At 72.5% G+C, this 57,671-nt stretch carries 34 protein-coding genes and 1 pseudogene (1 of these 35 running past the window's edge); 20 read left to right on the top strand and 15 right to left on the bottom strand.

Annotated elements, in window-relative coordinates; all coding sequences use genetic code 11:
• The 3 genes from ABD332_RS36100 to ABD332_RS36110 all read left to right on the top strand — a co-directional run.
• The coding region (locus ABD332_RS36100) for an amino acid adenylation domain-containing protein (RefSeq protein WP_344507276.1) at positions 1 to 3,785 on the top strand (3,785 nt) is incomplete at its 5' end.
• Complete coding sequence (locus ABD332_RS36105) at positions 3,785 to 17,299, top strand: amino acid adenylation domain-containing protein (protein ID WP_344507278.1); 13,515 nt, start codon at positions 3,785 to 3,787, stop codon at positions 17,297 to 17,299. The genes ABD332_RS36100 and ABD332_RS36105, both read left to right, overlap by 1 nt.
• Entirely contained in the window at positions 17,296 to 18,456 is a 1,161-nt protein-coding gene (locus ABD332_RS36110; RefSeq protein WP_344507280.1) for a cytochrome P450, read from the top strand. Before ABD332_RS36105 ends, ABD332_RS36110 begins: the two co-directional genes overlap by 4 nt.
• Before the next feature lie 73 nt (positions 18,457 to 18,529).
• Here the strand turns inward: ABD332_RS36110 and sbnA are convergent, their stop codons facing one another.
• Positions 18,530 to 19,642, bottom strand: coding sequence for a 2,3-diaminopropionate biosynthesis protein SbnA (gene sbnA / locus ABD332_RS36115; RefSeq protein WP_344507281.1), 1,113 nt, complete (start codon positions 19,640 to 19,642; stop codon positions 18,530 to 18,532).
• A gap of 50 nt (positions 19,643 to 19,692) precedes the next feature.
• On the opposite strand from sbnA, the gene ABD332_RS36120 reads away from it, so the two are divergent.
• From ABD332_RS36120 to ABD332_RS36140, 5 genes are all read left to right on the top strand, one after another.
• Positions 19,693 to 20,766 (top strand): hypothetical protein, encoded by a 1,074-nt coding sequence (locus ABD332_RS36120; RefSeq protein WP_344507282.1) that lies wholly within the window; start codon positions 19,693 to 19,695, stop codon positions 20,764 to 20,766.
• Positions 20,763 to 21,689, top strand: a complete 927-nt coding sequence (locus ABD332_RS36125; protein ID WP_344507284.1) for an ornithine carbamoyltransferase — start codon at positions 20,763 to 20,765, stop codon at positions 21,687 to 21,689. Before ABD332_RS36120 ends, ABD332_RS36125 begins: the two co-directional genes overlap by 4 nt.
• A 164-nt stretch (positions 21,690 to 21,853) precedes the next feature.
• Complete coding sequence (locus tag ABD332_RS36130; protein ID WP_344507286.1) at positions 21,854 to 22,123, top strand: LysR family transcriptional regulator; 270 nt, start codon at positions 21,854 to 21,856, stop codon at positions 22,121 to 22,123.
• A 302-nt stretch (positions 22,124 to 22,425) separates the two neighbouring features.
• Complete coding sequence (locus ABD332_RS36135) at positions 22,426 to 23,433, top strand: ParB/RepB/Spo0J family partition protein (RefSeq protein WP_344507288.1); 1,008 nt, start codon at positions 22,426 to 22,428, stop codon at positions 23,431 to 23,433.
• Between the two features lie 84 nt (positions 23,434 to 23,517).
• Positions 23,518 to 24,354: a phosphotransferase family protein gene (locus ABD332_RS36140; RefSeq protein ID WP_344507290.1), complete on the top strand. Its 837-nt coding sequence runs from the start codon at positions 23,518 to 23,520 to the stop codon at positions 24,352 to 24,354.
• Positions 24,355 to 24,443: 89 nt separating this feature from the next.
• Here ABD332_RS36140 and ABD332_RS36145 read toward each other — a convergent pair whose 3' ends face one another.
• Both ABD332_RS36145 and ABD332_RS36150 read right to left on the bottom strand, forming a co-directional pair.
• Positions 24,444 to 24,968, bottom strand: coding sequence for a flavin reductase family protein (locus tag ABD332_RS36145; RefSeq protein ID WP_344507292.1), 525 nt, complete (start codon positions 24,966 to 24,968; stop codon positions 24,444 to 24,446).
• Between the two features lie 51 nt (positions 24,969 to 25,019).
• Positions 25,020 to 26,057, bottom strand: coding sequence for a glycoside hydrolase family 113 protein (locus ABD332_RS36150; RefSeq protein ID WP_344507294.1), 1,038 nt, complete (start codon positions 26,055 to 26,057; stop codon positions 25,020 to 25,022).
• Positions 26,058 to 26,122: 65 nt separating this feature from the next.
• On the opposite strand from ABD332_RS36150, the gene ABD332_RS36155 reads away from it, so the two are divergent.
• Positions 26,123 to 26,704, top strand: a complete 582-nt coding sequence (locus ABD332_RS36155) for a TetR/AcrR family transcriptional regulator (protein ID WP_344507296.1) — start codon at positions 26,123 to 26,125, stop codon at positions 26,702 to 26,704.
• A 247-nt stretch (positions 26,705 to 26,951) separates the two neighbouring features.
• Here the strand turns inward: ABD332_RS36155 and ABD332_RS36160 are convergent, their stop codons facing one another.
• Positions 26,952 to 27,875, bottom strand: a complete 924-nt coding sequence (locus ABD332_RS36160) for an AMIN-like domain-containing (lipo)protein (protein ID WP_344507298.1) — start codon at positions 27,873 to 27,875, stop codon at positions 26,952 to 26,954.
• 191 nt (positions 27,876 to 28,066) lie between these two features.
• Here ABD332_RS36160 and ABD332_RS36165 point away from each other — a divergent pair, with 191 nt between their 5' ends.
• Positions 28,067 to 29,698: a ricin-type beta-trefoil lectin domain protein gene (locus ABD332_RS36165; RefSeq protein ID WP_344507299.1), complete on the top strand. Its 1,632-nt coding sequence runs from the start codon at positions 28,067 to 28,069 to the stop codon at positions 29,696 to 29,698.
• A 127-nt stretch (positions 29,699 to 29,825) separates the two neighbouring features.
• Here ABD332_RS36165 and ABD332_RS36170 read toward each other — a convergent pair whose 3' ends face one another.
• Positions 29,826 to 31,763, bottom strand: a complete 1,938-nt coding sequence (locus ABD332_RS36170; protein WP_344507301.1) for a ricin-type beta-trefoil lectin domain protein — start codon at positions 31,761 to 31,763, stop codon at positions 29,826 to 29,828.
• A 223-nt stretch (positions 31,764 to 31,986) separates the two neighbouring features.
• Here ABD332_RS36170 and ABD332_RS36175 point away from each other — a divergent pair, with 223 nt between their 5' ends.
• Positions 31,987 to 32,988: a LacI family DNA-binding transcriptional regulator gene (locus tag ABD332_RS36175; protein ID WP_344507303.1), complete on the top strand. Its 1,002-nt coding sequence runs from the start codon at positions 31,987 to 31,989 to the stop codon at positions 32,986 to 32,988.
• A 178-nt stretch (positions 32,989 to 33,166) separates the two neighbouring features.
• Here ABD332_RS36175 and ABD332_RS60210 read toward each other — a convergent pair.
• The 6 genes and pseudogenes from ABD332_RS60210 to ABD332_RS36210 all read right to left on the bottom strand — a co-directional run.
• Positions 33,167 to 37,222 (bottom strand): annotated as a pseudogene (locus ABD332_RS60210) (RelA/SpoT family protein); the annotation flags it as partial.
• A 211-nt stretch (positions 37,223 to 37,433) separates the two neighbouring features.
• Positions 37,434 to 38,780 carry an aspartate aminotransferase family protein gene (locus tag ABD332_RS36190; RefSeq protein WP_344507304.1) on the bottom strand — a complete coding sequence of 449 codons (1,347 nt, stop codon included), beginning with the start codon at positions 38,778 to 38,780 and terminating at the stop codon, positions 37,434 to 37,436.
• Complete coding sequence (locus tag ABD332_RS36195; RefSeq protein WP_344507305.1) at positions 38,777 to 40,153, bottom strand: methylaspartate mutase; 1,377 nt, start codon at positions 40,151 to 40,153, stop codon at positions 38,777 to 38,779. The genes ABD332_RS36190 and ABD332_RS36195 overlap by 4 nt, the downstream gene beginning before the upstream one ends.
• Entirely contained in the window at positions 40,146 to 40,574 is a 429-nt protein-coding gene (locus ABD332_RS36200) for a cobalamin-dependent protein (protein ID WP_344507306.1), read from the bottom strand. The genes ABD332_RS36195 and ABD332_RS36200 overlap by 8 nt, the downstream gene beginning before the upstream one ends.
• Positions 40,575 to 40,607: 33 nt before the next feature.
• A complete protein-coding gene (locus ABD332_RS36205; RefSeq protein WP_344507308.1) occupies positions 40,608 to 41,858 on the bottom strand; it encodes a fatty acid desaturase in 1,251 nt (416 codons plus the stop codon).
• 3 nt (positions 41,859 to 41,861) lie between these two features.
• Positions 41,862 to 43,403 carry a pyridoxal phosphate-dependent decarboxylase family protein gene (locus ABD332_RS36210; RefSeq protein WP_344507310.1) on the bottom strand — a complete coding sequence of 514 codons (1,542 nt, stop codon included), beginning with the start codon at positions 43,401 to 43,403 and terminating at the stop codon, positions 41,862 to 41,864.
• 240 nt (positions 43,404 to 43,643) lie between these two features.
• On the opposite strand from ABD332_RS36210, the gene ABD332_RS36215 reads away from it, so the two are divergent.
• On the top strand, positions 43,644 to 43,784 hold the full coding sequence (locus tag ABD332_RS36215) for a hypothetical protein (RefSeq protein WP_344507312.1): 141 nt from the start codon (positions 43,644 to 43,646) through the stop codon (positions 43,782 to 43,784).
• 40 nt (positions 43,785 to 43,824) lie between these two features.
• Here the strand turns inward: ABD332_RS36215 and ABD332_RS36220 are convergent, their stop codons facing one another.
• Both ABD332_RS36220 and ABD332_RS36225 read right to left on the bottom strand, forming a co-directional pair.
• The gene (locus tag ABD332_RS36220; RefSeq protein WP_344507314.1) at positions 43,825 to 46,767 is read right to left on the bottom strand and encodes an AfsR/SARP family transcriptional regulator; all 2,943 of its coding nucleotides are present in this window, start codon (positions 46,765 to 46,767) and stop codon (positions 43,825 to 43,827) included.
• Positions 46,768 to 46,962: 195 nt separating this feature from the next.
• Positions 46,963 to 47,988, bottom strand: coding sequence for an EamA family transporter (locus tag ABD332_RS36225; RefSeq protein WP_344507316.1), 1,026 nt, complete (start codon positions 47,986 to 47,988; stop codon positions 46,963 to 46,965).
• Between the two features lie 69 nt (positions 47,989 to 48,057).
• Here ABD332_RS36225 and ABD332_RS36230 point away from each other — a divergent pair, with 69 nt between their 5' ends.
• The 3 genes from ABD332_RS36230 to ABD332_RS36240 all read left to right on the top strand — a co-directional run bounded on the left by ABD332_RS36230 (position 48,058) and on the right by ABD332_RS36240 (position 50,763).
• Positions 48,058 to 48,564 carry a CGNR zinc finger domain-containing protein gene (locus tag ABD332_RS36230; RefSeq protein ID WP_344507318.1) on the top strand — a complete coding sequence of 169 codons (507 nt, stop codon included), beginning with the start codon at positions 48,058 to 48,060 and terminating at the stop codon, positions 48,562 to 48,564.
• Positions 48,565 to 48,750: 186 nt separating this feature from the next.
• Positions 48,751 to 50,115: a cellulose binding domain-containing protein gene (locus tag ABD332_RS36235; RefSeq protein WP_344507320.1), complete on the top strand. Its 1,365-nt coding sequence runs from the start codon at positions 48,751 to 48,753 to the stop codon at positions 50,113 to 50,115.
• Between the two features lie 75 nt (positions 50,116 to 50,190).
• Positions 50,191 to 50,763, top strand: a complete 573-nt coding sequence (locus ABD332_RS36240; RefSeq protein ID WP_344507322.1) for a hypothetical protein — start codon at positions 50,191 to 50,193, stop codon at positions 50,761 to 50,763.
• Between the two features lie 106 nt (positions 50,764 to 50,869).
• Here ABD332_RS36240 and ABD332_RS36245 read toward each other — a convergent pair whose 3' ends face one another.
• A complete protein-coding gene (locus tag ABD332_RS36245; protein WP_344507324.1) occupies positions 50,870 to 51,961 on the bottom strand; it encodes a cellulose-binding domain-containing protein in 1,092 nt (363 codons plus the stop codon).
• A gap of 410 nt (positions 51,962 to 52,371) precedes the next feature.
• Here ABD332_RS36245 and ABD332_RS36250 point away from each other — a divergent pair, with 410 nt between their 5' ends.
• From ABD332_RS36250 to ABD332_RS36260, 3 genes are all read left to right on the top strand, one after another.
• The gene (locus tag ABD332_RS36250) at positions 52,372 to 53,184 is read left to right on the top strand and encodes a hypothetical protein (protein ID WP_344507326.1); all 813 of its coding nucleotides are present in this window, start codon (positions 52,372 to 52,374) and stop codon (positions 53,182 to 53,184) included.
• 135 nt (positions 53,185 to 53,319) lie between these two features.
• The gene (locus tag ABD332_RS36255) at positions 53,320 to 53,538 is read left to right on the top strand and encodes a hypothetical protein (RefSeq protein WP_344507328.1); all 219 of its coding nucleotides are present in this window, start codon (positions 53,320 to 53,322) and stop codon (positions 53,536 to 53,538) included.
• Between the two features lie 166 nt (positions 53,539 to 53,704).
• Positions 53,705 to 55,162, top strand: a complete 1,458-nt coding sequence (locus ABD332_RS36260; RefSeq protein ID WP_344507330.1) for an amidohydrolase family protein — start codon at positions 53,705 to 53,707, stop codon at positions 55,160 to 55,162.
• Here the strand turns inward: ABD332_RS36260 and ABD332_RS36265 are convergent.
• Complete coding sequence (locus ABD332_RS36265; RefSeq protein WP_344507332.1) at positions 55,157 to 55,729, bottom strand: TetR/AcrR family transcriptional regulator; 573 nt, start codon at positions 55,727 to 55,729, stop codon at positions 55,157 to 55,159. The genes ABD332_RS36260 and ABD332_RS36265 overlap by 6 nt on opposite strands.
• 102 nt (positions 55,730 to 55,831) lie before the next feature.
• On the opposite strand from ABD332_RS36265, the gene ABD332_RS36270 reads away from it, so the two are divergent.
• Both ABD332_RS36270 and ABD332_RS36275 read left to right on the top strand, forming a co-directional pair.
• Positions 55,832 to 56,386 (top strand): hypothetical protein, encoded by a 555-nt coding sequence (locus tag ABD332_RS36270; RefSeq protein WP_344507334.1) that lies wholly within the window; start codon positions 55,832 to 55,834, stop codon positions 56,384 to 56,386.
• Positions 56,387 to 56,489: 103 nt separating this feature from the next.
• Positions 56,490 to 57,671, top strand: the 5' portion of a protein-coding gene (locus ABD332_RS36275) for a putative bifunctional diguanylate cyclase/phosphodiesterase (protein WP_344507336.1). Its footprint extends 1,116 nt past the window's final position; only the first 1,182 of its 2,298 coding nucleotides appear in the window; it begins with the start codon at positions 56,490 to 56,492; its stop codon lies off the right edge, out of view.

A 57,671-nucleotide genomic window follows, 5' to 3' on the forward strand; every position in this document is an offset into this window, starting at 1 on the left:
GCCAGCTGATGTACCTCGGTCGCGCCGACGACCAGGTGAAGATCCGTGGGTTCCGGATCGAGCCGGGCGAGATCGAGGCCGTGATCGCCACCCACCCGCAGGTGAGCCAGGTCGCGGTCATCGCCCGTGAAGACACCACCGGGGACAGGCGTCTGGTGGCGTACGTCGTCGGCGACGCGGACAGCACGGCAGTGCGCGACTACACCAGCGACCACCTGCCCGAGTACATGGTCCCGTCGGCTGTCGTGGCCCTGGATGAGCTTCCGTTGACCGTCAACGGGAAGCTGGACCGCAAGGCGCTGCCCGCCCCCGACTTCGCCGCGGTGGCTGGGGCTGGGCGGGGTCCGGCGACCGTGCGGGAAGAGCTGCTGTGCCAGGCGTTCGCTGAGGTGCTCGGCCTGGATGCGGTCGGCGTCGACGACGACTTCTTCGCCCTCGGCGGCCACTCCCTCCTCGCCGTGCGCCTGGTGGAGTGGCTGCGAACGCGTGGAGTCTCGGTAGCGGTGCGCGCCCTGTTCGACTCCCCGACGCCGGCCGGTCTGGCCGCCGCGGCCGGTGCCGTGACGACCGACATCCCGCCGAACCTCATCCCCGTCGACGCGCAGGAAATCACCCCGTGGATGCTGCCGCTGGTCGACCTGACCGAGGCGGAGATCGAGGCCGTCGCCGGCACGGTGGACGGCGGCGCGGCCAACGTCGCCGACATCTACCCCCTCGCCCCGCTACAGGAAGGCCTGCTGTACCACCACCTCCTCGCCGACGGTGGCGACGACCTCTACGCCGTCCCCCGGGTCTTCGAACTGCCCGGCCGGTCCGCCCTCGACGCCTTCACCGCCGCACTGCAGCAGATCGTCGACCGGCACGACGTGTTCCGCACGTCCGTGGTGTGGGCCGGACTGCGGGAGCCGGTCCAGGTGGTGTGGCGCACGGCGACCCTGCCGGTCGCGGTGGCCGGCATCGCGCCCGACGCGCCCGACCCGGCAGCGGCCCTCGTGACCGCGGCCGGGCTGTCGATGGACCTCGGGCGTGCCCCGCTGGTCGACGTGCACGTGGCCGAGCGGCCCGGCGGCCGGTGGCTGGCCATGGTGCGAATCCACCACCTCGTCCAGGACCACACCGCCATCGAGATCGTCTACGACGAGGTCCGGACCATCATGGCCGGTCGCACCGGCGACCTGAACCCGCCGATGCCGTTCCGGAACTTCGTCGCCCAGACGCGATCCGGGCTCAGCGCCGAGGAACACGAACGGTTCTTCCGTGAACTCCTCGCGGGCATCGACGAACCGACCGCGGCGTTCGGCGTCAGCACCGCGCGCGGCGCCGGCTCCGCGGTGAGCGGCGCCGTCGGGAACGTGCCCGACGAGCTGAGCGCGCGGCTGCGGGAGGTCTCCCGGCGGCTCGGCGCCAGCCCCGCGACGGTCATGCACGTGGCCTGGTCCCGGGTCCTCGCCGCGGTCTCGGCCCGCGAAGACGTTGTGTTCGGGACCTTGCTGTTCGGACGGATGAACGCGGGCGCCGGCGCGGACCGGGTCCCGGGCCTCTTCATCAACACCCTGCCCGTGCGGGTGCGCACCGGCGACCTCGACGTCGTCGACGCGGTCACCGCCATGCGCGGCCAACTGGCCGGCCTTCTGGAGCACGAACACACCCCGCTGGTCGTGGCCCAGGGCGCGAGCGGCGTGCCGGCCGGCGTGCCCCTGTTCAACACCCTCTTCAACTACCGCCACAACGAACCCGGCCGGCCACAGCCAGACGCGCCCACAGGCGACCCCGGGGTGCGGCAGCTCCTCGTTCGTGAACGGACGAACTACCCGCTCACGGTGGCCGTCGATGACGACGGTGTCGGGTTCGGCCTGATGGTCGACGCGCTCGCCCCGATCGATCCGCAGTCGGTGGTCACATTGATGGCGACCGCGGTCGCGGGTCTGGTGCCGGCACTGGAGGCCGGCCTCGACGGCGGTGCCCGCACGCCGCTGTCCGCGGTGCCGGTGCTCGGCGGGACCGACCTGACCCGGATGCTGACGGCCTGGAACGACACCGGGTCGGTGGTGGCGGACGCCACCGTGCCGGAGTTGTTCGCGGTGCAGGTGGCGCGGACTCCGGATGCGCCGGCGGTGGTGCATGGTGGCGTGACGGTGTCGTATCGGGAGCTCGACGCTCGGGCGAATCGTCTTGCCCGGCTTCTGGTGGCGCGTGGGGTGTGCCCGGAGTCGGTGGTGGGTGTGCGCCTGCCGCGTGGGGTGGACCTGATCGTCGCGTTGTTGGCGGTGTGGAAGGCGGGTGGTGCGTTTCTGCCGATCGATCCGGGGTTGCCGGCGGAGCGGGTGTCGTTGATGGTGGCGGACGCGGCCGTGGTGTGTGTGGTCGACGACGTGGCGGCGGAGTCGATGTCTGATGCCCCGTTCGGTGTTCGTGTTGGTGTGGATTGTGCGGCGTATGTGATGTTCACGTCGGGGTCGACCGGTGCCCCGAAGGGTGTGGTGGTCACGCACCGGAATGTGGTCGCCCTGTTCGCCGCGACCCGGGGAGTGTTCAACTTCGGAAACGATGACGTATGGACGTGGTTCCATTCGTTCGCGTTTGATTTCTCGGTGTGGGAGTTGTGGGGGGCGCTGCTGCACGGCGGTCGGGTGGTTGTGGTGCCGTTCGAGGTGTCGCGGTCTCCGGAGGAGTTCTGGGATCTTCTGGAGCGGGAGCGGGTGACGGTGTTGTCGCAGACGCCGTCGGCGTTCTACCAGTTGGTGGCGGCGGCCGACGGGCGGGAGTTGGGTGGTTCGTTGCGTGCGGTGGTGTTCGGTGGTGAGGCTTTGGATCTGGGTCGGTTGGGTCCGTGGTGGGAGGGTCGGCCGGACGGGCCGCGGTTGGTGAACATGTATGGGATCACGGAGACGACGGTCCATGTCACGCATCGTTCCCTGGTCGTGGGTGAGTCGGGGGACAGTGCGATCGGTCGTGGCCTGGCTGGGTTGCGGACGTATGTGTTGGATGGTCGGTTGCGGCCGGTGCCGCCGGGTGTGGTGGGTGAGTTGTATGTCGCGGGTGGTCAGGTGGCTCGGGGTTACCTGAACCGGCGTGGGTTGACGGCGGGTCGTTTCGTGGCTGACCCGTTCGACGGCGGTGGCGGTGGCCGGTTGTATCGCACTGGTGATGTGGTGCGTTGGACCGCTGACGGTGACCTGGTGTATGTCGGCCGGGCGGATGAGCAGGTGAAGATCCGTGGGTTCCGCATCGAGCTGGGGGAGATCGAGGCCGTCATCGCGGAGCATCCGGACGTCGCCCAGACCGCCGTGATCGCCCGAGAAGACGTCCCCGGCGACAAGCGTCTGGTGGCCTATGTGGTCGGTGCCGCCGACGGTGCGACGCTGAAGACCCACGCCGCCGAACGGCTGCCCGACTACATGGTTCCTACGGCGTTCGTGACCCTCGACGCGCTGCCGCTGACACCCAACGGAAAGCTCGACCGCAAGGCCCTGCCCGCCCCGGACCTCACGACCCCCGGCACCGGTCGCCCCCCGGCCAACGAACGGGAAGAACTGCTCTGCCGGGCGTTCGCCGAAATCCTCGGCGTCGACCACGTCGGCGTCGACGACGACTTCTTCGACCTAGGCGGCAACTCACTGCTCGCCGTCCGGCTCACCAGCCGCATCCGGTCCCTGCTCCAGGTGGACATGTCGTTGCGGCTGCTGGTGAGCGAGCCGACCGTCGCGCGGCTCGCCGCCCGGATGGACACCAAGAAATCAGCCCGGCCGGCGCTGCGGCCGATGCGCACCACGGAGGAGTCCTGATGTACCCCCTGTCGTATGCGCAGCAGCGCCTCTGGTTCATCGACCAGATGGAGGGCCCGAGCACGACGTACAACATTCCGACGGTGATGCCCCTGCCCGGCCGGGTCGACCCCGCCGCGCTGAATGCCGCCCTGCGTGATGTGATCGGCCGGCACGAGGTGCTGCGCACGGTCTTCCCGGTCGTCGGCGGGGAACCGCTCCAGGACGTCCTCGAGCTCGCCGCCCTCGACTGGCAGCTGGTGGTGCACCCGGTCGCCGCTGCCGAGCTGCCCGCCGCGGTCGACGAGGCGCTGCGGCACGTGTTCAACCTCGCGTCCGAGATCCCGATCCGGGCGTGGCTGTTCGAGGCCGGACCGGGCGAGCACACCCTGGTGCTGGTCGTGCACCACATCGCCAGCGACGGGTGGTCCGGCGAGCCGCTCATCAGGGACCTCACCACGGCGTACGAGGCCCGTCTCGCCGGTCACGCCCCACGCTGGGAACCGTTGCCCGTCCAGTACGCGGACTACGTGCTTTGGCAACGGGAACTGCTCGGCCGCGAGGACGACCCGGACAGCGTCTTCTCCCGGCAGGTCGCGTACTGGCGGGAGGCCCTCGCCGGCGCGCCCGACGAGCTCGTCCTGCCCTTCGACCGGCCGCGGCCCCTCGTCGCGGAGCACGAGGGGCACACATCGGTCGCGTTCGTCCCGGCCGACGTCCACGCGCGGCTGATCGAGGTCGCGCGTGAACACGACGTCACCGTGTTCATGGTGCTGCAGACGGCGGTGGCGGTGCTGCTGTCGAAGCTCGGCGCCGGAACCGACATCCCGATCGGTGTGGCGGTCGCCGGCCGTACCGACGACGCACTTAACGACCTCGTCGGGTTCTTCGTCAACACCCTCGTGATCCGGACCGACCTGTCCGGGAACCCGACGCTCGCACAGACACTTGCCCGGGTGCGCGACGTCGGGTGGCACGCTCTGGAGAACCAGGACGTGCCGTTCGAACGTCTGGTGGAGAAGCTCGCCCCGGCCCGTTCACTGTCGCGGCAGCCGCTGTTCCAGGTCCTGCTCACCGTCGAGAACGCCGCGCCGGGGGCCCCGCCGGCGGGCGCCGGGCCGGCGGACGACGGCCCTGGCGGTGTGTCCGTGGCGAAGTTCGACCTCGACCTGAGCTTCAGCGAGACGTTCCACCCCGACGGCGCCGCGGCGGGCCTCCGCAGCAGCGTCACGGGCGCCGCCGCGCTGTTCGACGCCACCAGCGTCGACACGCTCGCCGCCCGCCTGGCGCGGCTGCTGGAGGCGCTCGTCGCCGACCCCACCCGCCGGCTGTCCGAGGTGAGCGTCCTCGACACCGCGGAGCGGGACCGGATCGTGGTTGACTGGAACGACACCGGGTTCGTGGCGCCGGACGTCACCGTGCCGGAGCTGTTCGCGGCGCAGGTCGCGCGGACACCGGACGCGGTGGCGGTGGTGTCCGGCGACGGCGCTGTGTCGTACGCGGAGCTGGACGGGCGGGCGGATCGGCTGGCGCGGCACCTGGCCGGGCTGGGGGTGCGGCCCGAGTCCGTGGTGGCGCTGTGCCTGCCGCGCGGTGTGCAGATGATGGTGGCGCTGCTGGCGGTCTGGAAGGCCGGTGGCGCCTACCTTCCAGTCGATCCGGGATATCCGGCGGAGCGGATCGGGTTCATGCTGGCCGACGCCGCGCCGGTCTGCGTTCTGACGCTGCCTGCCGCGGCCGCGGCGCTCGACGGCGTGACCGGCGCGGTTCCCGTGGTGGACCTGGACGATCCGGCGGTGTCCGCGGGCGGGGACGGCCCTCCCGCGGTGGCCGGCGGGCCGGGGTCCGCGGCGTACGTGATGTACACGTCGGGCTCCACGGGCGTGCCGAAGGGGGTGGTGGTCGAGCAGCGTTCGGTGGCGGCCCTGGTGCAGTGGGCGGGTTCACGGTTCGGCGGTGGCCCCTTCGAACGGGTGCTGGGCTCGACGTCGCTGAGTTTCGACGTGTCGGTGTTCGAGTTGCTGGCGCCGTTGTGCGCCGGCGGTTGCGTGCGGGTGGTCCAGGACCTGCTGGTCCTGGCCGACGGATTCGGCGACGTGTCGCTGGTGAGCGCGGTGCCGTCGGCGCTGGTGCGGGTGCTGCCCGGCTGGGACGGTTCGGCCGTGGGAACGGTGGTCCTGGCGGGCGAGGGCCTGTCGGCCGGCGTGTTCGACGCGGTACAGGCGGCGTTGCCGGGCGCGGTGGTCGCGAACATCTACGGCCCGACCGAGGCGACGGTGTACGCGACGGCATGGTTCGACGAGGACCAAGACGACAACGGGAAACGGGCACCCGGCTGGGTGCCGCCGATCGGGCGGCCGATCGGCGGAGCACGGGTGTACGTGCTGGACGACTGGCTGGCACCGGTGCCGGTGGGAGTCGGCGGGGAGCTGTACGTGGCGGGCCGTGGCGTGGCGCGCGGCTACGCCGGCCGGGCCGGGCTGACGGCGGGCCGGTTCGTGGCCGACCCGTACGGCGACGGCGGCCGGTTGTACCGGACCGGTGACGTGGTGCGCTGGAACGCCGACGGTGACCTGGTGTACATGGGCCGGGCGGACCAGCAGGTGAAGATCCGCGGCTTCCGGATCGAGCCGGGTGAGATCGAAGCGGTGCTGACCGCGCACCCGCAGGTCCGGCAGGCCGCCGTCATCGCCCGCGAGGACACGGACGGGGACAAGCGCCTGGTGGCGTACGTCGTCGGCGCCGCGGACGGCGTCGAGGTGCGCGGCTTCGCCGCCGAACGGTTGCCGGACCACATGGTCCCGTCGGCCGTGCTCGTCCTCGACGAGCTACCGCTGTCACCCAACGGCAAGCTGGACCGCAAGGCCCTGCCCCTGCCGGACTTCGCGGCCGCCGCGGGCGGCGGTCGGGGTCCGTCGGCCGGCCGGGAAGAGCTTCTGTGCCTGGCGTTCGCGGAGGTGCTGGGACTGCGGTCGGTCGGCGTCGACGACGACTTCTTCACCCTCGGCGGCCACTCGCTGCTCGCCGTCCGGCTCGTGGAGTGGCTGCGGGTCCGCGGTGTGTCGGTGTCCGTACGCGCGCTGTTCCTGTCACCCACCCCGGCCGGGATGGCCGCCGCGGCCGGTGGCGTGACCGTGGACGTGCCGGCGAACCGCATCCCCGGCGACGCGCCGGCGATCACGCCGGACATGCTGCCCCTGGTCGACCTGACCGAGACCGAGATCCGGACCGTGGTGGCCGCCGTCCCGGGCGGCGCCCCCGCCATCGCGGACATCTACCCGCTGGCACCGCTGCAGGAAGGCATCTTCTTCCACCATCTCCTCGCCGACGGCGGCCAGGACGCGTACGTGACGCCATTCGTCCTCGCCTTCGACGACCGCGACCGCCTCGACGGGTTCGTCGCCGCGCTGCAGCACGTGATCGACCGGCACGACGTGTTCCGCACGTCGGTCGTGTGGGCGGGCCTGCGCGAACCGGTCCAGGTGGTGTGGCGCTCCGCCACGCTGTCCGTGACGGAGGTGCCCGGCGTCGCCGACGCCGCGGAGCCGGTCGAGGCGCTCATGTCGGCGGCCGGGCTGTCGATGGACCTCGCGCAGGCGCCGCTGCTCGACGTCCACGTGGCCGCCCTCGCCGACGGCCGCTGGCTCGGCCTGCTGCGCGCCCACCACCTCGTCCAGGACCACACCGCCCTCGAGGTGATCCTGGCCGAGATCGAGGCCGTGCTCGCCGGCCGGGCCGCCGGCCTGCCGGAGCCGCTGCCGTACCGCACCTTTGTGGCCCAGGCCCGCGCCGGCCTCGACAGCGGCGCACACGAGGAGTACTTCCGGGAGCTTCTCGCCGGTGTGAACGAGCCGACCGCCGCGTTCGGCGTCACCGACGTCCGTGGCGACGGGTCCGGCGCCGTCCAGGTCGGCGTGGAGTTGGACGCCGGCCTTGCCGCCCGGCTGCGCGGGGTGGCCCGTGACGTGGGCACCAGCCCGGCGACCGTGATGCACGTGGCGTGGTCGCGGGTCCTGGCCGTCGTGTCGGGCCGTGACGACGTCGTGTTCGGCACGGTCCTGTTCGGCCGGATGAACGCGGGCGCGGGCGCGGACCGGGTGCCCGGCCTGTTCATGAACACCCTGCCCGTCCGGGTGCGCACCGGCGACACCGGCGTGCTGGACGCGGTCCGGGCGATGCGCGGCCAGCTCGCCGTGCTGCTCGAGCACGAACACGCGCCGCTGACCGTCGCGCAACGGGCCAGCGCGGTGCCGGCGGACGCGCCCCTGTTCACGACGCTGTTCAACTACCGGCACAACGCGCCGAGCGGCCCCGCCGGCGAGGGGGAACCGTCCGACGGGTTCGCCGGTGTCCGGCCGGTGCTCTCGCGGGAGCGGACCAACTACCCGTTGCTGGTGTCGGTCGACGACGACGGTGACGGCTTGGTGCTCGTCGTCGCAGCGGTGGCCCCGATCGACCCGCGGTCCGTGGCCGAGATGCTGCGCACCGCCGTCGGTGAACTGGTCGACGCACTGGAGCACACGCCGGAGCAGACGCCGCTGTCGCAGATCGGCGTGCTCGACGCCGTCGAGCTGAACAAGCTCCTGGTCGACTGGAACGGCCCGGCGGCGGCCACACCGGCCCGGACGTTGCCGGAGCTGTTCGCGGCCCAGGTCGCGCGGACGCCGGACGCGCCGGCCGTGGAGCACGGCGGCACCACGGTGTCGTATCGAGACCTGGACGCACGGGCCAACCGCCTGGCCCATCACCTGGCGGAGAACGGCGCCGGGCCCGAATCGGTCGTCGCGGTGTGCCTGACGCGCGGCGCCGACATGCTCGTCGCCGCGCTCGGCGTGATGAAGGCCGGCGCCGCGTACCTGCCGATGGACCCCGCACTGCCCGCGGATCGGATCTCGTTCGTCCTGGCCGACTCCGGCGCCCTGTGCGTCCTCACCGACGCCGCGTCCCACGGCCGGCTGTCCTCCTCCGGGCGCCCGATCGTGGATCTCAGCGACACCCGGGTCGTCGAGGAACTGTCCCGGCACTCCGCCGAAGATCCGGCAGTGCCGCTGCGGCCCGGGCATCCGGCATACGTCATCTACACATCGGGGTCGACGGGTGTGCCGAAGGGCGTCGCGGTCGAACAGGGCTCGGCCGCGGCGCTGGTCATGTGGGCGGGGGAACGGTTCGGCGGCACCGGGTTCCGGCGGGTGCTGGGCTCCACCTCGTTGAGCTTCGACGTGTCGGTGTTCGAGCTGTGGGGTCCGTTGTGTGCGGGCGGTCGTGTCCGCCTCGTCGACGATCTGCTGGCCCTCGCGGACGGGCCGGACGCACCACGCGACGTCTCGCTGGTGAGCGCGGTCCCGTCGGCTTTGGCACGGGTGCTGGGTGACTGGGACGGCGCGGGCGTGGAGACCGTGGTGCTGGCCGGCGAGGGCCTGTCGGCGGGCGTGTTCGGTGACGTGCGGGCCGCGTTGCCGGGCGCGCGCGTGGCCAACATCTACGGCCCGACCGAGGCGACGGTGTACGCGACGGCGTGGTTCGACGACGGTGGGGACCGGGAAGCCGGCTGGGTGCCGCCGATCGGGAAGCCGATCGCCGGAGCACGGGTGTACGTCCTCGACAACGGCCTGATGCCCGTCCCGGTGGGCGTGGCGGGGGAGCTGTATCTGGCCGGTCCCGGCCTGGCGCGCGGCTACGTGCGCCGCCCCGGCCTGACGGGAGAGCGGTTCGTCGCGGACCCGTACGGCGAGGGTGCCCGGCTGTACCGCACCGGCGACGTGGTGCGCTGGAACGCCGACGGCGACCTGGTGTACCTGGGCCGTGCCGACGAGCAGGTGAAGATCCGCGGATTCCGGATCGAACCGGGCGAGATCGAGGCCGTCCTGACCGGGCACCCGCAGGTGCGGCAGGCGGCCGTCCTCGCCCGTGAGGACGCGGACGGTGACAAGCGTCTGGTGGCGTACGTGGTCGGGGAAGCCGACACCGCCCCGCTCCGCCAGTACGTCGGCGAGCGCCTGCCGGAGTACATGGTGCCGGCCGCCGTGGTGGTGCTGAACGAACTGCCGCTGTCGCCGAACGGCAAGCTGGACCGCCGGGCCCTGCCCGCGCCGGACTTCGCGGCGGCGGCCGGATCCGGGCGCGGCCCGGCCACCGTCCGCGAAGAACTGCTGTGTCTCGCGTTCGCCGACGTTCTGGGCCTGGACACGGTCGGCGTCGACGACGACTTCTTCACGATCGGCGGCCACTCCCTGCTCGCCGTCCGGCTGGTCAGCCGGGTCCGCACCACACTGGGTGTCGAGGTGTCACTGCGCAGCCTGTTCGATGCGCCCACCCCGGCGGGGCTGGCCGCCCGGCTGGCCGGCGCCGGCACGGCCCGCGCCGCGCTGGTCCCGGCGGCCCGCCCGCCGCGTCTGCCGCTGTCGTTCACGCAGCAGCGCCTGTGGTTCATCGGACAGCTCGAAGGCGCCGGCGCGACCTACAACCGGCCGATGGTCGTGCGGCTCGACGGCGACGTCGACCACGCCGCGCTCGGGGCCGCGTGGCGCGACGTGATCGGCCGGCACGAGGTCCTGCGGACGGTCTTCCCGACCGATGACGACGGCCGTCCGTACCAACGCATCATCGGCCTCGAGGACCTGGACTGGCAGTTGCAGACGGCCGACGTCGCCCCGGCGGACCTGGAGTCGCGGGTCGCGGCCGCCGCCGGGTACACCTTCGATCTGGCCGCCGAGGCGCCGATCCGGGCCTGGCTGTTCAGCAACACCGGCCACCGGACCGATGCCGTCATGGTCGTCGTCGTGCACCACATCGCCAGCGACGGCTGGTCGACCAAACCGCTCACCGAAGATCTGTCGCGGGCGTACGCGGCCCGGCGGGAGGGGCGCGCCCCGGTGTGGGCGCCGCTACCGGTCCAGTACGCCGACTACACGCTGTGGCAGCGCGACCTGCTGGGCGACGACGGCGACCCGGGCAGCCCGATCTCCCGGCAGGTCGCCTACTGGCGGCAGGCCCTCGCCGGAGCCCCGGAGGAGCTGACCCTGCCGGTCGACCGCCCCCGGCCCGCGGTCTCCCGTCATCTCGGGTACACCGTGCCGGTGCGGATCCCGGCCGACGTGCACGCCCGGGCCCGCACGGTCGCCCGCGAGCAGGGCGTGACAGTGTTCATGCTGCTGCAGGCCGCCCTGGCGGTGCTGGTCGCGAAGCTGGGCGCGGGCACGGACATCCCGATCGGCTCTGCGGTCGCGGGCCGCACCGACGAAGCCCTTGACGATCTCGTCGGGTCGTTCGTCAACACGTTGGTCATCCGCACCGACGTGTCCGGTGACCCGACCTTCGCGGCGCTGCTGGCCCGTGTGCGCGAGCGGACCCTGGCCGCGTTCGAGCACCAGGACGTGCCGTTCGAGCGGCTGGTCGAGGAGCTGGCCCCGGCCCGCTCGCTGGCCCGGCACCCGCTGTTCCAGGTGCTGCTCACGATGCAGAACAACGCCGGCGCTGACCTGGACCTGCCCGGTGTACGCGCCGGCGAGGTCCCGTACACGACGGCGGCACCGGGCGAGGTGAACGCGGCGGTCGCCGAGGCGATGACGACCGCCGTCAAGTTCGACATCGACGTGATCGTCGGGGAGGCCTTCGCCCCGGACGGCGCCCCGGACGGCATCTTCGGCGGTCTCAGCGGCTCGGTGGACCTCTTCGACGCGCCGACCGTCGCCGTCATCGCCGAGCGCTGGATACGCGTCCTGGCCGCCGCCACGGCCGCCCCCGATCGGCCGGTCTCCGCGATCGACGTGCTGACCGCCGACGAGCGGCACCGGCTGCTGGCGGACTGGAACGACACGTCCACCGACCTGCCCGACCGGACGGTACCCGAGATGATCACCGCCCAGGCGGCCCGGACGCCCGACACGGTCGCGCTCGTCTGCGACGGGTCCGAGGTCTCGTACCGGGACCTGGAGGCGCGGGCCAACCGCCTGGCGAGGTTCCTGACCGGGCTCGGCGTGCGCACCGAGTCGGTGGTGGGCCTGTGCCTGCCACGCGGCCTCGACACGATCGTGGCGATGCTGGCGGTGTGGAAGGCCGGCGGCGCGTACCTGCCGCTCGACCCGGCCCACCCGGCAGACCGGATCTCGTTCATGCTCGCCGACGCGCGGGCGGCCGTGCTGGTCGCGACCGAGGACCTGCTGGACGAGCTGCCGGTCGGCCGGCTGCGCACCCTCGCGCTGGACGACCTGCGGCTGGCACGCACGTCCGCCGACCCCGTGGACGCCCGCGCGCTGCCGGGGCAGCTGGCGTACGTCATCTACACGTCCGGGTCGACCGGGGCGCCGAAGGGGGCCGGCGTGACGCACGGGGGCCTGGCCAACTACGTCGCCTCGGTGCCGTCGCGGGTCGGGCTGGCCGGGCCGGGCCGCTACGGGGTGCTGCAGGGGCAGGTCACCGACCTCGGCAACACCGTGGTGTTCGGGGCGCTGACGACCGGCGGAACCCTTGTCGTGGCGCCGGAACCGGTGGTCACCGACCCGGCCGGGATGGCCGGCTTCGTGGCCACGCATCGCATCGACGCGATGAAGATCGTGCCCTCGCACCTGGCCGCCCTCGGCGCGGGGCCGGCCGGGCTGCCCGGCGTGCTGCCCGGGCGGGCGGTCGTCCTCGGGGGCGAGGCGGCCCCGGCGGACCTGGTGCGCGAGCTGCTGGCCGGCGACGAGCGCGCGGTCTTCAACCACTACGGGCCCACCGAGACCACGATCGGGGTGCTGACGGCCCGGCTGGACGGGGCGGTGCCGGCGCCGATCGGCCGGCCGGTCGCGAACACCCGCGCGTACGTGCTCGACGACCAGCTCACGCCCGTCCCGGCCGGTGTGGCCGGCGAACTGTACGTCGCTGGGGCACAACTGGCCCGCGGGTACGTGGGCCGCCCCGCCCTGACGGCCGAACGTTTCGTGGCCGACCCGTTCGACAGCACCGGTGGCGGCCGGCTCTACCGCACCGGGGACGTCGTGCGCCGCACCCGCGACGGCGACCTGGTGTACCTGGGCCGCGCCGACGAGCAGGTGAAGCTCCGCGGGTTCCGCGTCGAGCCGGGCGAGGTCGAGGCCGTGCTGACCACGCACCCGCAGGTCGCACTCGCCGCTGTCGTCGCCCGCGAGGACGCCGCCGGGGAACGCCGCCTGGTGGCCTACGTCGTCCCCGTCGACACGGACGACCCGGTGCCGCCGGCCACGGTGAAGCAGTTCCTCGCCGGTCGTCTTCCCGATCATCTGGTGCCGGCGGCCGTTGTGACCCTGGCGGAGCTGCCGCTGACCGGCAACGGGAAGCTGGACCGCCGCGCCCTGCCCGCGCCGGAGGTCACCACCACCGCCCGATCGGGGCGCGGCCCGGCCGACGCCCGCGAAGAGCTGCTGTGCCAGGCGTTCGCGCAGATCCTCGGGCTCGACACGGTCGGCGTCGACGACGACTTCTTCGACCTGGGCGGCCATTCTCTCCTGGCGGTCAGGCTGGTCAGCCGCATCCGCACGCTGCTGGGCACCGAGGTCGACATCCGCACCCTGTTCGAGGTGCCGACACCGGCCGGTCTGGCCGGGCGGCTCTCGACCGCCCGGGCGGCGCGGGCCGCGCTGACCCCGCAGACACGCCCCGCGCGGATCCCGCTGTCGTACGGCCAGCGCCGCCTGTGGATCATCGACCAGCTGGAAGGGGCGAGCCCGACGTACAACATCCCGGTCGTCGTCCGGCTGCCCGGCCGGGTCGACCGGGACGCCCTCGCCGCCGCGCTGCGTGACGTACTCGGCCGGCACGAGGTGCTGCGGACCGTCTTCCCGACCGCCGACGGCGAGCCGTTCCAGCGCATCGTCGGCCTCGACGACCTGGACTGGCACCTGCGGGTCGCCGAGGTCGCCGGCGCCGACCTGCCCGCGGCGATCGCCGAGGCCGAGCGGCACGTCTTCCACCTGGCGACCGAGGTGCCCATCCGGGCCTGGCTCTTCACCGCCGGGCCCGAGGACAACGTGCTCGTCGTCGTGGCACACCACATCGCCAGCGACGGCTGGTCCTGGGGGCCGCTCGGCGACGACCTCACCACGGCCTACGAGGCCCGCCGCGAGGGTCGCGAACCGTCCTGGACGCCGCTGCCCGTGCAGTACGCGGACTATGCGCTGTGGCAGCGGCAGCTGCTCGGCGACGACCAGAACCCGGACAGCCTCATCTCCCGGCAGGTGGCCCACTGGCGGCGGGCCCTGGCGGGGCTGCCGGAGGAGCTGAGCCTGCCGTTCGACCGGCCGCGGCCCGCGTTGATCGGCCACAGCGGCACCCGCACCATGCTCGCCGTGCCCGCGCCGGTGCACGCCCGGCTGCTCGCGGTGGCCCGGGACCAGGGCGTCACCATGTTCATGGTGCTGCAGGCGGCCCTGGCCGCGCTGCTGTCCAAACTCGGCGCCGGCACGGACGTCCCGATCGGCTCGGCCGTCGCCGGGCGCACCGACGAGGCCCTCGACGGCCTGGTCGGGTACTTCGTCAACACCTTCGTGATGCGCACCGACCTCTCGGGCGACCCGACGTTCGCGGAGCTGCTGGCCCGCGTGCGCGAGACGGCACTGTCGGCGTTCGAGCACCAGGACGTGCCGTTCGAACGGCTCGTGGAGGAACTCTCACCGGCCCGTTCCCTGGCGCGGCACCCGCTGTTCCAGGTGATGCTGTTGCTGCAGGACGCCGCCGTCGCCGAGGCGGACCCCGCCGGCGGCGACACCGCGCCGGACCAGGCCGCGACCGCGAAGTTCGACCTCGACTTCAGCATCGGCGAGGTGTACGCCCCGGACGGCACGCCCGCGGGCCTGTATGGCGGTCTGGTCGCCGCGACCGACCTGTTCGACCCCGCGTCGGCCCGCCGGATCGCCGAGCGCTGGGTGCGCGTGCTGGACGCGGTCAGCTCCGACCCCGGGATCCGGCTCAGCGAGGTCGAGGTCCTGGCCGGCGACGAACGGGCGACCATCCTCACGACGTGGAACGACACGGCCGCCGCGATCCCCGCCGCGACTGTCGTCGGCCTGTTCGAGGACCAGGCCGTCCGTACACCGGAAGTAGTGGCGATCTTCGCGGGCGACGCGGAGGTCACGTACGCGGAACTCGACGGGCGCGCCAACCGCCTCGCCCGGCTGCTGATCGAGCGGGGCGTCGGGCCGGACACCATCGTCGCCGTGGTGCTGGAGCGGGAGGTCGAGCTCGTCGTGGCGCTCCTGGCCGTGCTCAAGGCCGGGGCCGCGTACCTGCCGATCGACCCCGCCTATCCCGCCGGCCGCACCGCGTTCGTGCTCGCCGACTCCGGCGCGGTGTGCCTCATCAGCGACCGGAGCCTGCTCGACCGGCTCGAGGAGTTCGAGGTGCGCGTCGGCGGCTACGACATCGTGCCGGTCGTGCTGCTCGACGACCCCGCCGTCGCCGATGACCTGGCCGCACGGCCCGGCGGACCGGTCGAGCACGCCGCGCTGCTGCCGGAGCACCCGATCTGGGTCATCTACACCTCCGGATCCACCGGCCGGCCCAAGGGGGTGCTCGTCGGGCACCGCGCCGTCGTGAACTTCCTGATGTCGATGCGCGAACGGTTCGCGTTCCGCCCCGGCGACCGGCTGCTGGCCGTCAGCACGGTCGGCTGCGACATGGCGGGCCTGGAGTTCTACCTCCCGCTCATCTGCGGCGTACCGATGATTCTCGCGTCGCAGGAACAGGTGCTCGACCCGTGGGCGCTGCGGGACCTGATCCGGACCCGGGCCGCGACGGTCGTGCACGCCACGCCCAGCCTCTGGCGCGGTCTCGTCGCCGACGACGACGATCACATCGACTGGACGCGGATCCGGGTGTACGTCGGCGCCGAGGCGCTGCCCGAAGACCTGGCCCGGACCCTTCTGGCGCGCACACCGGCACTGACCAACATGTACGGCCCGACCGAGACCACCGTCTGGTCCACGGCGAAACTGATCGACGGCGACGCCGCCGACCTGACGTCCATCGGCGGCCCGATCGCCAACACCCGGCTGTACGTGCTCGACGACGCGCTCGTGCCGGTCGCGCCGGGCGTCCACGGCGAGCTCTACATCGCCGGTGACGGCCTGGCCCGCGGCTACCTGGGCAGGCCCGGTCTGTCGGCCGAACGGTTCGTCGCCTGCCCGTTCGGCGGCGGCCGGATGTACCGCACCGGCGACGTGGTGCGCTGGCACGGCGACGGAGACCTCGCGTTCCTCGGCCGCGTCGACGACCAGGTGAAGATCCGCGGCTTCCGGGTCGAGCTCGGCGAGGTCGAGGCCGTCGTCGCCGCTCACCCCCGGGTCGCCCAGGCCACCGTGATCGCCCGCGAGGACGAACCGGGGGACCGGCGCCTGGTCGCCTACGTCGTGGCGGACCGGGACGTCGAGGACGACCTGCCCGCCCAGGTGCGGACGTTCGTGGCGGTGCGCCTCCCGGCGTACATGGTCCCGTCGGCGGTCGTCGTGCTCGACGCGATGCCCCTGATGCCGAACGGCAAGCTCGACCGCAAGGGCCTGCCCGCCCCCGACCCGACGGCCGTGCCGACGATCGACATCAGCACGGTCACCGCCCTGGAGCGCCACATCCGCGAGGTGTTCGCCGAGGTCCTCGGGCTGGAGTCGGTCGGCGTCGACGACGACTTCTTCGAGCTGGGCGGTCACTCGCTGCTGGCCGTGCGGGCGGTCGCCCGGTTGAAGGAGCGGGGCATGTCGTTCGCGGTCCGCGACATCTTCGCCGCGCCGACCGTGAGCGGCCTGATGGACCGCACGAACCTGTCGTCGTTGCGCGATGTGCTCGACGTGCTGCTGCCGATCAGGGAGAAGGGCGACCGGGCGCCCCTGTTCTGCTTCCACCCCGCCGGCGGCCTGAGCTGGTGCTACATGCCGATGGCCGGATTCGTGCCGAGCGACATCCCGGTGTACGCCCTGCAGGCGCGGGGGCTGGACGGGCAGACCGCGTTCGCGACCACGATGGAGGAGATGGCGCAGGACTACCTCGACCAGATGCGCACCGTCCAGCCCACCGGGCCGTACCGTCTGCTCGGCTGGTCCTCCGGCGGGCGCGTCGCGCACGAGATCGCGGTCAAGCTCCAGGAGGCCGGCGACGAGGTGTCGGCGCTGATCCTCCTCGACGTCTATCCGCCACCCCCCGTTCCCGATCCAGCGTCGCAGACGGCCGATCCGGCCGAGCTGGAGGAGCTGCCGCCGGACCCCGAGGCGGAGCTGCAGGACCTGAGGGACTGGGTCCGCCGGCTGACCGGCCCGCTGGGCGGACTGTCGGACGACGACTGCATGCGCCTCGCCCGGCTGTTCCAGAACAGCCGGCGGATCTCCGCCGAACACACGTACCGGCGGTTCGACGGCGACGCTCTGGTGCTCGTCGCGGCGGCGGACCGGCCGGACGACGCCCCGACCGCCCAGGCATGGGAGCCCTACGTGGGCGGCACGATCCGGGAGGCCCGGATCCCCTGCCTGCACAGCCAGATGGTGGACCCGCAATGGCTCGGCGACGTCTGGGCGGCGATCGCGGACGTGATGCAGTGAGCGGCTCCTCGGACCGGCTCGGCCCGCTCCCCGCGTTTCTCGGCACCGACGCGCGGCAACCGGTCGCCTGGGTCCGGATGCCCACCGGTGACGAGATGTGGGTGGTGAGCGACTACACGCTCGCCCGCATCGTGCTCACCGATCCGCGGTTCAGCCGGGCCGCGGCGGCCCGGCCGGAGGCGCCGAAGTTCAACACCGCCAACCCGTCGCGCAACTCCATCATGAGCATGGACGGCAGCGAACACACCCGGCTGCGCCGGCTGGTGAACGGCGCGTTCACCCCGTCCCGCACCGCCGCGATGACCCGGTACGTGGAGGAGCTCACCGACCGGCTCCTGACAGAGGTCGCCGAGACCGGGCCGCCGGCCGACCTCATCGCGTCGTTCGCCACCCCGTTGCCGATCGCCGTGCTCACCCGCCTGCTCGGCGTGCCCCTGGAGGACGGCGAGCAGTTCCGGACCCGGGTCGAGATGCTCTTCGACATCACCTTCAGCACCCCGCGGGAGAAGGCGCAGCACGGCATGGCGCTGGTGGCGTACATGACCGGGCTGATCGAACGCAAACGCCGGCACCCCGGGGACGACCTGATCAGCGCGCTCATCGCCGCGCAGGACGGTGGCGCGCTGTCCTCGGAGGCGCTGCTCCACCTCGGCCTGGCCCTGCTGATGGCCGGGTACGAGACGACAGTCGGCCAGCTCGGGCTGGCGGCGCTGTGGTACCTGACCGAGCCGTCGCTGCGGGCGAGACTCGACGGCGGTGAGGTGTCCGGGGCGATCGTCGAGGAGCTCATCCGGCTGACCCCCGCGGCGTCGGTGAGCTTCCCCCGGGTCGCCCTGGAAGACGTGCGTCTGGGCGACGTCACCGTCCGGGCCGGGCAGGCCGCGCTCGTCGACGTGGTGCACGCCAACCGCGACGGGCAGGTGTTCCCGGATCCCGGGCGGCTCGAGGCCGACGGGCGCGCGACCGCTCACCTCACGTTCGGGATCGGCCCGCACTACTGCGTCGGTGCCCCGCTCGCGCGCATGCAGGTGCGGACGGCGCTGAGCAGGATGATCGCCCGGTTTCCCGGCCTGGCGCTCGCCCCTGGGCCGGACGCGGTGCGGTGGAAGGACGGGCTGACCACCCGGGGCCTGACCCACCTCCACGTCACCTGGTGACGGGTCCGGCCCGGCCGGACCCGATGATGGTGTTCAACCGTCGGCATTCTTCAGTTGAACGTCGTGCGCCCGCTCATCGTGGCGGGCCGGAATCCCGGTGTGCGGCCCGATCGGCGTACACCAGATCCAGATAGCGGTCGCCGCGGTCGGGCAACAGCGTCACGATCGAGCTGAGCGGCGCGACGGCCGGCACCAGCTTCTGAATGGCGGCGATCACCGAGCCCGACGAACCGCCGGCGAAGATGGCCTCGCGGGCCACCAGATCCCGGCAGCCGGCGATGGCCTCGTCGTCGGTCACGTGGATGACCTGGTCGATGAGGCGCATGTCGAGCAGTTCCGGCACCCGTGACGCGCCGATGCCCGGAAGGCGCCGGGGGCCGGCCGGGGTGCCGAACACGACGGATCCGACGGCGTCGACCGCGACCACGCGCAGCCGGGGATGCGCCTGCTTGAGCCGTTCGGCGATGCCGACGAGCGTGCCGGTGGTGCTGACCGCGAGGACCAGATAGTCGACGGGGCCGGGCAGATCGGCCAGGATCTCCGCCGCGGTGAGGTGGTGCGCCCGCGGGATCAGCGCGTTGGCGTACTGGTTGATCCAGACCGACGACGGGTCGGCCGTCAGCAACTGGCGGACCCGGTCGATCCGGGCTTCGAGGTAGCCACCCTGCGGCGCAGGGACGTCGACCATGTCGATGGTCGCGCCGAAGCTCTTGAGGATGGTGAGGTTGCTGGCCGTGATGTTCGGATCGACCACCAGCGTCAGGCGCAGATGGTAGATGCTGGCCATCATGGCGAGCGCGACACCGAAGTTCCCGGACGTGCTCTCGACGACATGGGTGTCGGGCTTCAGGACTCCGTCCTCGACACCGCGCTCGATGACGTACCGGGCGGCCCGGTCCTTGACACTGCCGGCCGGGTTGAGGAACTCGAGCTTCGCGTAGACACGGGGCGCGTCCGCGCCGAACAGTCGCTGCAACTGGACCATAGGCGTGGATCCGACGCAGCTCACCACATTTGAGTGCAGCAAGACATCCTCTTTGATGCGTGGGAACGGTTGCCGGGCACGGTCACACGTCAGTACCGGCACGGTGTCAGCGCCCCAGAACCTTGTCAACCGAACGACTTCGGCGCTGTGGAGTGCCCCGCGCGCACGACGATCGGAACTCGACAAACAGCGGCCCGGCACGAAGACTGGCCGTCGGAGGAAGGTGTCGTCGCCGACGAAGGTGGAGCCTTTTGCGACCGGACGAGATTCTGATCATCGATCGCGACACCGTTGAGCGGTGCCTGGCGAAACAGGACCCGGTGGCGCTGGTCGAGTCGATGCTCCATCATCACGCCGCAGGCGGCACCGTGTTGCCGGCCGAGGGGTACCTCGCGTGGCGCAACGGTGTCGGCGCCTACACGCGCGCCATCGCGATGCTCGGCGGGTCCGACACGTCGTCCGGGCGTACGTACGGGATGAAGCTCATCAACGCGTCGGTGAGCAACCCGGGCCTCGGCATCGAACGGGCCGGCGGGTTCACGGTGCTGTTCGATCCCGAGACGGCCCGGCCGACCGCACTCGTGGAGGCGGGCTTCATCAGTGCCGAACGCACGGCCGCGTACACCATGTCGACGTTGCGGGTGCTGGGCCCGGCGGGGTTCGACGAGGTGTCCATTGTGGGCTGTGGGACCATCGCGCGGGCGCACGTGCGGCTCCTGCACCGCTATTTCGGGGCCGTGCGGCGCATCCACGTGCACGACATCGACCCCGAGCGGGCGCGGCGGTTCGCGTCGGACGTGACCGGGCGGTTCCCGGAGTACACAGTGGACATCCACCCGGACGTGCACTCGTGCGTGTCGGCCAGCCAGGTCCTCGTGACGCTGACCGTCTCCGACGAGCCCTACATCGAGGCCGGCAGTCTTCGGCCCGGGACGTTCGTGGCCCACGTGTCGCTCGACGACCTGCGCCCCGAGGTGTTCGAACACGCGCAGGCCGTGTACGTCGACGACCTCGGCCTCGTGTGCGACAACCCGCGACGGATCCTGGGCGCGCTCATCCGCGACGGCCGGGTCGCGGTGCCCGGCACCTCGGACGCACCCGGGTCCGGCCCCGGCCGGGCGATCACCGGCGCGTACGGCGACGTCCTGCGCGGCGCGCTGCCGGCGGTCCGTCCGGACGACGGATTCGTCGTCAGCAATCCGTTCGGGATGGCTGTCGCGGACGTGGTCATGGGCCGGGCGGTCGCCGATCTGGCCCGCGCCGAGGGTTTGGGAGTCATGGTGGACCTGCTGGGCGCGGCCACCCGAGCGGGGGGAGCCGCGTGATGAGCGGTCGCAGTCTGATCTCGATCGCCGACCTGACGACGGCCGAGCTGGAGCACCTGGTGGCCCGCTCGGGTGAGTACTTCACCGCGCAGCCGGTGGACCACCGGCCGTTGCGGGACAAGGTCGTCGGCGTCCTCTTCACGGTCACGTCCACGCGTACCCGGACGGCGTTCAGCAGCGGCGTGGCGCGACTGGGCGGGACGGTTGTTGCATACGGGCCGCGGGATCTGCAACTGGTCACCGGCGAGACGCTCGATGACACCGCACGGGTGTTCGGTGGAATGCTCGACGCGCTCGTGGTGCGCGACCCGGTGCCCATGGCCGATCTGCGCCGGTTCGCAGATGTCTCCGGCATCCCGGTCATCAACGCGATGGTGCGGGAGGAGCACCCGACGCAGGGTGTGAGCGATGTGGCCATGCTGCGGACGCACTTCGGCCGCCTCGACGGCCTGCACGTCGGGTACTTCGGGGAGGGCAACAACAGCGCGACCGCCCTGGCCCTCGGTCTGGCGAAGGTGCCCGGCCCGTCCTTGAGCCTGGCGACACCGTCCGGGTACGGCCTGGATCCCGCTTACCTGGCCGAGGCGCGGCAACTCGTAGCGGGGTCCGGCCGTCAGGTGCGCGAGGTCCACGACGTGAACGACCTCGGCGACGACCTGGACGTGGTCTACACGACGCAGTGGTGCACGACCGGCACGACGAAGCCCGATCCGGACTGGCGGCGGCACTTCGAGCCGTTCGCCGTCACCGAGGACCTGATGTCCCGGTGGCCCGGCGCGGTGTTCATGCACGACCTGCCGGCCCACCGCGGCGAGGAGGTCGCGGCCACGGTCCTCGACGGCCCCCGCTCGATCGCCTGGGCGCAGGCGCGGATGAAACTGGCCAGCGCGATGGCCGTTCTGGAGTGGTGCCTGGGCGGCTGAGACAGGGAACATCTAAGCCATTCGCGAAGAAGGTACGATTTGTCCAAAGTGCGGGCTTAGTACCTCGGAATCCGGGATGGCTATTGACAATGGCATAGAGCGTTCGCAATGGTTGCCGAGTCGATGACCTTTACGGGGTAGGTCATCCACACGGAAAGGCTGCCATGGACGACCGTGAGCTGAGGGCTTTCACTTCAATCGCCGAGTTCGGCCGTATGGACCTGGCGGCCAAGGAGCTGGGATATTCACAGCCGGCACTCAGTTATCAGATCAGGCGGTTGGAGTCGGCGCTAGGTGCGGCGCTGCTCACGCGAGGCCCGACCGGAGTCGAGTTGACCATCGCGGGGCAGCTGATCCTGCCGACCGCCCGGGCCACGCTCGTGCTCATCGAAGGCATGAAGCAGACTGCGGGCGTGGCCGACCGGCGCCGATGACGACGAGTTCACGCGCAGCGCCTTCCGGCCGTTCAACCGCGTCGTTGCGCAGTTGAACGGCTGGGCCGGCATTCGAATGGCGCCTGTTTCGCCGTCGGTCCATCGACAACGCTCTGTCACGTACATGTAGTAGGCATCTATAGCAGGCCGTTTTCGCGCAGGGCAAGGCGGTATTAGAACTTTTATGCAGCTGTGTCACCTTCGTCATTGCGGTGGCTACTCTTCCGGCAGACCTGGCCAGTCGGCGCACGGGGAGGGCCATCTTGGATCAGTCGACCGCTCCGACGTTGAGACTCGAACGGATGATGAAGGGTGCCGAACCGGTTGGTGGGAAACACCTGGACCTGTTGATCGGGGGAGCGTCGCCGACCCGGTTCGTGCCGATCACGTCGCTGCGGCCGGCGGACTCGCCCCGCCTCGACGGCGAGGACGTCGAGCACATCCAGATGCTGGCCGACGTGGAGACGAGGCTGCCGCCGATCCTCGTGCACCGCGCGACCATGCGGGTGATCGACGGGATGCACCGGTTGCGGGCCGCCCAGTTGCGCGGCGACGAGTGCATCGAGGTGCAGTTCTTCGACGGTTCGGCGCAGGAGGCGTTCGTCCTCGGCGTGAAGGCCAACATCTCGCACGGCCGGCCGCTGCCGCTGTCGGACCGCATCCGCGCCGCCGAGCGCATCATGGCGTCGCATCCCACCTGGTCCGACCGCGTGATCGCGGCCGCCGCCGGGCTGAGCGCGCGGTCCGTGGCGAACCTGCGACGCCGGCTGGCCGGCGACCTCGACGAGGTGGGGGAGGTCCAGGCGCGGACCGGCCGGGACGGCCGGGTCCGCCCCGTCGACAGCGCCGAGGGGCGGCTGCGGGCGGCGGACTTCATCGAGAAACACCCCGACGCGTCGTTGCGGGTGATCGCGCGCAGCGTCGGACTGTCGGCGGCGACCGTGCGCGACGTCCGGCAGCGTGTGGAGCGCGGTGAGAGCCCGGTGCCGTCGAGCCGGATCAAGCGGCAGGGCGCGGCGAACGGCGGCGCCGGACGCGGGGGAGGCCCCGCGACGGAGCCGGACCTGATCGGCATCGAGGCGTTGGTGCACGGGCTCAAGGCCGACCCGTCGTTGCGGTTGACGGACTCGGGACGGCGGCTGCTGCGGTGGGTACTGACGAAGGTCCTCTCGCCCCAGGAATGGCAGGAGGTCAGCGACGGGTTGCCGCCCCACGCGGCGTACGTGCTCAGCGACGTGGCCCGCCGGTGCGCGACGGAGTGGCAACGCGTCGCCGACGACCTGGAGCAGCGCACCCGCAAGATGGCCTGACATCGAGCGGCGGCCCGGACCCCGGGTGCCGTGGCGTCGTCGCCGGTGAGTTGTCCGGCACGGGCGGCGTCCTACAATCGGCCGGTGACAGGTCTCTCGCCGCGGCAGCAGGATCTCCTGCGGCAATGGCTGCCGGACGCGACCGTCGAGCACGACCACAGCTGGGGATTGGTCGCGACCACCGTCCTCGAGGTGACCTCCGGCGGCGCCCGGTTCATCGTCAAGGCCGGCGGCGTCAGCGACCACCACATCGTCCGCGAGCTGCAGGCGCACCGGCACTGGCTCGGCCCGTGGACGTCCCGCGGCCTGGCGCCGGCGCTGGAGCACGGCGACGACGACGCGAAGCTGCTCGTCACCCGGCACCTGCCGGGCGGCCTCGTCCTCGGCACCGCCTTCGAGGACGAGCCCGCCACCTACCGGCAGGCCGGCGCCCTGCTGGCGCTGCTGCATGCGCAGCCCGCGGCGGCCGACAACGACTACGAGCGGCGCGAGAACGCCAAGTCGCTGGCCTGGTTGGACGGTCCGCACCGGATCCCGGCAGCAACGGCCGAGCGGCTGCGGGCCGAGATCGCCGGCTGGCCGACGCCGCCGGCCCGCCTGGTCCCGACGCACGGCGACTGGCAGCCCCGCAACTGGCTCGTCCACGACGGTGCCGTCGCCGTCATCGACTTCGGCCGCGCCGCGATGCGCCCCGCCGCGAGCGACCTCACCCGCCTCGCCGCGCAGCAGTTCCGCCGCGACCCGTCGCTGGAGGCGGCGTTCCTCGACGGGTACGGCGCCGACCCGCGCGACCCCGCCGCGTGGCACCGCACCCGGGTCCGCGAGGCGATCGCCACGGCCGGCTGGGCGTACAAGGTGGGCGACGAGACCTTCGAGGCCCAGGGCCACCGGATGATCGCCGAAGCCCTCGCCACGACCTGACGCCCGCAGGCGGCGACAGCTCCTCTGTCGTTCCGTCGCGCCGGAGCGGGGCGCTCGCGACCTCGGGGAGCACACGCGTCCGCGGGCGGCTACGGGCTGGTGTGGAACTCGCGCTCGCGGTAGGTCAGCGGGGCGTCGGCCGGGCCGATCCAGGCGTCGGCGACCTCGGCGACGACCACCGTCGAGCTGCCGACAGGCAATCGGTGCAGGGCCGTGCAGCGCAGCGCCGCCGGCACGCCGTGCAGCAGCGGCTCGCCCGTGGGCAGCGTCGTCCACGGCTGGTCGGCGGTGAACCGGCGGCCGCCTGGCTGGGCGAACTGCCGGGCCAGGTCCTCGTGCGCGGCGCCGAGCAGGTGTACGACGAAGCTGCCCGCCGCCACGATCAGCCGTGCCGACGGCGAGTCCATGACCGAGAACGACAGCGCCGGCGGGGCCAGCGACACCGATGCGACGCTCGACGCCGTCAGGCCGACGGGGCCGTCCGGCCCGGCAGCGGCGATGACCGCCACCCCCGTCGGGTAACCACGGAAGGCCGCCTTGAACGACGCCACGACACCCGTGCCGACCTCGAGGGTCACCGCCGCCCCGCCTTCCGTCCCGCTCGTGGACAACACCGACACCGCAACCCTAAAACCTCAACCGGACTTGAGGTCAACAGCGTGGCGTCACGGACGAGGAGCGCTCGGAGTTCCTCTGCGCGCCCTGAGGTCCGCGCGGGCGCGGCCGTACTCGGCGAGGGCGTGGAAGGCGGCCTTCGGCGTCCACGTGCCGTCCGGCAGCACCCGCACGATCCCGCGCGCGGCCAGGTCGAAGTCGCGCCGCGGGTCGTCGGTCGTCGGCAGGTGCCGGTTGGCGAAGGTGTACACGAACGCCGCCTCGACGCCGCCTGCCTCGTAGTCGCGCAGCAGGTCCACGAGGTATCGGGCCTGCCCATCCTCGTCGCGCTCCAGGCCGGCGGTGAGCGACGCGGCGCGGCCGTGCTCGTCGTAGGTCACCGGCTCCGCCGCGCCCGCCACGTCGGCGGCGCCGCGGAACGTGCAGCAGCCGAACTCGGTCGCGGCGTACGGCTTGCCCTGGCCCACGGCCGCCGCCAGGGTCTGCGGGAACGCCGCGGCGTTGGTCGCGTCGCGGTAGCCGGCGTCGCTGGCGATGATGTCGAACGGTGCCCAGTCCACGGCCTCGAGGGGGATCGAGGCGTACCCGACGGGTCCGCCGAAGCGCTCCCGCACCGCCGGGACCGCCTCGGCGAAGAAGGCGTGGACCGCCGCGCGTGCGGCCGGGACGGCCTCCCGCATCCGCATCGGGTCGGTGAACAGCGCCATCCGCTCGGTCAGGTCCCGGCCGGGCAGGAAGCCGTCGGTGAACATCGAGATCTCGGAGCCGACCAGGTACACGACCCGGGCGCCGTCGCGCCGCAACCGCTCGGCCCGCGACGCGCCGTCGAGCACGAAGGCCATGAGCTCGTCGCGGTCGAGGCCGTTGGTGAACGGGCAGTACCAGACCTCGAGGCCGGCGTCGGCGGCGAGCCGCGCGGTCAGCTCGAGCCGGTCCTGCTCGCCGCCGGTGACGCGCACCGCGTCGCAGTGCAGCTCGTCGCGGATGACGCGCAGGTCGCGCCGCACGGTCTCCGCGTCGAACGGCTCATGGGTGGTGGACCCGGCGCTCACGAAGCCGGTGTCGTAGTTCATGCCGAAGACGCGCATGAGGTCCTCCTCGCCTATAAGGTACGACGCGTACCCTATAAGGTACGTCCGGTACCCTGCAAGTCATGAGCACGCGGCGCCGCGGCGAGGACCTTGAGCGGGCGATTCTGCACGCGGCGGCGGAGGAGCTACGGGAGTCCGGCTACGCGGGCATGACCATGGACCGGGTCGCGGGGCGGGCCGGGACCAACAAGAACGCCATCTACCGCCGCTGGCCGAACCGTGCGGCGCTGGGCATCGCCGCGTACCGGCACCTGTCCGACGCCGTCCTGCCTGACCCGGACACGGGCACCCTGCGGGGCGACGCGCTGGAGATGCTGCGCCGGGCGAACCAGACCTGGTCCTCACCGCACGGCGCGATCCTGCGCGGCCTGCTCGCCGCCGCGGCCGACGACCCCGAGCTGCTCACCCTCATGCGCGAACGCTCCGGCGCCGACACCATGGACCGGGCCTGGCTGGCGATGCTCGAACGGGCCGCCGCCCGTGGCGAGGCGCCGGCGGCGGCCGTCCACCTGAGGGTCGCGGCCACGCCGATGCTGCTGCTGCGCGCCGAGTACGCGATGCGCGGCATCCCTTCCGTCCCCGACGAGGTGCTCGTCGAGATCGTCGACGAGGTGTTCCTGCCACTCGTCCGCGGCCGCGGCTGAAGTGTCGCAGCGCACTTGAAAGTTCCTCGCAACTGATTGACCTTCCTGAACCCGCATGCAATTGGCTCCGGCAGGTGCCGGCGCCGGGCGATCCCGAGCATCGGAGATGGGTCGGACAGCGGTACGCCCACCTGGTGCTGCGCGACCGGATGTGCGTGGCGTTGAGCCGTTCGACGGGGACACGATCGACCGCACAGGTCCCGGCGAACCGCGCCGGCAACCGGTGCGGTTCGCCGCTGCCCACGCTTCAGTACGCGATGTCCACGACGAGGCGGGTCGGGTCGGTCAGGAGCATGACCCGGTAGCCGGTGCGGTGGTGGGTGGTGATGAACGCCGACACGGTGCCGTTGTCGTAGACGGTGAACGACACCGACTGTGCCTGGGACAGGCCGGTCGGCGCGGGGTTCGGGCCGGTGACGACGCCGCGCTGGGTGGTGGCGGCGGTGAGGCCGACGTGGATCGTCGTCGGGTTCGGCGCCGTGTAGGCGACGCTGATCAGCGGCGTGGTCGCCGTGCTCAGGTCGAGGACCACGCGGTCGTAGCCGGGGTGCGCGGCCGACCGCACGCCGGCGATCTGGACCTGTGCCGCGGTGCCGGCGCCGCCGAGGAACCGTTCGGTGGTGAACGGCTGGGTGGGCTGGTGCGCGACGTCCACCGCGATCCGCGGCGGGTTCGTCAGCCGCAGCACCCGGAAGCCGACCCCGTCGGCGAGCCCGAGACCGAAGCTGATGTACCCCTCGGACGCGCCGCCGGACTTGATCTGGCGCAGGGTCGGCAGGCGCGGGTCGTACACCCGGGTGAGGTCGATCGTGGACGCGCCGGTCGCGACGTCGTGGGCGAACGCGCCGTCGAACACGACCCGCAGCGTCGTGGCGCCCGCCAGCGGGATGGTGGCGCCGCTGCCGGCGGCGACGAGCGGGCCGTACTCCACGCGGTACCCGGGGGTGCCGCCGGTGAAGTCGAAGACGGTGCGGTCGTAGGCGTCGTGCCGGCCGGTCCGGACGCCCACCAACGTCGGCGGGTGCGGGTCCCACGGCGGCACGGTCGCGGTGCCCGTGATGGGCGTGACGCCCGTCGGGGCGGGCAGGTCGTCCGCCGCGGCCGCGGTGCCCGGCAGGGCGAGGACCGGGACGAGCAGCAGGGCGGCGGACAGCAGTCGGAGCTTGGTCATCCGCATGGCAGTGGCCTTTCCAGAGGGATCGAGTGCGATGACACGACCCAGACGCCCGACCCCTCCCGCCGGTTGACGCACCGCGCCCGCCGTGTCCTCGATTCGACACCAGATTTCGAAAACGATGGATGTGTCGGCGGCCGTCGCGGAGCCTGGATCCGCAGCGTGCGAAGGGAGCGATGGTGGGACGAGTGCGTTTTGCCGCGTTGGTACTGGCTACCGCGGCGGCGATGCTGGCGCCGGTGCTCGCCGACGCGCCGCTCGCGGACGCGGCGACGGGGCGGCCCGTCGACGGCGGCGCCGCCATGTACCCGCGGGCGGTCCGGCTCGCGGCCTCCGGCGCCGCCAACGGCCGGGTCCTGCTCACCGTCACCCAGTTCCCGGCTGGCGGCCCGGCCGGCGCGATCTACGAGAACACCGGCGGCGGGTTCCAGCGGGTCGGCACCGTCGCCGACCCCGACGCGCGGCAGGGGCTGTGCTGCACGACGCTGTTCGAGCTGCCCCGGCAGGTCGGCGCGCTGGGCGCCGGCACGCTGCTGTGGGCCGGCGCCGTCGGCCAGGACGGCGGCGGCGAGCGGCGCATGGCGATCCGGCTGTGGGCCAGCAACGACGTCGGGCGCAGCTGGCGGTTGCTGTCGACGGTGGCCCGGTCCGGCAACAGCGGCGGGCTGTGGGAGCCGGAGCTGGCCGTCGACGCGGCCGGGCGGCTCGTCGTGTACTTCGCCGACGAGAGCCAGCCGGGCCGCAGCCAGGTCCTCGTCCAGGCGGTCTCCACCGACGGTGTGAACTGGCCGGCCCGCAGCGTCATCGTCACCGGCCCGCAGCCGGGGCACCGGCCGGGCATGCCGGCGGTGCGGCGGATGCCCGACGGGCGCTGGCTGCTGGCCTACGAGGTGTGCGGGTTCGGCGGCCAGTACGACTGCGCGGTCCGCAGCCGTACCTCGGCGGACGCGACCACCTGGGGTGACCCGGCGCGACTCGACCCGGTCGTGACCGCCGCCGACGGCCGTTACCTCACCGCCACCCCGACACTCGCCACCACCGCCACCGGCCGGGTGCTGCTCATCGGCCAGCGGGTCCGCAACGCCGACGGCACCGACGCCGCGGTCAACGGCCGGGCCATGTTCACCAGCCTCGACAACGGCCGCGGCTGGTACGTCACCGCGACCCCGGTCGCCGTCCCGGGCGCCCGCACCGGCGTCTGCCCCAACTACAGCCCCGTCGTGGTGCCGACGCTGGACGGCACCGGCGTGCTGCAGGTGACGACCGACGACACCGGCGCCGGCTGCCGCGCCGCCTACGACGACGCGCTCCTGCCGCCGTCCTCGACCCGCACCGGGCGGCTCACCGCGTCCGGCGGCGCGTGCGTCGACGTCGCCGCGGGCGGCGGCAGCAACGGCAACGCCGTGCAGACCTGGCAGTGCAACGACGCGCCCGTGCAGCGGTGGACGCTGCGGCCGGACGGCTCCCTCGAGGCCCGCGGCCGCTGCCTGGACCTCCCGGGCGCGGCGACCGCGGCGGGCACCCCGCTGCAGATCTGGGACTGCAACGGCTCCCCCGCCCAGCAGTGGCTGCGCCGCGCCGACGGCGCCCTGCTCAACCCCAACTCGGGCCGCTGCCTGGACGCCCCCGACGCGACCTTCTGCCCCGAGACGACCACCGCCGGCGTGCGCCTGCGGTCGTACAACTTCCCGGACCGGTACGTGCGGCACTACAACGCGGTCGGCTACATCGCCACCCCGGGCGGCGGGACCCCGTCGGACGCCCCGGCCGGCTTCGACGCCGACACGGCCTGGCGCCCGGAGCAGGGCCTCGCCGCCTGACGCGCTAGCCGAGCGTCCAGCTCGCCGCGGTGTTGTTCAGCGTCGCGCCCTCGATGTCGAGGTCGATGCAGGGAAGCGGTGGGGGTGGCGGCGCCCCGGGCGGAGAGGCGCCGCCACCGGATGTGCGCTAGGGCAGCGTCCAGAGCTGGTTGGCGCCGCCGAAGCAGGTCCAGATCTGCAGGCGGGTGCCATCGGCGGAGCTGTTGCCGGTCGCGTCGAGGCACTTACCGGAGCCGGTGTTCACCAGCTTCCCGGCGTTCACCGTCCACTTCTGCGCGTTACTACCGTTGCAGTCGTAGAGCTGCACGGTCGTGCCGTCGGCGGTGCCTGCGCCGGTCACGTCGAGGCACTTGCCGAGCGCGCGGAGGCTGTTGTCGGCGTTGCCCGTCGTCCACTGCTGGGCGCCGGTGCCGTTGCAGCCGTACAGCTGGACCGCGGTCCCGTTGGCCGAGCTGGCGCCGGCGACGTCGACGCACTTGCCGCCGATGCCGGTGATCTGTCCGGTGCGGGTGCCGCCGCCACCGGTCTGGGTGGCGGTCAGGGTCGGGTTGCCCGTCGCGGTGTTCCACGTGAACGTCGCCGAGGTCCGGGTCGGCAGGCTGTACACGAACGACTGGCCGCCCCAGTTGACCTTCAGCGTCTGCGTCGAGCCGCTGGAGTTGTAGGCGATGAGCGCCTTCGAGCCGTCCGGGTTCTTGAACGCCACGTTGGGGATGGTGGCGTTCGCGGTGGAGTCGATGCGCACGGCGCCGGGGCGGACGAACTTGGTGAGGTGCCCCATCGTGTAGTACTCGACGGTGTAGTCGACCTGGCCGCTGCGCGAGTCGCCGCGGTGCACGGTGATCAGGCCGGTGCAGGTGCCGCAGCCGCCGTTGTGCGGGCCCATGTTCTGGTCGACGGCGAGGCTCCACTTGGTCCAGGACCGGCCCCAGTTGCGGAAGTACTCGATGAGGTCGTACATGTCCTCGGAGTGCTGGTTGCCGACCCAGGTGCCACCGGAGTGCTCGGTGAAGTACTGGTTGACGTTCGGGAACTGGTTGTGGACCGTGGTCATCTGCGTTGGGCTGCCGCCGTAGTCGTGCCAGGCGATGCCGCCGAAGTTCGGGTGGCCGCGCAGCGCGGCGTCGTTGACCAGCGGCGCCACCCACGTGTCGTACGTGTCGAAGTTCCAGTCGCCGATGAGCAGCTTCGTGCTCAGGCCCGCGCCCTGCAGCGCCGGCATCAGGTCGTTCTTGGCGAAGGACTGCAGGCCGGAGACGGGCCACTGCATCGACGGGTAGCCGGGGCAGCAGCCGGGCTCGTTCTGCTGCGTCACATAGTTGACGTGCACGCCCTGCGCCTCGTAGCCCTGGACGTACTTGGTGATGTACTGCGCGTACGTCTTGTACCACTGGGCCTGCAGGTAGCCCTGGCTGTAGGCGTTGTTGTCCTTCATCCACGGCGGCGCCGACCACGGCGAGCCGATGACGATCATGCCCGGGTTGAGGGCCTTGGCCTGCTTGGTCAGTGCCATCACGTCGGCGTCCCGGGCGAGCGAGAAGTCGTTCAGGTCGCAGCAGGTGGTGTCGTACGAGTAGCTGTTCTGCGCCAGGTCCGAGGAGCCGATGACGTTGCGGGTGGCGCTGACGCCGATGCCGGCGGTCGGGCTGAACAGCTTGGTCATGACGTCGTTCTGGGTCGCCTGGCTCAGCGCGCCGCTGCCGCGGATGTTGAACGCGGCGGTGTCGGTGAACGACGCGCCGGCGCCCTCGAACGGCTGGTAGGTGCTGCCCTCGTTGACGGTGACCGTCTGGTTGGCGCTGCCGGTGCTGGCGGTGAACACGACCGAGGACTGCTGCTGCAGGCCGCGGGTCACGGTGCGGCCGCCGCTGTCGGAGGTGGTGGTGAGCCAGACGTTGACGCTCTCGTTGGCGGCGTTGGCGAACTGCTGGGGCAGCACGATCACGGCGGCGGCGACGACGCTGACGGCCGCCGCGACGGTGACGAGCCGCCCCCGCCGGCGCCGCGGCCGGGCGCCGCGCCGCATCTCGCTGGGTGGGCTGGACGGTTCGTGGGCATGCGACATGGGCGCGCCTTTCCGGGGCGGGACACGACCGGGAGCCATCGCTGGCGGGCGGGGCACGGTCGCCGGTGGGGGTGACGGGTGTTCCATAGAACACACCCGATGCGGTGTCGAGTCAATCAAAGCGAAGCACAAATTTTCTGTAAATTTGTTACATCGCTGCCGCGCCTGCCTATACTTCGCCGCATCCCGGGCCCCCTGCCGGCGACATACTGGAGGAGCCGACGTGCCGAGACGTGCGACGATCCGCGATCTCGCCCACCGCAGCGGCGTGTCGATCGCGACCGTGTCGCGCGTGCTCAACGGGCACGCGAACGTCGCCGCCGGCACCCGCGACCGGGTGCTGCACGCCGCCGGCCAGCTGGGGTGGCACGGCGGGCGCGCCACCGACGGCGACGTGGTGTTCGTCCGCTGCCCGTACGTGCTCAGCGACTACTTCGGGCTGATCGTCTCCTCGGTCGTGGAGACCGCCGAGCTGCACGGGATGAGCGTCATGATGAACGCCGGGAAGGGCGCCGCCGGCCGCAGCCCGCTCCCCGCGCTGCCGGACCGGCCGGGCGTGCGCGGTGCGGTGCTCATCCTGCCGCCCGAGCCCACCGAGGACCTGGTGATGCTCCGCGACCGGCGGTTCCCGTTCGTGGTCGTGGACCCCCGCACCGCGCCGCCGCGCGACGTCGTCGCCATCTCCTCCGCCCACTTCGCGGGCGCCCGCAGCCTCATGGCCCATCTGGTCGGGCTCGGGCACCGCCGGGTCGGGATCATCGGCGGGCCCCGCGAGTGGTCGGTCAACGACGGGCGGCTCGCCGGCTACGTGACGCCGCTCATCGAGCTCGGCCTCCTGCCGCCGTCCGAGCTGCTGCGCTTCGTCACCGAGCCGAACGAGGCGCAGGGCCACGCCGCCGCCTGCGACCTGCTCGACCTGCCCGACCCGCCGACGGCGCTGGTCGGTTTCAACGACAAGATCGCCGTCGGAATCCTGCGGGCGGCCGCCGAGCGGGGCCTGCGGGTGCCCGCGGACCTGTCGGTGGCGGGCTTCGACGACATCGACGTCAGCCGCGCCACCCACCCGATGCTCACCACGGTCCGCCAGCCTCTCGCCGAGCTCGGCCGGATGGCGGTGACCATGCTGCTACGCATGATCGGCGGCCACGAGCTCGACGCCCTGCACGTCGAACTGGCCACGGAACTCGTCGTCCGCGACTCCACCGCCCCGCCCCCGTCGATGTAACAGTTTCACGCAAGTGTTTCACGGCGCCCGGCCGGGACCGTCATCGGCGGGTTCGGCACACGCACGGCATGTTCAGCATGTACTTCCTCGCCGGTCAGCAGCTTCCACGACCCCCAGCCGGCGGGCACGAGGGTGCCGATGTGCAGGGCCAGATCGGCATGGTTCACCCTGTGGCGTTCTCGTCGAAGTGCCGCCGGATCGCGGTGCGGGCTTCGGGGCTCTTGACGAAGCCCAGCCACTTCCGGGCCGGGCTGGCGGTCTCGGACCTCGACGTGAAGACCTCGATGACGTCGCCGCTGGACAGGGCGTCCTCCAAGGGCACGAGCCTGCCGTTGACCCGCGCGCCGATGCACGTGTGGCCGATGTCCGTGTCCAGGGCGTAGGCGAAGTCGACGGGCGTCGCGCCGGCCGGCAGTTCGATCACGTCGCCCTTGGGCGTGAAGACGTAGACCTCCCGGCCGGACAGGTCGAGGCGCAGCGCGTCGAGGAACTCCGCCGGTCCCGTCCCGGGCTCGGCGATCGCGGCGTCCCTGCCCGCGCTGTAGCGCCAGTGCGCGACGATGCCGTACTCGGCGGTGCGGTGCAACGCGTAGGTGCGGATCTGCAGCTCGACCGGCCTGCCGTTCGGCCCGATCACGGTGGTGTGCAGCGACTGGTACATGTTGAACTTCGGCGTCGCGATGTAGTCCTTGTACCGCCCCGGGACGGGCTGCCAGTTCTCGTGGATGACACCGAGCGCGGCATAGCAGTCCTGGACCGTGTCGACCAGGACGAGCACGCCGACCATGTCGTAGATGTCGCCGAAGTCGCGGCCGCGGACGATCATCTTCTGGTAGATGGAGAACAGGTGCTTCGGCCGGCCGGTGACCTCCGACCTGATCTTCGCTGACTTGAGGTCGGTGGCGACCTTCTGCGTGACCGAGCGCAGCAGCGAGTCACGCTGCGGGGTGTGCTCGGCGACGAGTCGGCTGATCTCGTCGAACCGCTTCGGGAAGAGCGTGGCGAACGCGAGGTCCTCCAGCTCCCGCCTGATCGCGTTCATGCCGAGGTGGAGCGCCAGCGGCGCCAGGATCTCCAGGGTTTCCTTGGCCTTCTGCTCCTGCTTCGTGCGGGGCACGAACGTCAGCGTCCGCATGTTGTGCAGCCGGTCGGCGAACTTGATGATCAGCACCCGCGGGTCCTTGACCGTGGCGACGATCATCCTGTGGATCGTCTCGGGCTTCGCCGCGGCGCGTAGTTTGACCTTGTCGAGCCTGGTCAAGCCGTCGACGAGCAGCGTGACCTCGCCGCCGAAGTCGAGCTGCAACCGCTCGATCGTGTAGTCGGTGTCCTCGATCGTGTCGTGCAGCAGCGCCGCGACCAGGGTCGTGGTGTCCATGCCCAGGTCGGCGAGGATCGTGGCCACGGCGAGCGGGTGGGTGATGTAGGGGTCGCCGGACTCGCGGTACTGCCCCCTGTGGAAGTGCTCGGCCATGTCATACGCCCGCTGCAGCAGCCGCAGGTCGGCCTTCGGGTGGACGGCCCTGTGCTGGGCGATCAGCGGTTCGAGCACTTCGCTCACCGCCGGGCTCTGCCACGGCGCGTTGAACCGGGCGAACCGCGCGCGGACCCGGCGGCCGGTCGGCGCGGTGCCGAACAGCAGGGCCGCGTCCACCGGCGAGCTGGGCTCGGTGAGGCCCACGGGGTACACGCCCTTCGCCGAGAGCCGTAGCCCTCCCACCCGCGGGTCACCGGCCCGCTCGAGCGCCTGGAACACCCACTCCCGGTCGACCTCGTCCAGACTGCGGTCGGCCGCGAGCTTCGCGAGCAGGTCCGCGCCAGCCGGGCCGGGCCGTGCCGCGAGCACCCTGAGCGCCCACCGGTGATCGCGGGGCACGCCGTCGCGGCGGTGCGCGGACTGGCGGGCCGCGGCCCGCCGGTCGGCCAGCCCGGCCAGCGTCTCGACGGCCCAACGCCGTCCCAGCTTGTCCACGGCGGCATCGGTCGCCGCCGCGACCAGCAGGCGGGCCCCGGCCGCACGGTCGAGCACGGTCACCGCATCGATCGCGGACCGTCGACTGGGCAGGTCGCGGTTGCTGCCGGCGAACGGTGTCAGCGTCTTCACCGCCGTCGCGAGGGCGGCCGGCGGCACCGGTACGCCGTCGTGGCGCAGCGCCGCGATGAACAGGCCCCCGTCGAGGCCGCCGCCGGCGGCGATGTGCCGCAGCGCTTCGCCGAGGTCCTCGCGGTCCCGCCACAGGAACGCCAGGAACCGGGCGTACGGGTGCCGCCAGCGCGGCCGCGCCGCGGACCAGCCGCCCCGGCGGGCACGGAACACGGCGGCGAACTCGTCGGTGCGCAGGCGCCGGTCGGCGTCGACGTGCAGGGCGGCGAGGAACTCCGCGATGCTGTGGTGCAGGAACTGGAAGCGCCCGTCGCGCTCGACGAGCAGGCCGGTGCGGCGCAGCGTCTCGCGGACCAGCACCCGCCAGGTGCCGTCCGGCAGGTGCGGGGGGCGCAGGTGAGCGGTCCACTCCACCATCGCCGCGAGCGCGTCCGTGCGCTGATCGGTGCGCTGCCGCCAGGCCAGCCGGCAGGCCAGCGGGTGGACCTGGCTCAGCAGCCGGTCGACCGCGGGCAGCGCTTCGGCGCCGTAGTCGCCGGCCACCCGGTTGAGCGACGCGCGCAGATCAGAGCGGAAGAGCCGCTCCGTCAGCATGGACACGAACCGCTGATACAGCTCGATGCTGGAGGACGGCAGCGCGTCGCCGGGCTGGTCCGCGACCAGCTTGCAGATCATCATCGCGACCAGCGGGATCCGGAACAGGTCGTCGAGGCCGCCGCCGAGTATCCGGTCGAGCAGGTCCGTGGCCCGGTCCCCGGGCTCCGGCGAGCCGAGGTGCTCGAACCATCGCTGCGCGAACTGCACGAACTGCTGATCGGTGAACGGCAGCAGGCGGAAGGCCGCGGGGGTGAAGTCGGGTCCGGCGTAGTGGTCGATCTCCGTCAGCGGCCGGGTGGCGACGACGAACCGGTGCGCGGCACGGTCCGACAGCGCCCGGAAGCCCACGATCTTGTCGATGACCGCCTTGCGGTCGCGGTACTCGATGATCTCGTCGAGGCCGTCGACCAGGACCAGCCACCGCACGCCGGCCATCGGTGGCGCGGCGAAGAACCCGGCCGGCCAGTGCTGATTGGCGCCGACCGCGCCGAGCTCCTCGTTGACGGCGGCCGCGACGAGCTCCGGCAGCATCTTCCTGCCGAGCAGCTGGGCGGCGCGGACGCGCACCGGCACGACCGTGTCGACGTCCCGCTCCCAGCGTTGCACCGAGGTCCAGACGGCCGACTGCAGCAGGCTGGACTTGCCCGAGCCCGCGTCGCCGAGCAGGACGCTGTCGCCGGTGCCTTCGAAGATCTGATCCGCGGCGATCGGGACGAGGTCGGTCGCCTCGATGCCGTCGCGGGCCTCCTCGTTCTCGCCGGTGGCCAGCTGGTACACGTAGATCTCCGACAGCGCCGGCATCCGGTGTGCCCCGTGGTCCTGCGGGACCATCAGCTCCTGGTAGGGGTGCCGTTGGGCGGCCTTCTCGGCGGCGTCGAGGTAGCCGCGCAGGCGCCTGGTCGGCACCGGCCACGCCCCGGCCAGGAGCTGCTCGTCGCTGAGCCGGGCCAGCCAGCGCCCGTGCGCGGTGGCGCCGGCGTCAAGCAGGGCCTGGGCCTCGGCGCAGCGCTCCAGCACGGCGCCGATCGGCACGAGGTGCGCGCCGCCGCCGTCGGACAGGCACAGCAGCCCGCAGACGGCCCCGGTGCGGAGGTTGACGACAGGGCTGCCGCTGGCGGTGCCCTGGAGCGGGGCGCCGAAGAGCCGCGGCAGCCGGCCGGCCGGCCTGAGCCTGTGTCGCGACGTTCCCTGGTACTGGAAGCCGGCGGGGACGTCGCCCGCCGGATGCCCGCAGGTCCAGAGCCGGTCCCCGGCGACCAGATCCGTCGACGGCAGGACGAACGCGCGGCCCGCGGCCGGCACGGACCTGGTGATGCTGAGCAGGGCGAGGTCGATGCCGTCGCGGTGCCGGAAGTAGAGCTCCGGCACGGCCCGCAGCGTGAGCTCCTCACCGGTGACCGTGTCGCGTGCGCGCACGAAGTCGGGCAGGTCGGTGACGTCGCCGGCGACGACGTGCGCGCAGGTCGCGACCAGGTCGGGAGTGACGAAGAAGCCGGTGCCCGAGACGGCGGTGGCGCGCGGGGCCGAAGGCATCGTCGAGAGCGCTACGGTTGCCTCGCTCGTCAATGCCTCGAGAGACTCGGCCGCTGTCGCGGCGGCTGGCTCGACCCGCCCCACTCAAGCCCAATCTTGAATGCGGACTTTCCCGTCGCCTGTTCCGATGATGGTGATGGTGATGGTGATGGTATCGCCAGGCGTGCCGCCGGAGGAATCTCGCGTCGCGTGTCGTGGTCCGCAGATGCGGCTAACGGGTGACGTGGCGGTCGGCGAGGTCCAGGGCGGCGTCCAGGATGTCCAGGCCCTCGTGGACGTCGGCCTCGGTGGTGTTGCACGGGGGCAGGACGTGGATGCGGTTGAAGTGGGCGAACGGCCACAGGCCGCGGCGGTGGCACTCGGCGACGACCTCGCCGACGGCGCCCTGCGCGCCCGCGGTGCCGAACGGGACGAGCATCTCCCGGGTCGCGCGGTCGCTGACGAGCTCGACGGCCCAGAAGACGCCGAGGCCGCGGACCTCGCCGACGCTCGGGTGGGCGTCGGCGATCTTCGCCAGGCGCGGGCCGATGAGGTGCTCGCCCAGGTGGGCGGCGTGCTCGACCATGCCCTCCTCCCGCATGGTGGTGATCGTGGCGACCGCGGCGGCGCAGGCGAGCGGGTGTCCGGAGTATGTCAGCCCGCCCGGGTAGGGGCGCTCGTCGAACGCGGCGGCGACGGCGTCGGAGAGGACGACCCCGCCCAGCGGGACGTAGCCCGAGTTGACGCCCTTCGCGAACGTGAGCAGGTCGGGGCGGACACCCCAGTGGTCGGCGGCGAACCAGGCGCCGGTGCGGCCGAACCCGGTCATGACCTCGTCGAAGATGAGCAGGATGCCGTGCCGGTCGCAGAGCTCGCGCACGCCGGGCAGGTAGCCGGCCGGCGGAACGAGCACGCCGTTGGTGCCGACGATGGGCTCCAGCAGCACCGCCGCGATCGTGCCCGGGCCCTCCAGCGCGATGACCTGCTCCAAGTGGGCCAGGGCGCGGTCGCACTCCTCCTGCTCGGTGGTGGCGTGGAAGGCGCTGCGGTAGAGGTACGGGCCGAAGAAGCGCACGACGCCGGCGGCGCCGGTGTCCGTGGCCCAGCGGCGCGGGTCGCCGGTCAGGTGCATCGCGGTGTGCGTGGCGCCGTGGTAGGACCGGTACGCCGACAGCACCTTCGGCCGGCCGGTCACCACCCGGGCCATGCGCACCGCGTGCTCGTTGGACTCGGCGCCGCCGTTGGTGAAGAACACCTTGGTGAGCCCGTCCGGGGCGTGCGACGCGACCAGCCGGGCCGCCTCGGAGCGCTGGTCGTTGGCGAAGTGCGGGGCGATCGTGGGCAGCGTCGCGGCCTGCCGCTGGATCGCCTCGACGACCTTCGGGTGCGCGTGGCCGATGTTGAGGTTGACGAACTGGGACGAGAAGTCGAGGTAGGTGTTGCCCTCCAGGTCCCAGAAGCGGCTGCCGCGCCCGCCGGCCACCGGCAGCGGTCGCAGCGCCCCCTGTGCCGACCAGGAGTGGAACACGTGCGCCCGGTCGGCAGCGGTCGCCTCGGCGTTGGTGCGGTGCGCGCTCATGACGTGACCCCTTCGCTGGTCAGGAAGTAGTTGATGTCGGCGGTGACCGCCTGGATGAACCGGTCCGGTGACCCGGCGCCGGTGTCGGTGAGGCGGTCGTTGCGCTGCCGCACGGCCGCGGAGAACGGCAGCTCGCCGGTGCGGCGGTAGCGGATCGCGCCGGTCGCGTCGCGGGCCGGCACGACCAGCGACCGGGCGTGGACGCTCGCGCTGAACGGCACGTCGAGCCGCCCCGCCGCGAACGCCCCGGCGACCCCGGCCGGCACGTCGCCGTCCTGCAGCACCGGGTCGACCAGCTCCGCGACCTCCCGCTGCAGCCACGACATCTCCTCGTCGATGCGGGCCTCGTCCAGCGCCACGAAGTCCAGCAGCTCCGAGGTGCCCATCAGGGCGGTACGGATGCCCAGGGCGTTGGCGTCGGCGTCGGGGATCCCGTACGCTTCCTGGTTGGTCTTGTTGATGATCTTGTCGGCGCCGCCGAGCCTGGCGACCAGCCCGCCGTAGAGGATCAGGGCGTCGGCGGTGCCGCGGCCGCGCGGGAACACCCCCATGAACTCGTGCAGCACCGGGTGCACCGCGACGTGCGGCGGCAGGTACCGCGCGGCGAGCGCACGGATGCTGCGCAGCGCGGCCACGTCCTGATGCACCTCGCCGCCCTGCGGGTAGGCGATCGACAGGCAGCGCACCCCTTCCCGCACCGCGGCGATCGCCTCCAGCAGCGTGCAGGCCAGGCTGATCGACGGCGGCACCAGGACCGCGGTCAGGGTGCCGAACAGCTCCCGGTCGACGATCACGCCGTCGTCGGCGAGCGCCCCGCAGACCGCGTCGACCTGCCGCCACGCCTCCATCGACGTCGCGAACGGCACGTCCTTGCAGTAGGGCACGTTGTACCCGATGCCGCCGCCCTCGAAGGAGGTGAACCCGGCCGCCAGGGCCACCGCGAACAGGTCCCGGGCGTCCGGCGAGCCGTGCCGGACCTCCAGCGGCACGCCGACGGCGTCCAGCAGCTGCCGGCCGCGCCGCCAGCCGTGCACGGTGAGCGGGTAGCCGTTGAGGTCCGCCGGCGCCTCCCGCAGCGCCTGGGCGGCCCGGTCGAACTGCTTGAGCCGGGTGTACGAGTCGATCGTGACCGTCAGCATGCCCGGCCCGGCCGGCTCGAGGCGGCGCAGCAGCTCCAGCATCTCCTCATGGCCGCCGACCCCGCAGCGGGGCTGCGCGATCGGCCGGCCGGTGCGGTGTGCGGCGCGCAGCGCGTCGGCGGCCCGCGGCCGGGTTGAGGTGCGCAGCGCGTCGACGGTCTCCCGCCACTGCGGCAGGTCTGCGGCGGTGGACCGGTCGATGCGCATCCCGGCCCAGTCGACGGTCTCAGACACCGGCCGCCACCCTCCCAGCGGTCGCGGCCTCGCGGATCAGGTCGAGCACCATCGGCAGCTCGAACGGGTTCTCGAGGATGTGATCGACGCCGAGGCCGCGCAGCCGTTCGATGCCGCCGGCGGACTTGTGGCTGCCGACGGTCAGGTTCCCGCCGAGCACGACCGGGCAGCGCAGCCGTCCCGCGGCCCGCAGCGCGGGCAGGTCGGCGAGGTCGGCGTAGGCGTGGCCGTTGAGGCTGCCGATGACGACCGCCTCGGCCGTGGGGTTGGCCTCCAGCGCCGCGGCGAAGTCGGCCAGGGGCGTGCAGACGCCCAGATTGACGACGGTGAAGCCGTACTCGCGCAGCTGCATCGCGATGAGATGGTTGGCCACCGCGTGGGCGTCGCTGTGTGCCACGCCGAGAATGACGAGTCGCTGCATGGTTCGCTCCTTTGGGAATCCTCTGGGGGACAGTCAGTCGTCGAAGGCGGCGAACAGCTCGCGGTCGCTCGCCTCGGCCAGCCGCGCCCGGTCGAACTCGTCCGGGTCGGCCAGCGACAGGGACTCGAAGACCAGGTCGATCGCGGGCACCATGCCCCAGATCTCGCGGTACGGCGGCCACCCTTTGTGGCCCGTCTGCACGTCGTCCTGGCGGGCGAAGATGTAGTTCGCCCAGTCGCGGGTCATCGGCCGCCGGTGGTGAAAGTCGTGGCACACCGTGTCGCCGGTGAGCACGAGGTACCGGCTGGGCACGTGCACCAGCAGCATCCGCGTCCACCAGCGGGCCCAGGCGTGCAGCCGGGCACCGCCGCGCAGGCCGGCCGCGGGCACCGGCTCGCCGATGCAGATGGCGTTGGTGAGGCTCGCGAAGTACTCCTTGCCGCGGCGGGACTCGACGTCCCGGCCGGGGAACGTGTGCTTGACGCACAACCGCAGCGTGTTGCTGATCTGGAAGAACAGGGTCATCGGCAGCACCCAGCCGAGCAGCAGCAGCGCCCAGCCGTCCAGCAGGGTCGCCGCCACGGCCAGCCCGGCGTACCAGGCGAGGGTGAGCGCCCGTTCGAGCGGGCCGGCGGCGTGGGCGTAGGAGCGCACCCGCGCCCACAGGAACCGCGCGTGGAACACCGGCGAGACGAGCTTGCCCAGCACCCGCCGCCACATCTGCTGGCGGGTCATGCCGGGGCGCAGCTCCAGGCTCACCAGGAACGCCTGCACGGTCGGGTCCCGCAGCGTCATGTGGTGCAGCGCGTGGTGGTCGGCGACGTGCTCGGTGCTGTACCGCTCGAACTCCTGCACCATCAGCAGCCCGGCGATCATCTTGCCCAGCACCCGGTCCGGCCCGCGTCTGGCCCACATGTTGCGGTGGGCGCACTGGTGGAACATCATCATCCGCTGGTTGCGGGCGCCGTGCAGGGTGCTCGCCCAGCCCGGCAGCAGCAGCCACAGCCACCACCCGCCGAGGGCCAGTGCCGCCCCGCTCAGCGCCAGACCGGCCGCCATGGAGGCCAGCGCCGCGATCAGATGGGCAGTGGGCGTGAGGTGCAGCCGGCGTTGTCCCGTGTACGGGCGGCCGGTGAGCATCGTCAGCGGCAGCTGCAGCACGCCGGGCAGGCGCCGCATCCCGTCACGGACGCTGTTGTCCGCGGAGTCCGTGGTCGCGAACCGCCGTTCGGGTGCCGTGGCCGCGATGGTGTCCGGCGATGGCCGGTGCACGGTGGCGGTCATCGCTCACGCCCCCTCGCGGCCGGAACGCTCGTCGGCGACCGCCACGATGCCGGCCAGGATCTCGTCGATCTCCTGCGGTGTCGTGGCCGGGTTCAGCACCATGATCTTCAGGAAGACCGGCTGGCTGCCGTCGGCGCGGCGGACCCTGGTGCGGGCCAGCAGCACCACCCCGCGGTCCATCAGCTCCCGGCGCAGCGCACCGTTGAACGCGTCGAGCCGGGCGTCGTCACCGTCGGCGCCGGCCGGCAGGTACCGGAACAGCACGGTGCTCAGCGACGGCTCGGCGGCCAGCTCCAGCCGCGGGTGCGCGGCGACCTGGCCGGCCGCGTACCGGGCGAGGTCGTGGCAGCCGTCGACCATCTCGGCCATGCCCGTGCGGCCCAGCGCGCCCATCGTCACGGCGATCTTGAACGCCTCCGCGCGGCGGGTCGCCTGCACCGACTGCCCGTACAGGCCGATGTAACCCGCGGCCTTGTCGTCGTCGGCGTTCAGCGTCGTGGTCGTCTGCCCGGACAGCGGCGCCAGGTGCGCGGCGTCGGACACCAGGAAGATGCCGGAGGTCGCCGGGGTCCAGCCGAACTTGTGCAGGTCCAGCGTCACCGAGTCGGCCCGCTCGAGGCCGGCCAGGCGCCCGCGCAGCCGCGGCGAGAACAGGGCGCCGCCGCCGTACGCCGCGTCGGCGTGCAGCCACACGCCCCACCGCCCGCACACGTCGGCCAGGGCCGGCAGGTCGTCGACCCAGCCCTGGTCGGTGGAGCCGACGCAGGCGATCGCCGCGACCGGCACGGCGTCGTCGGGCAGGTTCTCCAGCGTGCGCTGCAGCTGCGACGGGTCGAGTCGGCCCAGAGCGTCGCTGGGGACCCGCACGATCGCCTGCTCGCCGATGCCGGTGATCCCGACCGCCTTGCCGATGGAGAAGTGGGTCGCGTCGGTGGCCAGCACGACCGGCCGCCGGCCCGTCCCGCCGAGGCCGTCGAAGAACGGCACCACCCCGGACTCGCGGCGCATCACGCTGTCCCGGGCGGTCAGGATCGCCATGAGGTTGGAGATGCTGCCGCCGGCGGTGATCGTGCCGCCGGCCGCCGGGCCGTAGCCGACGACGTCGCAGAGGTTGCGGATGACGTACCGCTCCAGCTCCAGCGCCCACGGCCCGGCCTCCCAGGCGTGCAGCGACTGGTTGAGCACGCCGAGGACGAGCTCGGCGGCGGCCGCGACCGGGGTCGGCGGGCACTGCATGCGGGCCACCGCGGCGGGGTGGCTGATGTCGACGGACCAGGTCGCGAAGTCGCGCACGAACCGCCGGAACGTCTCGACCGGGTCGCCCGGCTCCTCGGGCAGCAGCGGCCCGGCGAGCAGCCGCCCGGCGGCCTCGCGTACCGCGGCGGGCCCGCCCGCGGTGACCGGGCCCGGCCGGGCGCTGGTCACCTCCCGCAGGGTGTCGAGGGCCACCCCGGTGAGCACCTCGACCAGCTGCAGGCCTTCGATGCTCCCGGCGGGCGGGAGCTGTGCCGTCGTGCGGCGGGCGGGCTGTTCGACGATCGTCATCTGCCATCTCCTCGCGTCGGCTGTCTGTCGCGTTGTCGCGTTGTCGCGTGTTCGGCGTCATTCGCGTGTTCGCGTCGTTCGCGTCGTTCGCAAGGAGGTTGTGCCCGCGCCCTATTCGGCCGGTTATCCCGCGGCTATCCGGCGGGTCGGCACGCCGGCGAAGGCGCGGCGAAAGCGAAACGATAGCGGCCCGGGTAGAACCGGTGCGACCGCAGTCCGCACCACGTGAGGAGAGCCCCGATGATTCGTCGGTTCGTCGTGACCGCCGCCGCGCTGGTCGCCGTCCTGCCGGCCGCCGCCGTCGTGCGCGGCCCCGGCCAGGTCCGGGCGGAGACGGGCTGGAGCAGTCCGGCCGTCGCCGTCGTCGGTCACCCGCGGTAGCGGGCGGCACGGGCAGTGCGCCCCCTGGATCCGGTCCGGATCAGGGGGCGTCTTCGTGCAGGTCGCGCAGTGCCTGGGCGGCCCGGGCGTGCCAGCCGCGGGCCCCGAGCTGGTCGAAGATCTCCAGCGCCGCGGCCAGCTGCGCGGACGCCTCGCCGGGCTCGCGGTCGGGCAGCCGGGCCAGCTCGTACAGCGCCTGCCCCTCCACGACGGGCTCAGCGACCCGCTGGGCCACCTGCACGGCCCGCTGGAGTGTCGCCCGGGCCCGCGCGGTCCGTCCGGCCCTCGCGTGCACCGTGCCGAGACCGTGCAGGGCGTGGGCCTCACCGGTACGGTCGGCGGCGCTGCGGACCAGGTGCAGCACCTGCTCGAAGGCCTGGGCGGCGCGACCGAGATCGCCGGTGTCGAGGTACACCTCGCCGACGCGGTGCAGCACCTGCGCCTCGACCCGCCGCACCCCGACCGACCGGCAGATGCTCAGCGCCTCCTCGACCAGCTCCCGGGCCTCGTCGGCGGCGCCCTGGCTGAGCCGGACCCGGGCCAGGTTGGACAGCACGTGGGCCTCCGCGACCAGGTCGCCGGCCCGCCGCAGGGCGGTCAGCGCCGCCCGGTAGCCGTCCAGGGCCGCCGTCGCGTCGCCGCGCAGCCGGTCCAGGTAGGCGAGGTTGCGCCGGACCAGCGCGGCGGCGTGCGGGTCGTCGACGCTGTCGAGCAGCCGCAGCGCCTGCCGCAGCTTCGGCTCGGCCCGGTCCGGGTTGCGCAGGAACATGTGCATGGTGCCGAGGGAGTGCAGCGTGACCGCCTCGCCGCGGCGGTCGCCGGCCCGACGGGCGGCGTGCAGCGCGATGCCGGCGGTCTCGGCCCACTCGTCGTAGTACGCCCGCGTCTCGAACAGCGTGACCAGGGTGAACGCCAGGTCCCAGCAGTGCTCGGCGAGCCCCGCGTCGCCGGCCAGGCGGACCGCGGCGACGAGGTTGAGCCGCTCCAGCTCGAGCCACTCCATCGGGCGGGCCAGCATCGGCCCGGTCACCGGGTCGGGTAACGGCCAGCGGGGCGCGGTGCCGTGCACGATGGTGTAGTCGCCGCCGTACTCGCGGCGGTGCGCCAGCTCCGCGGCGGTGAGCCAGCCCGCGACGACCCGCCGGACGAGCTCCTCGCGGACACCGTCGGGCTCCTCGGCGGCGAGCAGCTCCCGCGCGAAGGCGCGCACGAGGTCGTGGAAGCGGTACCGCACCGCGCCGGTCGTCTCGTCGGCGTGCGCCTCCAGCAGGCGGACGTCCACCAGCCGCTCCAGCGAGTCCTCGACGACGTCGTGCCCGGCCTCCAGCAGCGGCATCGCGATCCAGGCGGGGAAGTCGTCGCCGGGCAGCACGCTGAGCCGGCGCAGCAGCCGCCGGGTCTCCGGCGGCAGGCTGTCGTAGCTCAGCCGCAGCGTGCCGCGCACGCACAGGTCCCGGTGCACGAGCTCGTCGAGCAGCTGTGCCTCGTCCCGCAGCCGGCTGACCAGCCGCTCGACCCGCCAGTGCGGCCGGGACGCCAGCCGGGCGCCGGCGATCCGCAAGGCCAGCGGGAGGTGCCCGCACAGCGCGGCGAGCTCGTCGGCCTCGTCGGGCTCGGCGAGGACGCGCGGCCCGACGATGCTGTAGAGCAGCGACGCGCTCTGCCGGCCGGACAGCACCTGCACGTCGAACTGGTGCGAGCCCGGCAGGGCCGTCAGCCGCACCCGGGACGTGACGATCGCCGCGGAGCCGGCCGCGTTGACCAGCAGCGGCAGCACCTGCGTCTCGTCGGCGGCGTTGTCCAGCAGCACCAGGACCCGCCGCCCGGCGAGCAGGCTGCGGAACTGGGCGCCGCGCTCGCTGACGCTCTCCGGGATGGCCGGGCCGCTGGTGCCCAGCGCCCGCAGGAACTGCGCCAGGACCTCCGGCACCCGTTCCCAGCCGGGCCGCCCGCCGAGGTTCGCGTACAGCTGCCCGTCGGGGAACTGGTCGGCGAGGCCGTGCGCGGCGTGTACCGCGACGCTGGTCTTGCCGACGCCGCCCGGTCCGCTGATCGCCACCACCGGTGAGCTGCCCGGCTGCTGCGGGTCGTCCCGGCGCGCCGTCAGCGCCGCCTGGATCTCCTCGACGAGCTTCTCGCGGCCGGTGAAGTCGGCCACGTCCATCGGCAGCTGCCGCGGCGGCCCGGGTGTCCCGGCGGATGTCCGCAACGCCGCGACCGGACCGGCGGTCGGCGGCAGTTCCAGCGCCGGGTCCTGGGTGAGGATCGCCCGCTCCAGCCGCTGCAGCTCCGGCCCGGGATCGGCGCCGAGCCGCTCCACGAGCAGCTGGCGGGCCCGCCGGTACACCTGCAGCGCCTCGGCCTGACGGTCACACCGGTACAGCGCGAGCATGAGATGCGCGTGGATGCGCTCCCGCAGCGGGTGCACCACCGCCAGCCGCTCCAGCTCGCTGAGCAGCTCCTCGTGCCGGCCCGTGGCCAGCTCCAGCCGGATCCGCTCCTCGACTGCGGTGTCGCGGGCCTCCTCCAGCTGCCGCCGCCACGCCTCGGCCGGCTCGCCCGGGATTCCGGGCAGCGCCGGGCCGAACCACATGGCCTCCGCGGCGCGCAGCTGCTCCAGCGCCTCCTCGGTGAACCCTTCCCGGGCCAGCCGGCGACCCTCGTCGACGAACTGGCCGAACCGGTGGGCGTCGATCTCCTCGGGCGCCATCCGCAGCTGGTACCCGCCGGTGCGGGTGATCACGGCCGAAGCGCGGCCGGCCTCGGCGAGCGTCCGGCGCAGCTGGGAGACGCAGATCTGGATCTGCGACCGCGCCGTGGGTGGCGGCTCGGGCCACACCGCCTCGATGAGGTCGGCGACCGGCACGACGAGGCCGCTGTTGACGGCCAGGCAGGCCAGCACCGTGCCGCTGCGGGTGCTGGAGATGGTCCATCGCCGGCCTTCGTGGACGACCTCCATCGGCCCCAGCACCCGCAGCTCCATCGGACTCCAACTTCAGGCTCCCGAGCGTCGACGGTGGCATCACCGCAACGATATCGAAGCATAACTATCAGTAGCCGGAGTCGCATCAACCGTGACTGTCGATTCCTGGTGACCGGGGGAGCTTTCCGTCAAAGGCAACACACCGGTAACGGCGCGGTCATCTGCCGCGACCGGTGTCGTCGTCCGGCTGCTTCTTCAGGGGGTCATCCGGTCGCTCCCGCGGGTCGTGTTCCGGGTGCTCCCTTTCGGGTGCTCCCGCAGGTGTTGCAGGGCGATGACGGCGCCGACCAGCACGACGCCGCCGGCGATCTGCATCGCGGTCAGCCGCTGGCTCAGCCACCACCAGGCGAGCACCGCGCTGAACACCGGCTCCAGCGAGATGTTCACGGCGCCGGCCTGCGCGCCGACGCGTGCCGTGCCCCACGCGTACAGCAGGAACGGCACCAACGTGCCCAGCACCCCGACGAACACGATCCCCGGCCACTGGTCGCCGTGCCGGGTGATGCCGGGGGCGCCGCCCGGCGCCAGCACCACCAGCCACACCACGCTGGACACGGCGAACGCGTACACGTTGGCGCGCAGCGCGCCGTGCGCGCGCGTCGCCGCGCTGCCGAGCACCGAGAACGCCGCGACACCCGCCGCCGTGGCCAGGCCGAAGCCGATGCCGACCAGGTCCAGCCGCCCCAAGGACGTCTCCGGCAGCCGCACGACCAGCGCCACACCGAGCAGCGCCGCGGCGAGGCCGAGGGTGAGCGGCAGGCTCATCCGCCGCCGCCCGAGCAGGATCAGCCAGCCCACCACGAGGGCCGGGGCCAGGTTCTGCAGCACCATCGCCACCGCGACCGGCAGGTGCTGGATCGCCAGGAACAGGCAGCCGTTGGCCACCGCCACCGACACGCCGAACCCGACGGTCACGGCCCAGCCGGCCCGCTCCGGCCCCGCCTGCCGGTCCTGCCGGTCCTGCCGGCGGGTGGCGCGGCCGGCGCCGACCAGCAGCGCCAGCCCGGCGAGGGTGATGAACGTGCGGGTCGCGACGAGCTCCAGGGGGTCGACGCCGGCGTCGAAGAGGCGGCTGGCGACGGTCCCGCCGAACCCCCACAGCGCCGCCGCCACGACCACCGCCGCGTAACCCGCCAGCCGGCCCTGCCCGCGCCGGGCCGGCTCGGGCCCGCGTGCCACCGCGACCGTGACCGGAGGGCTCGATGAGGTCTGCGCTGCCATGGCGTCACTCCGTCCGCACCTCGATGATGTAACCTTTAAAGCAGTTTACCGGTTACCGGAGGCGGCGCAATGAAACCACAGGAGGCACCCGGAGCACTGGAGATCGTGCGGTCCTTCGCCAACACGCTCGACCTGGAGCACGGCACCGACCAGCTCGCCGACGCCGCGGGCCTCGCCGCGTGGTGCCGGCAACACCTGCCCGAGGTGTCCCCGCCCGCCCTGCGCGACGCCGTCGCACTGCGCACGGCGCTGCGCGACGCGATCGACGGCGACCCCGCCACCCTGGACGCGATCGCCGCCGCCCAGCCACTCCGGCTGCGCCTCGGCGGCCAGTCCGCGCTGCTCACGGCGGGGGAGGACGCCACCGACCCGCTCGCCGCCCGGCTGCTGGCGGTCGTGGCGGTCGGCGCCCTCGACGGCACCTGGGAGCGGCTCAAGCTGTGCCCAGCCGAGGACTGCCGGTGGGCCTTCTACGACCACGCCCGCAACCGCAAGGGCGTCTGGTGCCAGATGTCGGAGTGCGGCAACCGGCGCAAGGTCCGCGACTTCCGCGCCCGCCGCGCCGCGGCCGGCTGATCACATTGAGCTGGCCGCGATGACCCGACTTCAGGGGCGGACGGTGCCGCTCGCCCAGGGTGAGCCGCCCGCGTGCGGGTAGAGCACAGGTTGCGTGTGGAAGTTTCGCCAGCGCGCCGAGGTCACCGCGGCGTGCGGGCCGGCCACCGTTGACGGCCGGCCGCGGGCGGCGCGAGCGTGTGCGCCATGACGAAGAGGCTCGCCGTCCTCGGTGCCGCCGGCGCGTGCGCCGCCCTGCTCGTGGCGTACCTGCAACTGCCCGCCGCCGAGGCGACGGTGCCGCCACCGGCCGCGCCGGTGACCGGCAACGCGACCTACTTCGACGGGCTCGGCTCGCCGTACGGTGGCTGCGGGCTGCCGCAGGCGGAGCTGGAGACGCAGGACTTCGTCGCGCTGAACGTCTTCGACACCCCCGGCGACGGCAGCTACAACACCCGTCCGGTGCCGCCGGCCATGGCCGACAAGATGGGCGTGTGGGACAACGGCCGCAACTGCGGGCGCTGGGTCCAGGTGAAGATCGCCGACTACTGCACCGGCACCAACGACGGCGCCCTCGGCCAGCCGTTCTGCCGCAACGGATCCTGGACCGCCGACGCCTACAACGGCGGCGTGCTGAACATGCTGGTCGCCGACAGCTGCGCCGACACGAACGCCTGGTGCCGCGACGACCCGTACCACCTGGACCTGTCCAAGGCGTCGCTGAACCGCTTCTCGAAGAACGGCTCCACCCTCGGCGACCTGTACCCGAACCACTGGAACAACCGGCACGTCGCCTGGAACTTCATCCCGGCGCCCGCCTACTCCGGCGACATCCAGATCGGCTTCCTCAGCGGCGCGCAGCGCTGGTGGCCCGCGATCGCCGTCTCCCGCCTGCCCAACGGCATCCATGGCGTCGAGTACTACGCCGACGGCGCCTGGCGGGCGGCCCAGCCCAACGGCGACATGGGCCAGTCGTTCGTGATCGGCGGCACCACCTCCGGCGGCACCCAGTTCCGCATCCGGGCCAGGGACGCGGCGGACGCGCCGCTGTTCGGCGGCCGCGAGTACAGCTTCGCGCTGCCGGACGCCTGCTCGGCCCAGTGCGGCCAGGCGTACACCAAGGCGACGTACACCACGACGGGCGCGTCACCGTCGGTCTCGCCCTCCGTCTCGGTCTCACCGTCGGTCTCGGTCTCGCCGTCCAGGTCTGTTTCCCCGTCGGCCTCGCGGTCACCTTCTGTGTCTGCTTCTGTGTCTGCTTCAGGGTCCGCCGGTGGTTGCACCGCGACCGTCGCCGTCACCGGCTCGTGGAACGACGGCTACCAGGCCGAGGTGACCGTCCGCAACACCGGCACCACCGCGTCGACCGGCTGGACCACGGCGTTCACCTTCCCCGGTACACAACGGATCGCCAGCTCCTGGAACGCCGTCACGACCCAGTCCGGCACCCGGGTCACCGCGACGAACCAGCCCTACAACGCCGTCATCCCACCCGCCGGCACCACCAGCTGGGGCATGGTCGTCACCGGCCAGAACCAACCCCTGACCGCCGTCACCTGCACGCTCAGGTAGCCGCCAGCGAGCGGAGAGCGATCGAAGAGTGTGCACGTATAGCGTCTGGCTCCATCGACTCGAGGATGGTGGAGCTTGTTCAGACGTAGCAGCTTCGGCGTCGTGGCGACCGTGGCCATGGCGTTGTCGATCGCCCTGGGTGCGGCGCCCGCTGCCGCCTCGCCGAATGTCGTGTACTACCAGTTCAGGGGCTGGGCCGAGAACGTCCGCACCTGGTGCGTCGACATTCAGGCGGAGACGGCCGGCAACGTGCGGGCCAATGTCCAGACCTACCGGTGCCGGGCGGCGTCCGAGCAGCCGCAGGTGCAGTACCAGGCGTTCAGCCAGGAGGGCTTCGCCGGGCAGCCCGACAACAACCGGCGGTTCCGCAACAAGGCCACGAACAAGTGCCTGACCTACAACGTCAACGGGGTCGCAAGTCCGGGCTCCCCGGCCAACGCCGTGTGGGCCGAGGCCTGCGGACAGGCCGGTCAGGGCTGGCGGCACCCCGCGAACCAGGAACAGTGGGAGGCCATCGAGTATCCCGGCATGTGCCTGGACACCGTGGACCCCAATGGCAATTGGGGCACCGGGATCGACGTGTACCCGTGCAACCCGTACGCACAGTGGACGCGTTGGGCCATGGATTTTCTGAACATTCCGGACTGAGATCCTCGGCGGGGTGCCAGTCCCCGCACCCCACGACCTCGCACGATCGGCAGCCCGGGCGCCGTCGCGGATCCCGTGCCGGGCAGGGGATCCGCGACGGCGGTGGTCAGCTCAGGAAGCTGCCGTACGGGCCGGCCAGGATGGCGTTCTTCTGGGCCTGGCTGAAGTGCGTGTTCGGGTAGTTGTAGAACGACGCGGACATCGGGGTGCCGTCCGTGGAGCTCGAGTCCGGCAGGCCGAAACCGTGGCCGAGCTCGTGGACCATCCCGCCGTACCAGCGGTTCATCGGGCCGTTGCGGCCGGCGCCGCCGTCCGCGTCGTGGCCGGAGAGCAGGACCCAGCCGGGGCCGGCGCCGCCGCCGGACTTGCCGACGTCCTCGGCGCTGATCTCGCCGACGATCAGCCAGCGGTTGTCGGGGTTGGCGAGGCTGAACCGGCGCCGCAGCTCGGCCTGCATGTTGAACACGACGCACCAGTAGCGGTCGCCGTTCGGGTCACAGTTGGTGTTGATGTACCAGTTGGTGTCGTGCTCGCCGTTGACCGTCTCGACGACCGTGGCGTTCAGGGCGAACGTCTTGCCGAGCTCCTGGCGGTAGTAGCGCTGCGCCTCGCGCATCACGTTCGCGATGCCGTCCGGGTAGCGCTGGTCGAACGCGACGTCGGTCGGCTTGAGCCAGAACACCCGCACCGTCTTCGTGCCCGGTGTGCCGGGGTTTCCGGGTGTACTGGAGGCGCTCGGCGACGGCGACCTGGTCGGTGAGGCGCTCGTGGTCGGGCCGGCGGTGCCGGTGCACAGCACGTTGTTGAGCCGGAACGTGGCGGGCAGCGGGTTCGAGCCGCTCCAGGCGCCGTTGAAGCCGAACGACGTGCTCCCGCCGGTGCCGAGCGCGCCGTTGTAGCCGGCGTTCACCGCCGAGACGCTGGTGCCGGTCTGCGTGACGGTCGCGTTCCAGGCCTGGGTGACGCTCTGGCCGGGGGAGAAGCTCCACGTCAGCGTCCAGCCGTTGATCGGGTCGCCGAGGTTGGTGACCGCCACGTCGGCCCCGAACCCGCCCTGCCACTGCGAGCTGATCGTGTACGTCACCCGGCAGCCCGCGACCGCCGCACCGGCCGACGTGCCGGCGACGACCGCGCCGCCCGCGACGAGGCCGACCGTGGCGGCGACGAGCACGAGGCCCCGGTACCGTTGAAGCCGCATCACATCCCCTTTCATCAATGGACTCCGCCACGGTGCGCCCCGAAAACCTTTTCGGCAAGGTGGACGGGCGAATCCGCTGGAAACCCGGCGAAACTTTCATCGGAGGGGGTGCCTGCCATCGGGGGCTTCACCGCCCGGGCGTCGCGGGGCCGGACCACCGACCATTCCGTGCTGATTCCCGGACGGAATTGCAGAAGAATTGCGATGCAACTACCGCCGCATTGAATCATCAGGGTGTCCCGGACGGACAGGGACAGGTGTCCCGAATTGTGTCCTGAACATTGTCCTGGACACTCGGGCCACTCCCCAGTTCGTGCCACGGTCCGCGGCGAATTGAATCGGCGGCGACGTCCTATTTCTACATTCCTCTCGTCATCACCGAGATGACCTCGTACAGAGGAGAAAGAGCTGTGAAACGACGACTTCTTCAGGTCGGCGCGGTCGCGCTGGCCGGTTTGTTCAGTGCGATCGTCCTGCCGTCCGCCCCGGCCGGCGCCGCGCCGAATTGCAACGTTCCGGTGCCGCCGCCGGCGTGCGGTGACGGCGGCGGCGACGGCGAACCGGTGGTGCGGGACATCCCCGTGCACGGCACGCTCGACACGGTCACGTACGTCGGCAATGCCGTGCGGGTCACCGGCTGGGGCATCGACCGGGACAGCGGCAGCGCGCCGCTCATCGTCGACATCTACATCGACGGCGCGTGGAAGCAGACCCTCAGCGCCAACACGTACCGCCCGGACGTCGCCGCCGCGTACCCGGCCTACGGCTCCTACCGCGGCTTCGACGCCAACGTCCCGGCGGGTCTCGGCACCCACCAGGTGTGCGCGTGGGCGATCAGCGTCGTGCCCGCCGGCGCCGCGAACCCCGGCAACCCGCAGCTGGGCTGCAGGACGTACACCGCCACCCTTGCCGCCCCGACCGACGTGCGAACCATCTCCAGGGCGGATGACGGCACCACGGTGTTCGGCTTCAAGGACAACTCGGTCGAGGAGACCTCCTTCCGGGTCGTCATCACCCGCCAGTACTGGGAGCAGTACAACGACCCCCGCTGGGGCCAGATGTACCGCGCCTACTACGTCGACCGGCAGTTCACCGTGCCGGCGCAGGCAGGCACCGCCGAGGTGACCGCCACGACCGTGACCGGGGGCTCGGACTGCCGCACGACGGTGTACGCCGTCTCCGGCTCCATCCAGAGCGCCCCGGCCGTCAAGGGCTGGTGCTGACACCGGCCGTCGTCACGTGAACGAACGGCCCGGACCCGCCGGAGGAAATCCTCCGGCGGGTCTCCGTCCGATCCGGCAATGGCATCGGGGACGGCCTCCATGATTGCGGAATCAAGCGGCCGGTAAGGTCGGACAATGCCCGAGCTGAAACGGTTGGATGCCGGTCATGCCCCGGCGGTCCTGGCCTTCGAATTGGCGAACCGGGCGTATTTCGCTGCCTCGGTTTCTGACCGCGGCGACGACTTCTTCGACCAGTTCACCGACCGGCCTGCCGGCCCTGCCGACCCGGCCCACCTCGGGGGCAAGTCAGGCACCTGGTTCCAGCGCGACCTGGTCCTCGAGCCCCAGGTGTAGCGGCGGTGACAGGTGGGCGCGGCGATGGACGCGCGGCCGCGGGCGGTGGAACGGGTGGCCGGGATGGGTGGATGTCGTGAAGGTCGGTGCGGCGGTACGAACGCGGGGGAGCGGAACTGTCGCCGGTCACCAACCTCGATGGCGTCGGCGGTCCTAGGGTGGGCGCATGACCGAGATCGTGATTCGTGGTGGGCGTGTCATCGACCCGGGGGCGGGGACGGACGAGGTCCGTGACCTGCTCGTGCGCGACGGCTCGATCGCCGATCCTGCCAGCGTGAGCGAGGGTGCCGTCGTCGTGGACGCGACCGGGTTGGTCGTCGGGCCGGGGTTCGTCGACGTGCACAGCCACGTCAACACGGTCGCCGGGCAGCGGCTGCAGGCGTTCGACGGCGTGACCACGGCGCTGGACCTCGAGATCGGGCTGATGCCGGTGGCGGTCGCGCTCCAGCGGGCCGCCGAGGAGGGGCGGCCGCTGAACTACGGGTACTCCGCGTCGTGGGCGGCGGCCCGCGGGCTGGTGCTCGCCGGGGTCGAGCCGGTGCCGGACCTGGCCGGCGTGCTGGCGCTGATGGGCAACGAGCACTGGCAGGCGTCGTCGTCGCCGGTACAGCGTGACCGGTGGCTGGACCTGCTGTCAGGTGAGCTCGCCGACGGTGCGCTGGGCATCGGGGTGCCGATCGGGTACACGCCACGGGCCGAGCCCAGCGAGTTCCTGCACGTCGCCCGGCTCGCCGGCGGCAACGGGGTGCCGGTGTTCGCGCACGTGCGGAACCTGATCGAGGCCGACCCGGATGTGGTCGTCGACGGCGCGGACGAGGTGACCGCGGCCGCGGCCGAGACCGGCGTCGCGATGCACTACTGCCACGTCAACAGCACCTCGGGCCGGCATGTGGAGCGGGCGCTCGGCACGATCCACGCGGCGGTCGCGGCGGGTTCGCGGGTGACGTACGAGGCGTACCCGTACGGCACCGCGTGCACGGGCATCGGTGCCGCGTTCCTCGCTCCCGAACGGCTGCACGTGTGGGGGCTCAAGCCGCACAACCTGGTGCTGCTGCCGTCCGGCGAGCGGATCGCCGACGCGGCACGTTTGCGGGAGGTCAGGGCGGCCACGCCCGGCGCGCTGTGCCTCATCGAGATCCTCGACGAGACGGATCCGTCGGACCGTGCGCTGCTGGAGGGCACGTTCGCCGACCCGGGCACGATCGTGGCCAGCGACGCGCTGCCGGTGACGTTCAACGACGGCACCCGCGACACGCGGCAGTGGCCGCTGCCGGAAGGCGCGACCCACCCGCGCACGGCCGGCACGTTCGCGAAGGCGCTGCGGCGGTTCGTGCGGGAGACCGGGATCTGGGACTGGCCGGAGGCGTTCCGGCGCTGCTCCTACCTGCCGGCCCGGCTGCTCGACGCGCACGCGCCCGCCGCCCGGCGCAAGGGGCACCTCGGCATCGGCGCGGACGCCGACGTCGTCGTGCTGGACCCGGACCGGGTCACGGATCAGGCGACGGTGCTCGCCTCGACGGCACCGTCGCACGGCGTCCGGCACCTGCTGGTCAACGGCGAGCCCGTCATCCACGACGGCGAGCTGCTGCCGGACGCGTACCCGGGGCGGGCGCTGCGCTCATGAACCACCGGCTGAACCACCGGCGCTGGACCGGATGAGGTCGTCGACGCCGCTGAGGAAGGTCTCGCAGATCAGGTCGCGGTCGGACAGGCAGCCGGCCGCCATGGCGCCGTCGCGGAGCATGACGAACCGCTGCGCGCGAGGATCGCTGCCCGTCAGGGCGGTGACCGTGTCGAGGAACCACTGCCGGTGTGCCAGGACGGCCTGGTGCACGGGGTGGCCGGGGTCCGGGTACTCGGCCACGGCGTTGAGGAAGGCGCAGCCGCGGAAGCCGTCCGACCGGATGCCCTCGGCGATCGACGCCGCGACGGCGCGGAGCGCGTCGGGGGCGGGGAGGCCGGCGGTCAGGGCCGCGTCCACCTGGCCCCGGATCTGCTGGTCGGCCGCCTGCAGGTAGGCGAGGACGAGATCCTCCTTGCCGGGGAAGTGCCGGTAGAACGTGGCCCGGGTCACCTTCGCCTCGCCGATGATCCGGTCGACGCCGACCGAGTGGATGCCTTCCCGGTAGAAGATCCCGGCGGCGGTGACCAGGAGCCGCTGCCGTGCCTCGGAAACTCCGCCCAGTGCCATGGGGTCCATCTTAGAGATAGAACGTTCGGTCTTGACAGGCCTCCGCGAAGCCTGCACGCTGGGCCGAGACAGAACGTTCGTTCTCTCAGCGAAGGAAGCGCCATGACCACTCTCACCACGTCCGGCATCGAGGCGACGGCGTCCGCCCTGCGGAGGCTGTACTTCGTCCGCTTCGCGTTCGCCATCGCCTGGGCCCTCGTGATGTTCACGACCGCCGAGCACCTCGGCCCGCTCGCCAGGACGCTGCTGGTGCTCTATCCGCTGTTCGACGTGGCCGCCGCCGTCGTCGACGCCCGGGGCTCCCGCGGCACCGGATCGCCCGCGCTGCTCTACGTGAACGTCGCCGTCAGCCTGCTCGCCGCAGCCGGCCTGGTCTTCGCCGGCGCAGACGGCATCCCGGCGGTCCTGCGCGTCTGGGGTGCGTGGGCGGTCGTGGCCGGACTGGTGCAGCTGGCCGTGGGAATCACCCGCCGCGGCATGGGCGGCCAGTGGCCGATGATCATCAGCGGTGGCATCTCGGTGCTCGCCGGCGGGTCGTTCATCGCCGGCGCCGCCGCGGACGACCCGGCGCTGACCAACGCGATCGGCTACGCCATCCCCGGCGCCGTCTTCTTCCTCATCTCCGCCGTCCGACTCGGCCGTGCAGCGAAGGAATAGATCGGGTCGCGACAAGAGCCGGGAAGCGCTCAGATCGCCGCGGCCTCCTCCGATAGGGGACCGGACGTGTGCGAACCGGGGCGGTGCGATGGGTGTGTCGAACGTGACGAGAGTGGTGTGCCTGCTCTTCGCCGGGCTGGTGGTGTTCCGGTTCACCGACCTGTACAACACGCAGGCGGCCGGGATCTCGATCTGCGCCCTGGAGACCGTCGCGCTCGGCCTGCACCTGCGTGTCGCGTTCAGCCGGCGGTTGTCGGCGGCCGCCAAGCGCCCGTACCGGTTCACCAGCCCCGCGCTCGCGCTGCTCATCATCGCCGGCGTCGGGTTCTCGGTCGCGTTCAACACCCACGACCGGAGCTGGGGCGTCGCGACGGTCGCCGCCGTGGCGCTGCGGACCCTGGCGGTGCCGGTGCTGCTGCTGGGGCTGCTCAGCTTCGCCGCGGAGCCGATGGACCGGCGGGCTCGGTGGAAGCTAGGCATGGACGTCGCGACCGTGCTCGGCGCGGGCGCGATGCTCATGTGGTACCTGGTGCTCGGCCCGGCGTTGCAGGCGGGCGGCCTGCTCGACCCGCTGCGGCTCGGGGCGGTGCTGTTCGCCGTCGGCGACGTCGTGCTGCTCGTGGGGGTCGGCACCGTCCTGCTGCGCGGCTCCGCCGTCCCGTCCCGTGGGCCGCTGGTGCTCATGCTGGCAGGGACCGCCGGCTACCTCGTCGTCGACACGGTCTTCCTGTACACGATGGTGCACGACGGCGCGCTGCACGACGCGGTCGTGCCGACGGCGCTGCACCTGCCGATGTTCCTGATCCTGCTCGCCTCCACCGTGCGCCAGGAGACCGCCGGCGGCGCCGCGGCGGGGCGCAGGCTGCGCCGCAACGCCTGGCTGCCCTACGCCGCCCTCGCCGGTGGCTTCGCCCTGCTCGTCGTCGCGGCCGCGAAGGCCGGCCTGTTCCCGTGGCTCGGCCTGGTCCTCGGCGCGCTGGTCATGACGGTCGGCGTCGCGGCCCGGCAGGTGCTCGCGTCGCGGGAGAACTACACGCTCGTCGTCACCGACAGCCTGACCGGCCTCGCCAACCGCATCCAGCTGCGGGGTGCGCTGACCGCCGCCGTGGACCGGCACCGCCGCACGGGTGCGCCGGTCGCGGTGCTGCTCATCGACCTCAACGGCTTCAAGCAGGTCAACGACGGCTACGGCCACGAGGTCGGCGACCAGATGCTGGTGGCATTCGCCGACGTGCTGCGGCGCACCGTCCGCGACGCCGACGTGCCGGCCCGCCTCGGCGGCGAC

Origin of the sequence: Dactylosporangium maewongense, assembly GCF_039531485.1 — a bacterium.
GTDB lineage: Bacteria > Actinomycetota > Actinomycetes > Mycobacteriales > Micromonosporaceae > Dactylosporangium > Dactylosporangium maewongense.

Bases quoted from the DNA above. Each gene is read 5' to 3' on its own strand.
- ABD332_RS36230 (WP_344507318.1), top strand. From the start codon at position 48,058: ATGAAACCACAGGAGGCACCCGGAGCACTGGAGATCGTGCGGTCCTTC.
- ABD332_RS36190 (WP_344507304.1), bottom strand. From the start codon at position 38,780: ATGAGCGCGCACCGCACCAACGCCGAGGCGACCGCTGCCGACCGGGCG.
- ABD332_RS36135 (WP_344507288.1), top strand. From the start codon at position 22,426: ATGATGAAGGGTGCCGAACCGGTTGGTGGGAAACACCTGGACCTGTTG.
- ABD332_RS36155 (WP_344507296.1), top strand. From the start codon at position 26,123: ATGAGCACGCGGCGCCGCGGCGAGGACCTTGAGCGGGCGATTCTGCAC.
- ABD332_RS36265 (WP_344507332.1), bottom strand. From the start codon at position 55,729: ATGGCACTGGGCGGAGTTTCCGAGGCACGGCAGCGGCTCCTGGTCACC.
- ABD332_RS36105 (WP_344507278.1), top strand. From the start codon at position 3,785: ATGTACCCCCTGTCGTATGCGCAGCAGCGCCTCTGGTTCATCGACCAG.
- ABD332_RS36160 (WP_344507298.1), bottom strand. From the start codon at position 27,875: ATGACCAAGCTCCGACTGCTGTCCGCCGCCCTGCTGCTCGTCCCGGTC.
- ABD332_RS36210 (WP_344507310.1), bottom strand. From the start codon at position 43,403: ATGACGATCGTCGAACAGCCCGCCCGCCGCACGACGGCACAGCTCCCG.
- ABD332_RS36255 (WP_344507328.1), top strand. From the start codon at position 53,320: ATGCCCGAGCTGAAACGGTTGGATGCCGGTCATGCCCCGGCGGTCCTG.
- ABD332_RS36225 (WP_344507316.1), bottom strand. From the start codon at position 47,988: ATGGCAGCGCAGACCTCATCGAGCCCTCCGGTCACGGTCGCGGTGGCA.
- ABD332_RS36270 (WP_344507334.1), top strand. From the start codon at position 55,832: ATGACCACTCTCACCACGTCCGGCATCGAGGCGACGGCGTCCGCCCTG.
- ABD332_RS36205 (WP_344507308.1), bottom strand. From the start codon at position 41,858: ATGACCGCCACCGTGCACCGGCCATCGCCGGACACCATCGCGGCCACG.
- ABD332_RS36150 (WP_344507294.1), bottom strand. From the start codon at position 26,057: ATGCGCGTCTTCGGCATGAACTACGACACCGGCTTCGTGAGCGCCGGG.
- ABD332_RS36220 (WP_344507314.1), bottom strand. From the start codon at position 46,767: ATGGAGCTGCGGGTGCTGGGGCCGATGGAGGTCGTCCACGAAGGCCGG.
- ABD332_RS36260 (WP_344507330.1), top strand. From the start codon at position 53,705: ATGACCGAGATCGTGATTCGTGGTGGGCGTGTCATCGACCCGGGGGCG.
- ABD332_RS36215 (WP_344507312.1), top strand. From the start codon at position 43,644: ATGATTCGTCGGTTCGTCGTGACCGCCGCCGCGCTGGTCGCCGTCCTG.
- ABD332_RS36130 (WP_344507286.1), top strand. From the start codon at position 21,854: ATGGACGACCGTGAGCTGAGGGCTTTCACTTCAATCGCCGAGTTCGGC.
- ABD332_RS36170 (WP_344507301.1), bottom strand. From the start codon at position 31,763: ATGTCGCATGCCCACGAACCGTCCAGCCCACCCAGCGAGATGCGGCGC.
- ABD332_RS36235 (WP_344507320.1), top strand. From the start codon at position 48,751: ATGACGAAGAGGCTCGCCGTCCTCGGTGCCGCCGGCGCGTGCGCCGCC.
- ABD332_RS36200 (WP_344507306.1), bottom strand. From the start codon at position 40,574: ATGCAGCGACTCGTCATTCTCGGCGTGGCACACAGCGACGCCCACGCG.
- ABD332_RS36245 (WP_344507324.1), bottom strand. From the start codon at position 51,961: ATGCGGCTTCAACGGTACCGGGGCCTCGTGCTCGTCGCCGCCACGGTC.